Below are 57,382 nucleotides of genomic sequence, written 5' to 3'. Positions count from 1 at the left end.
CTGGCTGGCGTGGTGGGCGATGGCGAGGGACTTGGCCTGACGCGCAGGCGGGCGGAGGGGGAGTCGCCGCATCCGTGCCCAGGGTGCGGTCGCCGGGTCGCGGTGGTGCCAGAACCACACGGGGAAGTGCAGCAGGTGCGCGCCCGTGCGGTGGGCCACGCGCCGGCCGGCCCGGCCCAAGGCATCGTGGTCGGGATGCCCGTCGTCGTCGTAGGGCGTGACGAGCAGGGTGCGGCGTCCGTCGCCGACGATGTCGACCAGCCTCGTCGTGAGCGACTCCTCGTGTGTGGCGAGCTCACCGTCGGGCAGGTCCCAGATCACCATCGAGGCGGGTTCGCCCCCAAGGGCAGCCCAGGCCTGGCGGGCCTCCTCGTGGCGGATCCGGGCCAACGCTGCCGGCGTCGTCGAGGGTGACCGCGGGTGAGAGCGCTCCCCGGCTGTCGCGACGACGAGGAGGACGGGGATGGCGGGGACGACGGCCCGCAGCGTCGCCACCAGACCTCCGGCGCCGAGGCTCTCGTCGTCGGGGTGCGCTGCCGCCACCACGACCCGGTCCGGCGGAGCCCACTGCGGCAGGGCTTCGGGACCGTGCGGCTGGGTGAGCGGGTCCCACGTCGGGACGTCACCCCATTCGGGCCGCGCAGCCCACACGGTGGCGGGGGTGCCCGGGCTGTCGTGGGTGAAGCGCCTCACCACGGGTCGCTCGACCGGTCGTCGGTGACGGGCAGGAGGCGTGCCCCGAGGGTGGCGTCGTCGCGCTCGGCGTGGTGCTGACGACGGTAGATCTGCAGATCGGCGACCCGCCGGGCGTGCTCTTCCTCCTGCGTGAGGGGTCCCGGTCCGAGGGCGCGATCCACGTGCCGCAGCACGCGGTCGACGGCGTCGGCGACGACCCCCCGCACCCGCAGCGCGAGCAGCTCACCGGCTGGGCCACCGGCGTGACCACCGTCGACAGCGGCCGCTGCCTCCGCGAGGGCGCATCTTGCTCCCGTCAGCGCGACGTCGACGGCTCCGAGGTGCGCCAGATGGAGCTGGTCGGGCGGGCGGCGGACGGCGGGGGAGCGGAGCCTGCGCGCGAGCGCGACCGCTGCGCCGAACCAGACGGCGGCGACCCCGATTCCACCCCAGGCGAACCCGTCCCGTCCCAGGTACCACCCCGGTGAGCCCACGAGGTGAGCCGTTGCGCCGTCGAAGGTGACGGGCGCACTGACGATGTCGGTCAGGCCGCGTGAGACCCAGGCGACGGGCTCGGGGTGCACCTCGGCCGCGCGCAGCGACACGGCAAACAGGCCGCGGGTCTGCTCGCCGTCCAGCCACGCCGTGACCAGGGCGTCGGTGACGTGGCCGGCCAGCGAGCACCACGGCTTGGTGCCAGTGAGGAGCCAGGGGCCGGCGACAGCATCACGTCGGCTGGCCTCGAGACGGGGAGGTGGACCCTCGGCGGCGTAGACACCCCAGGTCCGCTCGGCGTCGTCCGGGCTCACCCCGGGCTGCCCCGGGCGCGGTCCGTCGGGGGTGGGCAGACCGGCTTCGGCGAGGATGGCGAGGGCGTCGGCGTGCGGCTCGAGCGTCCGCGCGATGCTGAGGTCGACCGCACCGACGCTGGCCAGCAGCTCCCAACGCAGCAGGGTCTGACCGTGGCCGGGCAGGGGCAGTCGCGGGCCCCACTGCTGGGCCAGCGACAGCCACTGCGCCGGTCCGGCACCGACGACCGTCGTCGCGTCCGCCACCAGAGCCTGCGACTCAGGGTGGGCGCTCGGGCCGAGACGCACCGGCGCGGACATCATCGGACGGACCCGTCGACGAGGCTGCTCCGGTTGGCCAGCTCGCGATCCAGGTCGCGCAGGTAGCCCGCGAAGCCGCGCCGGACGCGTCCCGTGCGACGCGCCGATGTCGTGATCCGGGTGCCGCCGACCACCGATGCCCCCGTCGCTCGCAGTGCCCGCACGAGCAGGAGGTCCTCCTGCTCGCTGAGGTCGGGGAAGCCGCCCGCCCTCAGGTAGGCGTCGAGCCGCACAGCCAGGTTTGCCCCGTGGAGGGAGCCCCGACCGCGCGGGTGGGCCAGCCACCACGCCTCGAGGGAGGCGGCGTCCATCTCGGCCGGGTCGGGCTCCACCTCACCCAGCACGACGTCGTGATCGGAGACCAAGGTGACCAGATCGGGCAGCCAGCTCGCCGGGACGGTCCCGTCGGCGTCCGTGTTGACGACCAGGACGCGGCCGGGGTCGATGTCAGCCGTGAGGGTCCGGGCCAGCTCCACTCCCGCTCGACGGGCCGCTCCCACCCGGCCGACATCGACGACCAGCAGGTGCGCACCTCGCGCGGCGCTCGAGGTGCGATCCGTGCACCGGTCGAGGACGACGACGAGCTCCACGCTCACCCGGGGCCGTTCGCGTCGCAGGGTCGCCACCGACTGCGCGACCGAGGCCAGGCAGGCCCCGATCCGCCGCTCCTCGTTGTGGGCCGGGATCACGACCACCACGCGACCGATCGTGGGGCGGAGGGAAACTGGTCCCATCGACGCGGGGAGGAGCGGTGCAGGACGGGTCTGCGGGCCAGATGGTGCGGGCACAGCGTTCCTCCGATCTCGTGGGCCCCACCGGGAGACGTCTGGCCGGGGGTGAACATCCCTCCTACCCAGAAGAACGGTGCCGCACCGGACGGGACCAACACGCGGTCGGGCACAGGTCGTCGCCTGTCCGCGCCGAAGAGCTGCGGTGCGCTGGGTGACCGGTGGTCAGGAACGGGACGGGCTGACCCCGGGTCCAAGGCTCGCGACAGCGACGAGAATGAGCGCTGCCCCGAACACTCCGGGGGCGCCCAGTCGTTCGCCGAGGACGACGGCCGCGACGAGGGCGGCGGCGACCGGCTCGAGCAGGGTGGCGACAACAGCCGTCGCGCTGGAGGTCGTGCGCAGCCCGGCATAGAGGAGCCAGTAGGCCAGAGCCATCGTGGCGGCACCGAGATAGAGCAGCGTGGCGACCGCGGTCGGGTCGGCCGTGGTCGCCGCGCCTGCTTCCAGCTGAACGCCGATCAGCGCGGCCGGCACCAGGGCGGCGGCGCCGACGGCGGTCGCGGCGGTGGTGAGGGCCAGCGGTGTGTACCCGCGGGCCAGCGGCTCGCCCAGTACCGTGGCCGCGGCGTAGGCGGCGCCAGAGCCCAAGGCCGCGAGCACCCCGAGGCCGGGGTGCGGGCCTGTGGCACCGGATCCTGATGTTGCGCTCACCAGGACCAACCCAGTCAGCGCCGCAGCCACCGGCAGCAGGGTCGCGCTGCGCGGCCAGGCGCGATCACGGGCGGCGCCCACCGTCGTGAGCAGCACTGGCGCCAGCCCCAGCGCGATCACCGTGGCGACGGTCACGCCCACCGCGACGACCGAGGAAAAGTAGAGCGCCTGATAGGTCGCGGTCGCCAGACCGACGACCGCGACCCGCCGAGGGTGGGCAGTCGCCAGTCGTCGGAGCTCTGCACCCTGGCGCAGCGCGAGCAGCGACCCAAGGAGAACGACCGTTGCGATAGCCGTGCGGTAGGCGCTGATGGTGAGCGGTGAGAGGGGAGCGTGCTCGCGCACGATCTGGACGGCGAGCCCACCAGTGCCCCACAGCACACCAGCAAGGCTGATCTTGACGAGACCCGAACGGGCGTGCGGGTACGACGAGGTCGACAACGTGGGGCTCCAGTAGACGAGGGTGTGCGGGTAGGTCTGGAGCACGCGGGCCGAGGCCTCGCCTCGCCAAGTCAGACGGGCCGTGGTGCACTCCGGTCAATGGATCGGACGCGGGGCGGCGAGCCGAGTCACGCGGTCAAGTTACACCCGGTGCGGGGAGAGGAGGTCCCACGCGAGCTCAAAGTGACATAATGCTGATTATCGGCGTATCGAATCATGTTGGGGGAGACAACGTCCGGTCAGGCCAGGAGTTCGTCACCTTCAGGCAGGTCGGGGTTGTCCCGGTTGTTCTCCACGGGGACGCTGTCGGGCGTGCTGGGAACGGCATCGGCTCCCCCTGCGGATGTCTCAGCCCCGGAGAAGGAGGAGCCGGCCTCGGAGACGGTCAAGCCGTCCTCGCGACCGTCGTCGTCATGGTCGGCAGCTGGCGTCGGAGTCGAAGTCGCGGAACTCATGCGTGCTGACTACCCGCGTCCTGGGCTGGGCAATCATTGGTCCAGCACAGCGGGAGCGGCCAGTCGCTCGTCCCCTAGCGTTGACGAGCCCGGCCGAGCCAGGAAAACCTCGAGTTCCCTCATGCGGGCCACCACGCTGCCGATCACGCCCAGTGGGCTCCCCTGCCAGCACCCGCCCACGTTGGAACACGAGGAGAGACATGTCCAGTTGTATCGGGTGCACCTGCATCCGGCCCGACGCACTCCGCACGGAGGGGTCGCTGCTCCTCGCGACGCGCGTCGGCCACACCCTGACGGCGCTGCACGCGATCGTGCGTGAGCACGGCGCACAGGCCAACGAGCGCACTCCGGGCCTGCTGGAGATCACCACCGAGGACGTCGCGGGGATCCTTCTCGCCGCGCAGCGCAGCCTGTCCGGCGTCGAGGCCGCCGAGGTGCGTGCGGTCCAGCTCGACGGCCAGGCCGGCGACGAGCTGCTGGCCCTGGCCATGGCGGCACCGACGCTGCAGCAGCTGGGGGCCCGAGCGCACTCGGCCGACCTCATCCCGTTGTTCGCCGACGAGCTCAACGCCTTCCGCGCCGTCTACCAGCCCATCGTGTCGTTGCACGACGTCGACCCAGCGGGCAGCGCCACGGTGATCGGTCATGAGGCGTTGCTGCGGGCGACCGGTCCTGAGGGACCGATCATGCCCCTCGAGCTCTTCGGCGCCGCGGAACGAGCCGGCTGGCTCCATGTCCTCGACCGTATCGGCCGCACCACCGCCCTGCGGGGTGCGAAGGGCTGGCTGGGCGACGACCTGCTCTTCGTCAACTTCCTGCCGACCACCATCTACCGCCCCGAGGTGTGCCTGCGCACCACCGAGGTCGCTGCCGAGCGCGCCGGGCTGCGCGTCGAGCAGCTCGTCTTCGAGGTCACCGAGAGCGAGCGGATCACCGACCTCGAGCACCTGGCCGACGTCTTCGCGCACTACAAGGACCGCGGCTGCCAGGTGGCACTGGATGACCTGGGGGCCGGGTACTCCTCGCTCAACATGCTGATCCGTCTGCAGCCGGACATCGTCAAGCTCGACAAGGACATCGTCCAGCGTCTGCCCGACGTCGTCAGCGTCGCCGTCGTCTCTGCCGTCGTCGACATCACCCATGCCTACGGGGGGAAGGTCCTGGCCGAGTGCGTCGAGACCCAGGCCCAGGCCGACTGCGCGCGCGAGCTCGGGGTCGATCTCGGCCAGGGCTGGTTCTTCGGGCGCCCGGTCGAGCGCGAAGACCCCGCGTCTCCCCCGGTGCCGCGGACTGCCGTCCTCCCTGCCGTCGTCACCGACGTAGGGGCCTTCGCCGGCAACGACCCAGCTGTCGCTCTGACCTTCTCCTAGGCCCCCTCCCCCGGCTCCCGGGACTGGACCGCACCGTGGCGACCAGCAGGTCGGGTGGCGGGACAGGGTGGTGCCCGCCACCCGCCGTGGCGAGAGGTCTAGCAGCCGCTGCCGGTCGCGGGCGACGACACCGCTGGGGGTAGGGCGCTCGAGCCGTTCCACGTGTCGCCGGACGAGGCCCAGTAGGCCCGCATCGCGCGGCCGATGGAGACCGTCCCGACCGCGTTCGAGGTGAAGGTGGAGCCGGCCATCGAGCCGGCCTCGATGCCGACCGGCGTGGCGGTCGCCGTGTTGCAGCTGACGACGTCGGAGTAGGTCGAGGTGTCCCGCGAGGGACCGACGAGCCCGATGTCCTCCATCCGGAAGCTGTAGCCGCTCTGTCGGGCACCGACGACGTGGTTGTGGTCCCAGGTGTTGCCCCATCCGCTCTGCTCGTCGCTGATGCCGATGGCGACGGCGCGGATGGTGTTGAAGCTGATGGTGTTGAACGAGGCGTCCACGTCGGTGGTGATCCCCCGGCCCTGGTCCGGGAGGTCGTGCACGGTGTTGTGGATGACGGTGTTGTAGTTGGACGCGGACGACATGCGGATGCCCTCCTGCATGTAGTGCGACGCATCCGAGTGGGCCACCGTCGACACGTCGTTGCCGGCGATCGTCCACGCCGAGCTCAAGTTGGCCAGCCAGATGCCCGGGCCGCTACCGCAGGTGACGTCCTTGACCACGGTGTTGCGGATCACCCCGTAGCGCGCCAGCCGGGCGAAGATGCCTTTGCCGGTCACGACGTCCGAGACGAGCTTGATGGCGTCGGAGGTGGTCAGTGAGCCCGACGTCAGAGCGTCCACGTAAGGCACCTGCAGGCCTACTTGGGACGGGTCGTTCACCGACGAGCCCGGCAGCTTCCGACGATCCTGCCAGTTGTGGCTGGCGACCAGCCCGGCGAGCCAGCCGTTCGAGACGTCGGGGTGCTCGCCGCTGACCAGCACCCCTCCGGCGATGGTGAGGCCGCGCACGGTCCAGTAGGACGCACCGTGGTGGAACTCCAGCGTCCGCTCCTCGTCCGGCCCGGCTGCGGCACAGGCGCGGGTGGGCAGGGACGCCCGCAGGGTGACGGCGGCGCCCGCAGCCGGCTCGACCACGATGGGGTGGGCCGAGGTGCCCGACGCCGTGATCGAGAACGGGCCGCTGTAGGTGCCGGCCGCCAGGACGATCCGGTCCCCGGCCAGCGCGCCCTGGAGTGCCTGGACCAGCCCCGGCGAGGTGGCGACCGGCACGGTGCGCAGCGGGACCGCACCAGACCAGGCGCTGGCGGACGAGGTGTCCGCAGTGGGGTGAGAGGTGCCCGACGCCGAGGCGACGGGAGCGGAGCAGAGGGCCAACAAGGCCGTGACGGCCAGCGCGCCGGCGCGCAGGGGAGAGAGCTGGGGACGCACAGCGTCCTCCTTCGGTGGTGGGGACACCGTGGTGGTGTGGGGAGGCGGGGGTGAACTCGAAGCGGGTCGATCGGTGGGCGTCGGGGGCGCTCGCCCCCACCAGCCGAGCGTCAGTAGCTCGTCGGGAGGCGGAAGTGACAGGTGTCCATCTGCTCGGACGCGCCGCCCACCATCGTCAGGGCCACACGCGTGTTGCGGCCGTCGACGTTCGGCCCGGCGTAGCGCAGCGTGGAGACGAGCTGGTAGCGGCCGGCAGGCAGCGGTGCCCCGTCCGGGGCGACGCAGTGCAGGGACTGCACGCCTGACGCCGAGGTGGGCACGGTGCAGCCGAGGCCGCGCAGGGCGGCGTTGGATCCCGCCATGGACCACGTGGCACCGCCTGGCAGGCTGACGTCGACGGCGGCCACCTGCTCCCCCGGGACGACGGTCATCGACACGGGCAGCGTGGCCAGGCCGCTGAGGGTCGAGTCGGGGTCGGCCTGCAGCGGCGCCGTGCGGATCTCTGCGGTCGAGAAGAAGTGCGAGCCGTCGACGACGGGGAAGGAGTCGAACCCGTAGCGGCCGACGTGCCCGTCGACGTCGAGGGCGTCGACCCAGGTGTGACCGGTCAGGACGGGGCCGGGCAGGGCTCCGGTGTGGGAGACCGGGAGGGTGACCTGGTAGCCGCCGGACGGCAGGTAGGCCGCGTCGCCGCGGGTGGCGGAGGTGTCACCGCACGTGTAGTGCAGGTCGCGGACACCGACGGAGCGGCAGTGGATGCCCAGCTCGCGGATGGCGATGTCGGCCGGTCCGCTCCAGGAGTCGTCGGTCGCCGGCACGTGGATCTCGAAGCCGACGACCTTCCCTCCGCCGACGCGCACCTGCACGGTGACCCACGCACGGCCCCCGTCGACGGTGACCCGGGTGACCAGAGCCGAGGTGCCCGCGTCGGGCGTGTCGGTGGCGGCCTGCGCCGGGACCACAGCGGTGAGGGCGAGACCGGCGGCCGCGGCCGCGCAGGCGAGCGTACGACGGGCGAGACGGGCACGGTGGGGTGACGTGAAGGACAGGGAGGGCATGGGGATCCTTGAGGGCGCGCAGGTGTGGGGAGAGCCCTACCATAACGGACAAATAGGCGGGTGTGTAAGGCCACTTCGGCCCTCTTTCGCGGATGCTCCTGCCGGGTCAGCGTGAGCGACGTCCCAGGCCCGCCGCGTAGTCGTCGAGCGCCTCGAGCACCGCCGGCGCCCGGTAGACCCGGTTGCGGTGGTGCCCCGTCGACTCGACGAGCACGCCATCGGCCACCAGCCGCCGCAGCGCGCCCTGGGCCGTCGGCGGCGACACGTGCAGCTCGCGGACCACGACGCTGGCCGTGACGACCGGCTGGCGCAGCAGCAGGTCAAGAGCCGCCCAGGGTGCCGAACCCGCCCGCGAGCGCACCTGCCCGGCCCACACTGCTCGCACGTCGCGAAGGGCGGCGACCAGTCGGGCCCCGTGCTCGGTGCCCGTGCGTGCGGCCTCGGCGACGCATCGCAGGATGGGCTCGGCATCTCCGGCGCGGTAGGACGTGAGGGCGCGGAAGTAGTCGTCCTTCCGCACCAGTAGTCCGGCCGAGATCGGCACCGTCACACGGCGCACGACGCCGGTGTGGAGCAGCACCGAGTGCAGCAGGGCGCGGCCCGTGCGACCGTTTCCGTCCGTGAACGGGTGGATGGTCTCGAACTGCGCGTGAGCCAGCGCGGCCAGGGCCAGTGGTGGGAGGTCGTCGCGATCCATGAAGGCGACGAGGTCGGCCATGAGGGCGGGCACCTGCGCGGCCAGAGGGGGTACGTGCTCGGCGCCAGCCGGATGCCGCGACGACCCGCCGACCCACACCTGCTGACGGCGCCACTCCCCCGGAGCATGAAGGCGCTGGTGCGCCATCAGCGCCCGGTGCATTCCCAGGATCGCGTCCTGGTCGAGGTGTCCCGCGAGTGCGAGCGCTGCCTGCATGGTGCGGACGTTCGCCAGGATCACCGCGGCGTTGGTGCGCTCGCCCTCGCCGATCTCCGCCTCGGCGAGGGCTCGGGCCGACGAGGTCAGGTTCTCGATCTGCGAGCTGGCAGTGCTCTCCGATCGCAGCAGGACGGCAGCAAACGGCGCGATCTCTCCCGCACCGCCGGAGTCGAAGACACTCAACTGGCGGGTCGCGTCGTCGAGGTCGGCGACGAGGTCTCCGTCGAGAAGGAGCGAGGCGTCGCTGATGGGAGGGACCTCGGCGACGACGATGCTGTGGGGCGTCGCGCGACGAGTCCGTCGGGAGACCTGGTCGGACCCTTCGTGCGGTTGCCACGGCAGCTCGACGCCCGTGGTCGCCGGCCACTCCAGACCTGTCATGCCACCTACCTTGATTAAGGTTGTGGCCTAAACCTTATCAAGGACCGGTCACGAGGTGGCGGCCCCGCGGGTGTTGACCGCCGGGATGACCCGCTCGCCGTAGGACGCGAGCGTGGCGTCCTTGGCGTCGTGCTGCAGGTAGAGCGCGAACTGGTCGACCCCCATGGCCTTCAGCTCCTCGAGCCGGGCGACCTGCTGGTCGACCGGCCCGATCAGGCAGAAGCGGTCGATGACCTCGTCGGGCACGAAGTCGGTGTGCGCACCGCCGGCCTTGCCGTGCTGGTTGTAGTCGTAGCCCTGACGGCCGGCGATGTAGTCGCTCAGGGCCTGCGGGACCGCCGCCCCGTCGGCGCCGTAGCGGGCGACGATGTCGGCGACGTGGTTGCCGACCATTCCCCCGAACCAGCGGCACTGGTCGCGCCCGTGGGCGAGCCCGCCCGGCGTGCCGTCGGTGACGTAGGCCGGCGCCGCGACGCAGATGGTGACGCTCGCCGGGTCACGCCCCACCCGTTCTGCCGCCTCACGCACCGCGGCGATCGACCACTTCACGATCGAGGGGTCCGCGAGCTGCAGGATGAAGCCGTCGGCGACCTCGCCGGTGAGGGCCAGCGCCTTGGGCCCGTAGGCCGCGACCCACACCGGCAGCCGCGACCCGTGGCTCCACGGGAACCGCAGGGTGCTGCCCTTGTGGTCGACGCTCTCGCCGTTGGCCAGGCCGCGGATCACCCCCACCGCCGCCCGCAGGTCGGCCAGCGTGACGGGGGCGCCGTTGATCACGCGGACCGCCGAGTCACCGCGACCGATCCCGCAGACCGTGCGGTTGCCGAACATGTCGTTGAGCGTGGCGAAGAGCGACGCCGTGACGGTCCAGTCGCGGGTCGCGGGGTTGGTGACCATCGGCCCCACCGTCACCCGGTGGGTGGACGAGAGGATCTGGCTGTAGACGACGTAGGGCTCCTGCCACAGCAGGTGCGAGTCGAAGGTCCACACGTGGGTGAAGCCGTAGGTCTCGGCCCGCTGGGCGAGGTCGACCACCCGCCACGCGGGAGGGTCGTTCTGCAGGACGACACCGAAGTCCACGACCTGACCTCAGATCAGGTTCTGCGAGAGGCTGCGGGGCACGAACCGGCCGTGCGTCTTCGACCCGACGTAGCCGGAGCCGTCGACGATCACCTCACCACGCGACATGACGAGGTCGACGTGGCCGTCGACCTCCCAGCCCTCCCACGCCGAGTAGTCCATGCTCATGTGGTGGCTGCGGCCGGGCCCGATACCGATCGAGGTGTGGCCGTGCGGGTCGTAGACCACGATGTCGGCGTCGGCACCCGCGGTGATGACCCCCTTGCGGCCGTAGAGGCCGAACATGCGCGCGGGGGTCGTGCAGCAGACGTCGACCCAGCGCTCGAGGCTGATCCGGCCGTCCTTGACTCCCTGGAAGAGCAGGTCCATCCGGTGCTCGACCGACCCGATCCCGTTGGGGATCCTCGAGAAGTCGCCCACGCCCAGCTCCTTCTGGTCCTTCATGCAGAAGGGGCAGTGGTCGGTCGACACCGACGTCACGTCGCCGGTGCGGATGTACTTCCACAGCTCGTCCTGGTGGCCCTCGGCCCGGGCGCGCAGAGGGGTCGAGCAGACCCACTTGGCGCCCTCGAAGTCACCCCACTGCTCACTGCGGGCCCCGAGCTGCTCCTCCAGCGAGAGGTAGAGGTACTGCGGGCAGGTCTCGCCGAAGACGTTCTGCCCGGCGCCTCGGGCCGCGGCGATCTGGGCCAGGGCCTGCTTGGCCGAGACGTGCACGACGTAGAGGGGGGCGCCGGTCACGTCGGCCAGCATGATCGCCCGATGGGTGGCCTCCTCCTCCATCTGCCAGGGCCTGCTGGTCCCGTGGAAGAACGGCGCGGTGTCGCCCCGCTGGAGGGCCTGCTGCACGAGCACGTCGATGGCCGAGCCGTTCTCGGCGTGCATCATAATCAGGCCGCCGTTCTCGGCGCCCTTCTGCATGGCCTGGAGGATCTGCCCGTCGCTGGACAGGAAGACCCCGGGATAGGCCATGAAGAGCTTGAAGCTGGTGATGCCCTCCCCGATCAGCTCGTCCATCGCCTTGAGCGACTCGTCGTCGACCTCGCCGATGATCTGGTGGAAGGCGTAGTCGACCGCGCAGCTGCCCGAGGCCTTCTCGTGCCAGGCCGCGACCTGGTCCTGCACCCGCTGCCCGTGCGCCTGGACCACGAAGTCGACGATCGTCGTCGTCCCGCCCCAGGCCGCTGCCCGGGTGCCGGTCTCGAAGGTGTCGCTGGCCGAGGTGCCACCGAAGGGCATCTCCATGTGGGTGTGGGCGTCGATCCCGCCGGGGATGACGTACCTGCCGGTGGCGTCGATGGTGCGGTCGGCGGTGACCGGGCCCAGCGCCTGCGACCCGGGGGCGATGACAGCGGCGATGGTCTCGCCGTCGACGAGCACGTCCTGCAGGGCGGAGCCGGTGGAGGAGACGACGGTGCCGCCGGTGATGAGCGTCTTCACGGGCGTGTCGTGCGCTGGTAGCTGTCGGGCCGACGGTCGCGGTAGAACTGCCAGTCGCGGCGCACCGTCGTCACCAGGTCGAGGTCGAGGTCGCGGATGACGATCTCCTCCTGGTCGGTCGAGGCGATGTCTCCGACGAAGTTGCCGCGCGGGTCGACGAAGTAGGACGAGCCGTAGAAGTGCGGGGCATCGGGGCCGAACTCGGCGACCTCCTGGCCGATGCGGTTGTTGGCCGCCACGAAGTACTGGTTGGCCGCGGCCGCAGCCGGCTGCTCCAGCTCCCACAGCCGGTTCGACAGACCGGGCTTGGTCGCCGACGGGTTGAAGACCAGCTGGGCGCCGCCGAGCCCGAGCTCGCGCCAGCCCTCGGGAAAGTGCCGGTCGTAGCAGATGTAGACCCCGACCTTGCCCACCGCCGTGTCGAAGACGGGGTAGCCGAGGTTGCCGGGGCGGAAGTAGAACTTCTCCCAGAACGCGGGCAGGTTGGGCAGGTGGTGCTTGCGGTAGCGGCCGAGCAGCGTGCCGTCGGCGTCGATGACCGCGGCGGTGTTGTAGTACTCCCCCTCGTTGGCGACCTCGTAGATCGGCAGCACGATGACGATGCCGAGCTCCTTGGCCAGGGCCATGAAGCGCTCCGTCGTCGGCCCCGGGATCGACTCGACGTAGTCGTAGTACTTCGGGTCCTGGACGGCGCCGAAGTACGGACCGTAGAACAGCTCCTGATAGCAGATGATCTGCGCCCCGTCAGCCGCCGCTCGGCGCGTCAGGTCCTCGTGCTTGGCGATCATCGAGTCCTTGTCACCGGTCCACTCGACCTGGGTGATGGCTGCTCTGACGACGGACATCGTGCCTCCGGTTGGGTGCGTCGGCGAAGGTGGGTCCCGACCGTGGTGCAGACGGGCGAGTGGTCAACGTAGCCCGTCCGTGTGTCGAACAGAAGACATCCACGGCAGGAAGCTCCGACCGATCCACCTCCGCTCGATCCGGCCCTGCCCGGTCCGGCCCGGTCCGGTCCGGCCCTGCACGGTCCGGCTCTGCCCCGGCGACACCTCCTCCTCCCCTGTCGATGTCCCGCCGGTCGGCCTGCTCGATCCCCGCGTGCTCGGGCAGGACCGGCACCCGGTGCCCCAGCGGGTCTCCGCCGAGCGCTGAGCCCCGGCGCCCGGCCCACTGGACGACGACCGGCCAGGTCCCGTCTCACCAGGGGCTGGGGGCGTAGTCCTTGAGGAAGCAGCCGTGGAGGTCCTCACCGGCTTCCCCCCGCACGATCGGGTCGTAGACCCGGGCCGCCCCGTCGACCAGGTCGAGTGGAGCGTGCCACCCCTCCTGAGCCAGACGCAGCTTCTCGTCGTGGGGGCGCTCGTCGGTGATCCAGCCGGTGTCGACCGCGGTCATGAGGATGCGGTCGGTGCTGAACAGCTCGCCCGCCGAGGTGCGGGTCAGCATGTTGAGGGCGGCCTTGCTCATGTTGGTGTGCGGGTGGCCCGCGCCCTTGTAGCGGCGGGAGAACTGCCCCTCCATCGCGCTGACGTTCACCACGTAGGCCCGTCGGGCGCCGGCCGCGACGGCCGCCCGCATCGACGACCTCAGCCGCGACACCAGCAGGAAGGGAGCAGTCTGGTTGCACAGCTGCACCTCGAGCAGCTCGAGCGGGTCGACCTCGTCGACGTGCTGGGTCCACGAGTTGTTGCGCTGCCGGTCGGGCAGCAGCCCTCCGGCGTCGACCGCCGTGCCCGCGAGGTGCCGCTCGAGCGACGCGTGGCCCGCCGTCAGCGCCAGCGAGGTCAGCTCGGCTGCGGTGCGCGACTCGACGGCGTCGGCGGTGCTCTCACCGTCGTGGTGGGCCACGACGTGATCGCGCAGCGCCCCAGCCAGCGCGGCCGGATGCGCCTCGCTGACCCGGTCGAAGGTCACCATCTCGGGCAGGGCGACGCCGACCGGCAGGGGTGCCGACTCCAGCTCGACCAGCTGCGAGTAGGAGCCGGGGCTGCGGCGCACGGTCTGGCAGGCGTTGTTGATGAGGATGTCGAGCGGCCCGGCGGCCGCGACCTCGTCGGCGAGGGACACCACCTGGGTGGGGTCGCGCAGGTCGATGCCGACGATCTTGAGCCGGTCGAGCCAGTCGGCGCTGTCCTCGAGCGCGGCAAACCGCCGGACGGCATCATGGGGGAAGCGGGTGGTGATCGTCGTGTGCGCGCCGTCGCGCAGCAGCCGCAGCGCGATGTACATCCCGATCTTGGCCCGCCCCCCGGTGAGGAGGGCCCGCTTGCCGGTGAGGTCGGTGCGCTGGTCGCGCCGGGCGTGCGACATGGCCGCGCAGTCGGGGCACAGCCAGTGGTAGAACGCGTCGACCAGGGTGTAGTCGTTCTTGCAGATGTAGCAGCCGCGCGGGTTGATGAGCTCACCGGCAAAAGACCCGGTGGTGTTGGACACCAACGGGATTCCCTTGGTCTCGTCGTCGATGCGCAGCGCGGAGCCGGTGGCGGTGCGCTCGGTGACCTCACGGTCGTGCGCCACCTCCGCGGCCCGCGCCCGGGACTTGCGGTCCTTCTTCACCGACTTGTACATCTGCGCCGTGGCCCGCTTGACCGACTGGATGTCAGGGTGGCCGGCCGGCAGCTCGTGCAGCTGACCGATCACGCGCAGCGCCACGGCGAGCTCGTGGGGGTCGACCCCCGGGGCGCGCGGTGGTGCGGCGGGCGAGAGCGGGTCGGTCACCGCGTGAGCCTACGCTGGGCGCGACATGCACTGTGACTACTACGACGCCGGCCGCTGCCGCTCCTGCACCCTCATGGGTGTCCCGTATGCCGCGCAGCTCGCCGACAAGCAGGCCGGGGTCGCAGCCGCCCTGGCCCAGGTGGCTCCCGGTCTGACCCGGCTCGACCCCTTCGCCAGCAGCGAGTCAGGCTTCCGCAACAAGGCCAAGCTCGTCGTCGGCGGACTCCCCGGCGCGGTGACCCTCGGCATCCTCGACGGTGAGCGTCGCGGGGTGGACCTGCGCCGCTGCGGCCTCTACGAGCCCGCCTTGCGCTCTGTCCTGCCGGCCCTCGCGTCCGTCGTCGACGGGCTGGCCATCGAGCCGTATGACGTGCCCTCCCGCCGCGGCGAGCTGAAGTACCTCCTGCTCACCGCCTCCCCCGACGGCGACCTGATGCTGCGACTCGTGCTGCGCAGCGACCGGCACGTCGAGCAGCTGCGGGCCGCCGTCCCCCACCTGACGAGCGCTGTCCACGGTGTGCGGGTCGTCTCGGTCAACCTCCACCCGGAGCACAAGGCCGTGCTCGAGGGCGACACCGAGCTCGTCCTGACGAGCGAGTCCGACCTCCCGATGCGGGTTGCCGGGCTCACGCTGCACCTGCGCCCCCGCAGCTTCTTCCAGACCAACACCGTCGTGGCGGCGGGGTTGTACGAGCAGTCCCGGGAATGGATCAGCGCAGCGTCACCCGCATCCGTCTGGGACCTCTACTGCGGCGTCGGCGGCTTCGCCCTCGCTGCCGCGACAGCCGCGACTCCCCCGGCACACGTCCTCGGCGTGGAGGTCACGCAGGAAGCGGTCGACAGCGCCCGCACCAGTGCCGCCGACCTCACCCTCGGCTCCGGTATGGAGTTCCTCGCCGCCGACGCCACCCTCCTCACCGACGGCAGGCGCCCCGCACCGGACCTCGTCGTCGTCAACCCTCCCCGCCGCGGTATCGGCCCGCTCGCAGACTGGCTGGAGCAGGCGTCCGTGAGCCACGTCGTCTACTCGAGCTGCAACGTCGACTCCCTCGCCCGCGACCTCGCCTCGATGCCGTCGCTGCGTCCGCGCGAGGCGCGGCTCTTCGACATGTTCCCCCAGACCGGCCACCACGAGGTGATGGTCCGACTGGAGCGCCGCTGACCCGCGGCGCGAAGCCGTGACCCCGACCACGCCGCACGGCCCGCCCGTCGCCTAGCGTGGTCGCATGACGACTGCGACCAACGACGAGCACACCCTCAACGACGGGACCACGTTGCCGGCGGTCGGGTTCGGCACCCACCCCCTCAAGGGTGAGGAGGGCATCGCGGCGATGGTGTCGGCTCTCGAGGTCGGCTACCGCTACCTCGACTCTGCCGTCAACTACGGCAACGAGGCCGAGGTCGGCGAGACCCTGCGCCGCTCCGGCCTGCCGCGTGACCAGGTGCAGGTCGCCACCAAGATCCCGGGACGGTTCCACGCCGAGCACCTGGCACGGACCTCGCTCGAGGACTCCGTCCGCGCCCTCGGGGTCGAGCAGATCGACGTGGCCCTCATCCACTGGCCCAACCCGAGCCAGGGCCTCTACACCGAGGCCTGGCGAGCCCTCGTGGCCGCGCAGCGCGAGGGGCTGGTGCGCACCATCGGCGTCAGCAACTTCACGCCCGAGCACCTCGCGGCGATCATCGACGACACCGGCGTCGTGCCCGCCCTCAACCAGGTCGAGCTGCACCCACGCTTCCCGCAGGCGTCGTTGCGCGAGGTCCATCGACGGCTCGGCATCCTCACCCAGGCGTGGAGCCCCCTCGGCAAGTCGACCGCGCCCTTCGACGAGCCGGCGGTGGCCGGGGCCGCGGTGGCCTACGGCGTCACCCCGGCCCAGGTCGTGCTGAGGTGGCACCGCCAGCTCGGCACGATGCCGGTGCCGAAGTCGGCGTCGCCGCAGCGGCAGCGGGACAACCTCCACCTGCCCGAGTTCACCCTCACCGACGACGAGATGGCCGCGATCAGCGCCCTGGCCAGCGACGACGGGCGCCGTTTTGGTGGCGATCCCGACACCCACGAGGAGATGTAGCCCGTGGACCTGCCCGTGATGCCGCCGGTGAAGCCGATGCTGGCCAAGCCGGCCGCCGAGATCCCCGACGGGCAGCTCTACGAGCCGAAGTGGGACGGCTTCCGCTCGGTCGTCTTCCGCGACGGTGACGAGGTCGAGATCGGCAGCCGCAACGAGCGGCCCCTGACCCGCTACTTCCCCGAGGTCGTCGAGGCCGTGCGCTCGACCCTGCCGCCGCGGTGCGTGGTCGACGGCGAGATCGTCATCGTCGACGACGGCGGCGTGCTCGACTTCGACGCCCTGCAGCTGCGACTTCACCCGGCGGCGAGCCGCGTGCGGCTGCTGGCTGACCAGACGCCGGCGGCCTTCGTGGCCTTCGACCTGCTGGCCCTGGGCGACGAGGACCTCACGGGGCTGCCCTTCGCCGAGCGTCGGGCGCGGCTCGAGAGGCTGCTGCCGGCCACCGCGGACGACGACCTGCCGGGCCGGGTGCACCTGACTCCGTTGACCACAGATCCCGAGATCGCCCGCGACTGGTTCGTGCGTCTCGAGGGGGCCGGGCTCGACGGGGTGGTCGCCAAGCGACCCGACCTCACGTATCAGCCGGACAAGCGGGTGATGACCAAGGTCAAGCACGTGCGCACGCTCGACTGCGTGGTCGCGGGCTACCGCCCCCACACCTCCGGAGCCGACGCCGTCGGCTCCCTCATGCTCGGTCTGTATGCCGAGTCGGGTCGTCTCGACTCGCTCGGCGTCATCGGAGCCCTGCCCATGGCGCGCCGTCGCTCGCTGGTGAGCGAGCTCGCCTCCTACGTGACGGACCTCGACGGTCACCCCTGGGACTGGGGCGGTCACGCCGAGGGGCTCACCGACGCGCAGCGGAAGGCCTTCGGCAGTCGCTGGAACGCCGGCAAGAGCCTGGCCTTCGTGCCGTTGCGGCCGGAGCTCGTGGTGGAGGCGAGGTACGACTACCTCGACGGAGGGCGCTTCCGGCACACCGCGCAGCTCTCCCGGTGGCGGCCGGACCGCGACGCCCGGTCGTGCACGTGGGAGCAGGTCGAGCGACCGGAGCCGGTCGACGTCCGTGGGCTGCTGGTCGGCCCGTCGTAGGCTGCGGCCCATGAGTGACTCCCCCACACCGATGTGGATACCCGACCCGGACGCCGTGGCGTCGGCCCAGATCACCGCCTTCGCTCGGCTGGCGAGCGAGCGCGCGGGACGCGACCTGACGGCCTACGCCGACCTGCAGGCCTGGTCGGCGACCGAGCTCGAGGGCTTCTGGCGCGCCGTGTGGGACTTCTTCGAGGTCCGCGCCGACATCGTCGGTGACGTCGTGCTGGTCGAGCCGCCCACGGGCCCGGCGATGCCGGGCACCCGCTGGTTCCCCGGCACGCGGCTCAACTACACCGCCAACGTCTTCCGCGACCGGCCCGCCGACGGCATCGCGATCCGCGGGCTGCAGGAGGACACGGCGACCGACGAGGTGACCTGGAGCCGGCTCGAGGCCGAGGTCGGGTCGATCGCTGCCACCCTGCGCGAGGCCGGGGTCGAGGTCGGTGACCGGGTCGTCGGCTATGTGCCGAACGCCCCGGAGGCTGTCGCCGCGTTCCTCGCGACGGTCAGCCTGGGGGCGATCTGGTCGGCGTGCGGGATGGACTACGCGGCTGACGCGGCCCTGGCCCGCTTCCGCCAGCTCGACCCCGTCGCGCTCGTCACCGCCAACGGCTTCCGCCTCAGCGGGAAGGTCGTGGAGCGTCACGACGCGGTCGCGGCGATCCGCGCCGGCCTGCCCACGCTGCGCACGACGATCGCCATCAACCGCGACCTGGCTGCCCCCGTGCCCGATGCGCTCGACTACGCGCAGGTCGTCGCCACCCCGAGCGAGCTGGTGCCGGTGCCCGTCGACTTCGAGCACCCGCTGTGGGTGCTCTTCTCCTCCGGCACGACCGGGCTGCCCAAGGGCATCGTCCACGGCCACGGTGGGGTGGTCCTCGAGCACCTCAAGGCGCTCTCGCTCAACAAGGACGTCTCCCCCGACGACGTCTTCTGGTGGTTCACCACCCCCAGCTGGATGATGTGGAACCTGCAGATCGGCGGCCTGCTGGTCGGCGCCACGATCGTCACCTACGACGGCAGCCCGGCCTACCCCTCGACCGACGCCGTCTGGATGCTCACCGCCCGCGAGGGGGTGACCGTGCTCGGCACCAGCCCGGGCTACGTCGCCGCCTGCGCCAAGGCGGGGTGCGCGCCGGGGGTCGACCACGACCTGCACCGCCTGCAGGCGGTCGGGGTGACCGGCTCGACGCTGCCCACGCCGTCGTACCACTGGCTGGCCGACAACCTGCCCACCGGTGTGCAGCTGATGCCCACCTCGGGTGGCACCGACGTCGCCGCCGGGTTCGTCGGTGGCGCGCCCTCGGTGCCCGTCTGGGCCGGCGAGATCAGCACCGCCGCGCTCGGGGTGGCGCTCGACGCCTTCGACGAGCAGGGGGCCAGCGTGCGGGGGCGGGTCGGCGAGCTGGTCGTGACCCGGCCGATGCCCACGATGCCGCTGCACTTCTGGAACGACCCCGACGGCAGCCGCTTGCGCGAGGCCTACTTCGACACCTACCCCGGCGTCTGGCGCCACGGTGACTGGATCACGATCACCGAGCGCGGGTCCGTGACCATCCACGGACGGTCCGACGCCACCCTGAACCGCAACGGCGTGAGGATGGGCAGCGCCGACATCTACGAGGTCGTCGAGCAGCTGCCCGAGGTCACCGAGGCCCTCGTGGTGGGGATCGAGGAGGACGGCGGTGGCTACTGGATGCCGATGTTCGTCCACCTCGCCGACGGCGTCGTGCTCGACGCCGACCTCGACCAGCGGCTGCGTCAGGCCATCCGCCAGCACGCCTCGGCGCGGCACGTGCCCGACGAGATCGTGGCCGTGCGCGGCATCCCGCACACCCGCACGGGCAAGAAGCTCGAGGTGCCGGTCAAGCGGATGCTGCAGGGGTCGGTGGTGGGGGCGGCCTTCGACCCGGGCGGTGTCGACGACCCCACACTGGTCGACGACTTCCTCGCCGTGGGGGCACGTCGGCGGGCTGCCGCGAGCGCATCGTGACGACCCGCACAGCGACTGGTCCGCGGCACCGAGTGCCGCTGGCCGCCGCGATCCGCTAGCGTCACCGTCATGACCCAGCTGACCCTCACCGCCAGCCCCCGCGTCCTCGCTGACGCCGTCCCCGGTGGCGTCGTGCGCGACGCCGTCCTCGTCCTCGGTGGAGCCGGTCTCGTCGGCGCCGCTGCCCAGGTGTCCGTCCCGCTGAGCTTCACCCCGGTGCCGCTGACCCTGCAAACCGTCGCCGTGCTGCTGGTGGGGGCCAGCCTCGGTACGAGGCGCGGCGTCGCGGCCCTGTCGCTCTACCTGCTGGCCGGCGTCGCGGGCCTGCCGTGGTTCGCCCACGCCGGGCACGGTTTCGGTGGCGCCTCCTTCGGCTACATCCTCGGCTTCTGGGTCTCGGCCCTCGTCGTCGGCCGTCTGGCCGAGACCGGCGCCACCCGCAGCGCCTGGAAGAGCGCGGTGACGCTGCTCGCCGGCAACGCCGTCGTCTACGTCGTCGGTGTCCCCTGGCTCATGGCGGTCGCGCACGTCGGCCTGGCCAAGGGCCTCGCTATCGGCGTGGTGCCGTTCCTCGTCGGCGACGCCGTCAAGCTGGCCGTCGCCTCGGGGCTGCTGCCCACCGCGTGGAAGCTCACCGGCCGCCGCTGAGACCCGCCGCGCGTTCGGCCGGAGGGCCCCACACCGTCGCCGGTGTGGGGCCCTGCTCATCGGCGACGGTTCCGGTCTCGCCACGTCTTGGGTCGTCTCGGTTCACCATGCCTCGCCACGAAGTCGCAGATCGTCGACGTAGGGCGACCCAGGCCCGATCGGCGGGAGCGCGGTCCCGGTCGTCCGCCGCAGCTGCCTTGCCCCTTGAGTCAACCTTGCGGAAACATCGCCCACCTAGGATTCCTGCGACCCGCACCGCGGCTCGTCGACACCCCGCCACCTCCCAAGGAGCCTGATGCACCTGACGCCCTCGGACACCGAGAAGCTGCTGCTCAGCGTGGCGGGGATGGTCGCGCGCGACCGGCTCGAGCGCGGGGTGCTGCTCAACTACCCCGAGACCGTCGCGCTGCTCAGCACCTGGGTGATCGAGCGGGCCCGTGAGGGCTCCGGGGTGGCCGAGCTGATGCAGAGCGGGCGCACGGTGCTCACCGCCGACCAGGTGATGCCGGGCATCGGCGAGATGCTGCACGACATCCAGGTCGAGGCGACCTTCCCCGACGGGCGCAAGCTCGTCACGCTGCACCACCCCATCGCGGGCGGGCCATCCACCCCCGAGACCCAGAGCTGGCCGGGCGAGATCCGCCCCGGCGACGGCACGGTCTCGCTCAACGAGCGGCCCGACGGCGAGCGCATCGACCTCGTCCTCGAGAACACCGGCGATCGCCCCATCCAGGTCGGCTCCCACGTGCACCTGCCCGACGCCAACGCGTCACTCGCCTTCGACCGCGCGGCGGCGCACGGCTTCCGGCTCGACATCCCGTCGGGCACCTCGCAGCGCTTCGAGCCCGGCGCCTCGCGCACCGTCTCGGCGGTCTCCCTCCAGGGGGCGCGCCGCGTCCCCGGCATCCAGGTCAAGACCGAAGCTGAGGCGCTGCTCGATGGCTGAGATCTCCCGCGCCGACTACGCGGCGCTCTACGGACCCACCACCGGCGACCAGGTGCGCCTCGGCGACACCGACCTGTGGGTGCAGATCGAGCACGACCACACCGTCGGCGGTGAGGAGGCCGTCTTCGGCGGCGGCAAGTCGATCCGCGAGTCGATGGCCCAGTCCGACCGCACCCGCGCCCAGGGCGTGCTCGACACCGTCATCACCAACGCCATCGTGCTCGACCACTGGGGCGTCGTGCGGGCCGACGTCGGCATCAGGGGCGGCCGCATCGTGGCCCTCGGGCGCTCAGGCAACCCCGACGTCGCCGACGGCGTCCACCCCGACCTGGTCATCGGTCCGTCCACCGACGTCATCAGCGGCGAGGGTCGCCTCCTGACCGCCGGCGGCATCGACAGCCACGTGCACCTGCTGTCGGCCTCACAGGTCGTCGAGGCCCTCGCGACCGGCATCACCACCATCGGTGGCGGCGGCACGGGGCCCTCCGAGGGCACCAAGGCGACCACCGTCACCCCTGGCGCCTGGCACCTCGAGAAGGTGCATCGTGGGCTCGACCCGCTCCCCGTCAACGTGCTCCTGCTCGGCAAGGGCAACACCACCAGCCTGGCCGCCCTGCGCGAGCAGGCCCTCGGCGGCGCCGGTGGCTACAAGGTGCACGAGGACTGGGGCTCGACCCCCGCGGCCATCGACGCCGCGCTGCGCTCCGCCGACGAGATGGGGCTGCAGGTGGCCCTGCACTCCGACAGCCTCAACGAGGCGGGCTTCCTCGAGTCGACGCTGCGGGCCATCGGTGGGCGCTCCATCCACGCCTTCCACGCCGAGGGCGCCGGTGGGGGGCACGCACCCGACATCATGAAGGTCGCCGGGCAGCCGCACATCATCCCCGGCTCGACCAACCCGACCCTGCCCCACACGGTCAACACCGTGGCCGAGCACCTCGACATGCTCATCGTCTGCCACCACCTCAACCCGGCCGTGCCCGAGGACCTCGCCTTCGCCGAGTCACGCATCCGCGAGACGACGATCGCCGCCGAGGACGTGCTGCACGACCTGGGTGCCATGTCGATCACCTCGTCCGATGCGCAGGCCATGGGCCGCATCGGCGAGGTCGTCGCCCGCACCTGGCAGGTCGCGCACGTGATGAAGGCCAGGCGCGGGTCCCTCGGGGAGAGCCTGCCCGCGGACAACGAGCGCGCCCGGCGCTACGTCGCGAAGTACACCATCAACCCCGCGATCGCCCACGGCATCGACCACGAGGTCGGGTCGGTCGAGCCGGGCAAGCTGGCTGACCTCGTGCTGTGGGACCCGCGCTTCTTCGGCCTCCGGCCCGACGTCGTCATCAAGGGCGGCGCCATCGTCTGGGGCGCCCTCGGCGACCCGAACGCCTCGATCCCCACTCCCCAGCCGGTGCTCATGCGCCCGACCCTGTATGACGGCAGCGGCGCCGACCTGTCCGTCAGCTTCGTCGCCCCGGCCGCCCTCGACGACGGACTCGCCGGGCGCCTCGGTCTGCGGCGACGGCTGGTGGGGGTGAGACCGACCCGCGACGTCGGTAAGGCGCAGATGGTCAACAACGACTACTGCCCGGTCATCGACATCGACCCCGAGACCTTCGCCATCACCGTCGACGGCGAGCTCGTGCTGCCGGCGCCGGCCGAGCGGCTGCCGCTGGCCCAGCTCTACACGATGCTCTGAGCGGTCGTCCTCCCGTGCCCGACCTGCTGTCGTCCTCCGCTCCCGCCGTCACGCCCGACCTGGTGCTCATGCTGCTCGCCGATGCCCGCCTTCCGACGTCGGGGCACACCCAGTCGGGCGGGCTCGAGCCCGCGCTGCTCGGCGGTCTCGACCCGTCACAGGTGCGCGACTACTGCCGCACCCGGCTCGAGACCGTGACCCGCACCGAGGCCGCCGTCGCCGTCGTCGCCCGCGCGCGGTCTGCCGCCGGTCACCCCACCGACGACGTCGACGCGGCGTGGGCCGCACGGACACCGAGCCCGGCGCTGCGGCAGGCCTCGCGCGACCTCGGCCGCGCCTACCGTCGCCTCGCGCTCCGGGTCTGGCCGTATGCGGCCGAGCTCATCGAGCTGGCCCAGGTCACCACCCCGAGCCGGCCGCGGGTCGTCGGCCTGCTCGGTGCGGCCCTGCACCTTGCCCCGGCGCAGGTCGCCCGGCTCGTGGCCTACGACGACGTGCAGTCCGTGCTCGCGGCGTCGCTCAAGCTCCTTCCCGGCGACCCGACCGCCTCGACCGCGGCCCTGCTCGAGCTGGCTCCCGACATCGAGGCTGTGGTGCTGGCCGTCGCGCACCTCACCCAGCCCGACGACATCCCGGCGGGGTCGGCCCCGCTGATCGAGGCGTGGGCCGAGGCCCATGCCGCTACGACGAGGAGGCTCTTCCGTGCCTGATGTCCTTGACCCGAATGATGTGTCCCGGTCAACGACCCCGGCCCGAGCCCTGCGGCTCGGGGTGTGTGGCCCGGTCGGCACCGGCAAGACCTCGCTCCTCGCTCTGATCTGCCGCGAGCTCGCGTCGACGCTCTCGATCGCGGTCGTCACCAACGACATCTACACCGACGAGGACGCTCGGATGCTCCGTGCTGCAGGCGTGCTCGCGCCCGAGCGCATCCGCGCGGTCGAGACGGGGGCATGCCCGCACACCGCCATCCGCGACGACGTGACCGCCAACCTGCTGGCCATCGAGGACCTCGAGGCCGACTTCGACCCGGTCGACCTCGTGCTCGTCGAGTCAGGCGGCGACAACCTCACGGCGACCTTCTCCCCCGCTCTCGTCGACACGCAGGTCTTCGTGCTCGACGTCGCGGGCGGCGGTGACGTGGCCCGCAAGGGCGGCCCCGGGATCGCCCGGGCCGACCTGCTCGTGGTCAACAAGACCGACCTCGCGCCCTACGTCGGTGTCGACGTCGGGGTGATGGTCAGCGACGCGTCGGCCACCCGCGACGGCAAGCCCGTGATCGCCCTGTCGCGGACCGACCCGGACTCGGTGGCGGCCCTCGTCGCGTGGGTGCAGGGACAGGTGGAGATCCACCGGGCGGGGACGCTGGTGCCCCAGGACCCGGGTCCCATGGCCCCGCACGCCCACCTGGGGGTCGTGCACACGCACGCGGGTGGGTCCCTCTCGCACGGGCACCCCGACGAGTCGGCAGCGGCCGGCGCGGCCGGTCGCGGGTGAGCACCACCCGTCTGGTCGTCACCGGCGGTGTCGGCGGGTCGCGACCCGACGTGCGCGTCGAGACCGACGGGCCACGTGGGCGCGGCCACCTGGCGGCGCGCCTGCTGCCCGCCAGGGACGGCGTCGCGCGGATAGCCCTGCTGGCCGAGGGTGCGCTGCTGCTGGGGGGCGACGAGATCGAGGTGCACGTGGTGCTCGGTGCCGGTGCCCGGGCGCAGGTCGTCGAGCCGACCGGCACCGTCGCCTACGACATGCGCGGCGACCGGGCCTCGTGGCGCGTGCGGGTCGACGCCGGCGAGGGCAGCCGTCTGACCTGGCACGGGGAGCCCTTCGTCGTCTGTGGCGGCGCCGGGGTCGAGCGCTCCACGCGCATCGACCTCGGGGAGGGCGCCGTCGTCGCGCTCCGCGAGCTGCTCGTGCTCGGCCGCACGGGAGAGGCCGGTGGGCGGCTTCATACGTCGACGAGGGTGTGGGGCGAGGGTCCGCTGCTCGTCGAGGACCTCGCGCTCGACGGATCGGCGCCACGGGTAGCGGTGCTCGGCGACCACCGGGTGCTCGAGACCGTCAGCGTGCTCGGCTGCCGCGCTCGCCCCACCGAGCTCATCGCGCCGGCGCACCGGCTCGATCTCGACGGCGTGGGCACGGTCCTGCGCTGGTGGGGTGCACGCGCTCATGACGCGACCCTCGGTGCCGCCTGGCGGGACGTCGCCCGTGACACGCTGGGCGGAGCCAGCGTCGACGTCGAGACCAAGGAGCCCGATGACCGGACCACTGCCCCTGTGGGCTCAGTCGCTGCAGCTGCGTCCGCATCCTGAGGGTGGGTGGTATGCCGAGACGTGGCGCCATGGCACGCTGCTCGCGCCCGGGCACCTCGTCGACCCGGTGATGGGCGGCTACCCCGGGCCCCGCTCACTGGGCACGGCGATCTACTTCCTGCTGATGCCCGGGGAGGAGTCGGCCTGGCACCGGGTCCGATCGGATGAGCTGTGGTTCGCCCACCGGGGCGCACTCGAGCTGGGTCTGGGCGGAGTGGGAGACGCCCCGGTGCCGGAGTCGGCGCTGCGGCTGGGCGTCGACGTCTCTGGCGGTGACCACCCGCAGGCGCTGGTGCCCGCCGCCACCTGGCAGCGGGCCCTCCCCCTGGGCGAGCAGCCGTGTCTCGTCAGCTGCGTCGTCACCCCGGGCTTCGACTTCGACGACTTCAGGCTCGCCTGAGCGGGGCAGACGTCTGGGCCGAGGTCGGACGGGTGGCCCACGTGACGCTGCGTCGAGTGGACCGGGGTTGGACCGGTCGGCCGGGTCACTCTCGGCGGAAGAGGGCGTCGACCTCGGGGATGCGGGCCCGGTAGCCAGCCAGCAGCTGGCCGGCGACGGCGACGGAGTCGACCAGCGGGTGCAGGGCGAAGGCCTGGAGGGCGAGGCTCCGCGAGCGTGTCGTCGCGGCGGCGATCACCAGCTGCTCGACGGCTTTCACCTGGGCGACGAGACCGAGCTGGTGACCGGTCAGCGGGGCGGTGGCCAGGGGGTGCGGGCCGTCGGCGTCGACCGTGCAGGGCACCTCGACGACAGCGTCGGGTGGGAGACCGGCGAGGGTCGAGCCGTTGCGCACGTTGAGGATCATGGCTGCCCGCTCCCCTCGGGCGATGGCGGCCATGATGTCCAGGGCCACCCCCTCGTATCCACCGCCGGCAACGTCGGCGGCGTCGCGCTCCTCGCCGTCGGCCCGGGCCTCTGCCATGTAGGTCGCGTCGCGCTCGTCGCGCGTGCGGCGCCAGACGGCGTACGCCTCGCGGGGTCGGGCGGCGACCTCGGCGTAGAACGCCTGCTGCTGGCTCAGCAGGAACTCGCCACGCGTCTGCGGCCCACCGGTGATCGACGCGAGGGCCTCCCGCGTCGAGTAGTAGTAGTGGAGGTACTCGTTCGGGATCGCGCCCAGGGTCTGCAGCCAGTCGGGCCCGAAGAGCCGGCCCTCCTCGGTCGTCAGCAGGCGTTCGGGCGAGGCCAGCAGCTGCGGGAGCACGTCGACGCCCTCGTGGGTGAGCGTGCGCAGCCAGCCCAGGTGGTTGAGCCCCGCATAGCCGAACGACGTGCGCGAGGGGTCGAGCCCGAGGGCGCCAGCAGCCCTGCGCCCCAACCCGATCGGCGAGTCGCAGATCCCCACGACCCGCTGGCCGAGCACGGTCTGCATCGCCTCGGTCACCAGGCCCGCGGGGTTGGTGAAGTTGATGACCCAGGCGTCCGGCGCCAGCGCCCGCACCCGCTGCGCGATGTCGAGGGCCACCGGCACCGTGCGCAGCCCGTAGGCCAGTCCCCCTGGGCCCGTGGTCTCCTGCCCGAGGACTCCGAGCTCGAGCGCGACCCGCTCGTCGGCGGTGCGCCCGGCGAGCCCGCCGACGCGGATGGCCGAGAAGACGAAGTCGGCGTCGCGGACCGCCTCGTCGAGGTCGGTCGTCGTCACCACGGCCGGTGGGGGCACCTCGCAAGGCGACGCCCCCGCCATCTGGGCGAGGACGTGCGCGATGGCCTCGAGCCTGCGCGGGTCGGTGTCGTGGAGGCTGACGTGGGTGACGCGGCGCTCGCTGTGGTCGCGCAGGAGGGCGCTGTAGACGAGGGGCACGCGGAAGCCGCCCCCACCCAGGATCGCGAGCCTCATCCGACTGTCTCCCGCCTGCGTCGCACAGGGCGAACGTAACAGCAGCCGACCCCGAGCAGGTGGTCAGGCCACTGGGCTGGAGCCTCGCCGTGGCGTGCCCCCGCTCAGACGACGACCTCGAGCGGGAGGTCGTGCTCGGCCGCCCATCGCGCCCACTGGGCCCCGGTGCGGGTCACGAAGGCGGCCGCCAGGGCCTCGGCCGAGTCCTCCACCGCCAGGGCCTCGAGGAGGCGCCGGTGGAAGTGCGACTCCAGCGCCGCGACGGCGACCCGCCCGTCCGCACTGGGGTAGACCGCGTATCCGGGGAACCCGCCGGCGAGCAGCCCGCCAGGGGTGGTCATGCCCCACCGGAAGGGGCGGGCCATGTCCTTGGCGGCCAGGCTGAGCGCGACCTCCACGAGACGCCCCTCCCCCGTCGCACTGCGGCCAACCAGCGCGGCGACCGCCTCGAGGGCCGCTCGCTCGGCACCGCCGAGGTCGGCGAGCAGCACCCGCGGCAGCGTCGTGCCGTCGATGAGCCCGTTGACCGCCTGGTACGTGAGGTCATGGCCGGGCACGTCGGCCCCGACTCCGGGCTGACCCACGATGGCGACGTGCACGAGGCGTGGGTGAGCTGCGTGCAGCGGCTCCCACCCCAGCCCCAGCCTGGCCAGGGCCGAGCGCCGGTGCGAGCTGAGCAGCACGTCCGCGCCCTCGAGGAGCTGGTGGAGCTGCGCCTGCCCCGACGGCGACTTGAGGTCGATCGTCACGACGTCCTGCCCGACCGACAGCTCGTCGTAGGCCTCACGGGTGTAGAGGGACAGGGGGTCGCCGGACGGTGGCTCGACCTTGACGACGTGGGCGCCGAGCGCCGCGAGCCGGGCGGCGGCGACCGGCCCCGGGAGGTTGACGGCAATGGTGACCACCTCGACCCCCGTCAGAGGTGCGGCGGCGTGGTCGGGGGTGCTGGGCGGCATGCTGTCTCGTCCTCGGGGTTGCAGCTGGGTCCGGTCAGGTCGGCTGGCGTCGGCTCAGGTCAGCTCACGGCGCAGCTGCGGCTTGACCACCTTGCCGCTGGCGTTGCGGGGCAGGTGCGGCACCTGCTCGACGTGCCGGGGGTGCTTGTAGGACGCCAGCCGGTCGTGCAGGAAGGCTCGCAGGTCAGTCGTGCCCAGGTCGTGCGCTCCCTCGCGGAGGACGACGACGGCGACCGGCACCTCACCCCAGCGCTCGTCGGGACGGCCGATGACGGCCACCTCGAGCACGTCGGGGTGAGCCGCGACGGCATTCTCGACCTCGGCACAGTAGATGTTCTCGCCACCCGAGATGAGCATGTCCTTCTTGCGGTCGACGACCCACACGAAGCCGTCAGTGTCCTGGCGCACGAGGTCACCCGAGTGGAACCACCCTCCCTCGAAGGCCTCGGCAGTCGACTCGGGCTGCTGCCAGTAGCCCTGCATCAGCGTGGGCCCGCGATAGACGATCTCGCCGACCTCTCCGCGCGCGACGTCGTGGCCGAGCGCGTCGACGACCCGGGCCTGAACCGTGGGGATGACCTGCCCGACGGAGCCGAGCCGCGTGAGCGCGTCGTCGCCGCGCAGCACGCAGGTGATCGGCGACATCTCGGTCTGCCCGAAGACGGCGACGTTCTGCGCGTGCGGGAAGACCTCGCCCATCCGGCGCAGCAGGGTGTCGGTCGCCGGGGCAGCGCCCCAGCTGATGCAGCGCAGCGCCAGGTCTCGCTCGGCGACGGACGGGTCGGCGCACACGGCCTGCCACTGGGTGGGCACGAGGAAGACCGAGGTCACCCGCTCGCGCTCCCACGCGTCGAGGGTGTCGCTGGCCGAGAACTCCCGCAGGGGGTGGATGACGGTGCGGATGCCGAGCAGCAGGTTGGGGGCGACGGCGCCGATCGCGGCCACGTGGAAGGCGGGCGCCGCCATGAAGCCGACGTCCTCGGGCCGGCTGTCGAAGGCGCGGAGGCAGGTGAGGGCTTGAGCAGCAAGGTTGACGTGGGTCAGCATCGCGCCCTTGGGCCGACCGGTGGTGCCGCTGGTGTAGAGGATCAAGGCGGTGGTGTCCTCGGACACGTCCGGCAGCTCGACCTGGGCGCTCGGCGAACCCTCGTCGACGACCTGCTCGTAGCCGACCTGGCTCCCCTCGGTCGCCGCGCCCATCACCACGGTGAGGGTCAGCGCCGGCACCTGCGCAACGACCGCGGCCGCGAGTGGCGCGAGCACGGGCTCGGTCACCACCGCCGTGGCCCCGCAGTCGAGCGCCAGGGCGACGACCTCGCCAGGGGTGAGTCGGAAGTTGAGGGGGACCGCGATTGCCCCGAGGGCGTTGACGGCGAGCACCGTCTCGAAGAACTCGACCCGGTTGAGGGTCAGGAGCAGCACCCGGTCGCCCTGTTTCACCCCGCGTCCGGAGAGACCCCTGGCCAATCCAGCGACCCTGTGCCGCAGCACTTCCCACGTCGTGTCCTGTCCCAGGAAGCGGAAGGCCACCTCGTCGGGCCGCATGAGGGCATGGGTCTCCACCCAGGTCATCCAGTGGTTGCGGCTCGAGCGCAGCGGCTCGGTGCGCGTCACCGACGGGGTGGTGACATGCGGGGCAGTGACGGACATCGTCGTCCTCTCTGGGTCGGTCGGGGGTCGGGGTCAGGCAGGGGCGGACGAGCGAGCCAGGAGGGCCCGGGCGCGCTCGGCGAAGTCGGCCGAGCGCAGCAGCTCACGCTGTCCCTCACCCTCGCGGGCCAGGGCGTCACCGATCTCAGGGACGGCCGCAGCGACCATCGCCGCCTTGGCGAGGGTGACCGCGCGCCGGGGGGCCGCGACCACCTTGGCCACCGCGCGCTCGACGAGCCCGTCGAGCTCGTCGGTCGTGCCGGCCGCCCCGGCCACCAGCCCGTGAGCAGCGGCCTCGGCGGCAGGGATCCGGCGGCCGAGCAGCACGGCCTCGTTGGCCCTGGCCCGCCCCATCGCCGCGGTCAGCAGCAGGGTGGAGCCGCCGTCGGGCATCAGGCCGATCCCCAGGAAGGACTGCAGCAGGTAGGCGTCGGGTCCGGCGTAGGCGAGGTCGGCCGCCAGGGCCAGGGACATGCCGATCCCCACCGCAGGCCCGTTGACGCGGGCCACGACCGGGACCGGCGTCTCGAGCACCGCGCGCACGAGCATCTCGGCGCCGGCCATGATGGCCGCGGGGTCGGCGTCGTCTCCCCCGATGTCAGTGAGGTCGGCCCCGGAACAGAAGGCGCGCCCGGCACCGGTGAGCACGACCACCCGCACCGACTCGTCGGTGCCTGCACGCTCGAGCCCGGCGACGATCGCTCGCATGCTGTCACCCGTGAGCGCGTTGAGCCGCGACTCGTGGTCGATCGTCAGCCGGACGACGCCGTCGGCCACGACCGTGCGCACGTGACCCGACGGGCCGGCCGAGGCTGCACTACTCACGCCACCTCCTCGTAGGTGCCGCTCTCGGCGGCCCGGCGCACGAGCGCCTCTGACGGCGTGAAGCGCTCGCCATAGAGCTGCGCGAGCTCGTGGGCCCGGGTGACGAAGCCCGCCAGCCCACCGTCGTACTGGTCCATGAAGCGGGCCACCCCGCCGGTCCAGGCGGGGAAGCCGATGCCCAGGATGGAGCCGACGTTGGCGTCCGTGCTCGAGTCGAGCACGCCCTCCTCAAGGCACTTGGCCGTCTCCAGTGCCTCGGCGAAGAGCATCCGCTCCTTCATGTCCTCGAAGGGGATCTGCCTCCAGCCACCCTCGGGGCGGAAGGCCTCCAGCCCCGGCCACAGGCCGGCTCGCTTGCCGTCCACGTAGTCGTAGAAGCCGCGCCCCGAGCTGCGCCCGGGGCGGTCGAAGTCGTCGATCATCGCGTCGACGACGGTATCGGCCGGGTGAGGCGTCCAGGTGCCGCCGGAGGCCTCGGTGGCGGTGCGGCTCTCCTGACGAATGCGGCGCGGCAGCGTGAGGGTCAGCTCGTCCATGAGCGCCAGCATCGCGGCGGGATAGCCGGCCTGGCGGGTGGCCTGCTCGATCGACGCCGGAGCGATCCCCTCGCCAAGCATGGCCAGCCCCTCCTGGGTGAAGGTGCCGATGACGCGACTGGTGAAGAACCCGCGCGAGTCGTTGACCACGATCGGGGTCTTGCCGATCTGCTTGGCGAAGGCCAGGGCCTGGCCCAGCGCTGCGTCGCTGGTCTGCTCGCCACGGATGATCTCGAGCAGCGGCATCTTGTCGACCGGCGAGAAGAAGTGCAGCCCGATGAAGTCGGCCGGTCGGGTGACGTGGGCGGCCAGAGTGGTGATCGGCAGGGTCGAGGTGTTCGACCCGAGCAGCGCACGCGGAGCCAGGTGTGGCTCGATCTCGGCATAGACGGCGGCCTTCACGGCCGGGTCCTCGAAGACCGCCTCCACCATCAGGTCGGCTCCGGCCGCAGCCGCCGGGTCGGCCGTCGCGGTGATGCGGGCCATCAGCGCGGCTCCGTCGTCGGCGCTCATCCGTCCAGCCGAGACGGCCTTGTCGACCAGTTGCTGCGAGTAGCTCTTGCCCCGCTCTGCCGCCGCAGCATCGACGTCCTTGAGGACCACCTCGATCCCTGCCTTGGCGCTGACGTACGCGATCGCCGCGCCCATCATCCCGGCGCCCAGCACCACGACCTTGCGGACCGGCGCCGTGTCGGAGGTCGCGAACTGCTTGGCGCGGCCGGTGGCGGTCTGCATGTCGAAGAACATGGCGCGGATGAGGTTCTTGGCGCTCTGGCTGCCGAGCAGTCCGGCGAAGTAGCGGGTCTCGACCAGGTGAGCGGTCTCGAGGTCGAGCCCCGCTCCCTCGACCGCAGCGGCGAGGATGGCTCGTGGCGCAGGGTAGGGGGCGCCACCGAGCTGCTTGCGCAGCGTCGCCGGCGCGGCGACGATCATCCCCGAGAGCTTGGCCGACCCGGGCAGCCCGCCGGGCAGCCGGTAGCCGGGGCGGTCCCACGGCTGGGCCGCGTCGGGGTTGGCGGCGATCCAGGCCTTCGCCGCGGGCAGGAGGTCGGCCACGCCGGGCACGACCTCGTCGACGAGCCCGAGCCCGAGCGCAGCCGCGGGAGTGAGGCGCTGGCCCTGCAGCAGGCAGCCGGTCAGGGCCTTGAGGACCCCGAGCATCCGCACGCTGCGTACCACGCCGCCCGCCCCGGGGAGCAGGCCGAGGGTCACCTCGGGGAAGCCGATCCGGGTCGACGGCAGGTCGGCGACGACCCGGTGGTGGCAGGCCAGGGCGATCTCGAGACCACCTCCGAGGGCCGCGCCGTTGATCGCCGCCACGACGGGGCGACCGAGTGTCTCGAGGTCGCGCATCGGGGACTTGATGCCAGCGGTGCGGGCCATCGACGCGGCGGCGGCCTCGGGACCGCTGGGCACCCTCAACAGGTCGGCGAGGTTGCCCCCGGCGAAGAAGGTCTTCTTGGCCGACGTGAGGACCACCCCGGTGATCGACTCCTTCTCGGCGTGCAGGCGCGCGACCGCCGCGGCGAAGCTCGCCAGGTGGGCGGCGTTCATCGTGTTGGCCGACGCTCCGGGGTCGTCCATCGTCAGGACGACCACGCCGTCGGCGCCCTGCTCCCAGTGGATGGTGCTCATGTCGCTCATGCCTCCAGCCGCTCGATGATCGTGGCGATGCCCATGCCGCCGCCCACGCACAAGGTGGCAAGGGCATACCGCTGCTCGGTGCGCTCGAGCTCATCGAGCGCCGTGCCGAGGATCATCGCCCCGGTGGCGCCGAGCGGGTGGCCCATCGCGATGGCCCCGCCGTTGACGTTGATCTTGTCGATGCTGATGCCGAGGTCCTTGCTGAGCTTGAGCGGCACCGCCGCGAACGCCTCGTTGACCTCGTAGACGTCGATGTCGTCAGGGGTCAGGCCAGCTCGGCGCAGCACCTTCTCGGTGGCCGGCGTCGGGCCGGTGAGCATGATCGTCGAGTCGGAGCCGGTGACCGCCGTCGCGACGATGCGGCCGCGAGCCCTCATCCCTGCCGCCTCTCCCGCCGCCGCGGTACCGATGAGCATCAGGGTGGCACCGTCGACGATGCCGGAGGAGTTGCCGGCGTGGTGCACGTGCTGGATGCGTTCGACCCAGTGGTACTTCTGCAGGGCGACGGCGTCGAAGCCCGCCTCGGCACCGAGTCTCGCGAAGGACGGCGTCAGCCCTGCGAGGGTCTGGGTCGTGGTGCCCGCTCGCACGTGCTCGTCGCGGTCGAGCACCAGGACGCCGTTGGTGTCGCGCACCGGCACGACCGACAGGTCGAAGAGCCCCTTGTCCCATGCCCGTGCCGCCAGCTCCTGCGAGCGGACGGCGAACTCGTCGACGTCGGCGCGGGTGAAGCCCTCGATCGTGGCGATGAGGTCGGCGCCGATGCCCTGGGGCACGAAGCCGGTGTCGTAGTTGGTCGCGGGGTCCTCGGCCCACGCCCCGCCGTCCGAGCCCATGGCCACCCGCGACATGGACTCGACCCCGCCGGCGAGGACCAGGTCCTCCATACCGCTCATCACCTTGTGGGCGGCGAGGTTGACCGCCTCTAGACCGCTGGCACAGAAGCGGTTGACCTGCAGCCCGGCCACGGTGTCGGGCAGACCGGCCGCGATCGCGGCGACCCGCGGCAGCACCGAGCCCTGCTCGCCGACCGGCGAGACGATGCCCATGACGATGTCGTCGATCAGGGCCGGGTCGAGGCCGGGGTGACGCTCCCGCACGGCGTGGATGAGCCCCACGACGAGGTCGATGGGCTTGGTCCCGTGCAGGGACCCCGACGCCTTGCCGCGCCCACGGGGGGTGCGGACAGCGTCGAAGATGAGGGCGTCTGTGGCGGGCACGCTGGCCTCCAGGGTGTGGGGTCGTCGGTGACTCAATGAGTGAACAGTGATTAACCTAGGAACCTCGTCCACCCGTGTCAAGGGGCCGCTCTTGACGACCTCGTGGTGAAGGTGCGTTAATCCGGGGGTGGCTCAGGCAACTCGCTCCCAGCCGCTGCGTCCGGTGCGCGACCCCGCGACGGCAGCCAGCGGTCGCCGTGCCCAGGTCCTGGAGGCAGCGGCCGTCGCCTTCGGACAGCGGGGGTACGCCGCGGTCGGTCTCGGTGACATCGCCTCTGCGGTCGGCATCTCGGCCCCGGCCCTCTACCGGCACTTCCCGGGCAAGTACGCCCTCTTTGCCGAGGTCGCCCAGGTCGAGATGACGACCCTCGTGGCCGCCGCCGACGCCGTGCCGGACCCCGACGACCTGTCGGCCGTGCTGCGCACGATCGCGGTGACCACACTGGCCCACCGGTCTCACGGCAGCCTCTACCGATGGGAGGCCCGCTTCCTCGGGCCTGACGACCGAGAGCAGCTGCGCGACACTACCCGCCGACTGCGCGCCTCCGTGTCCGCCCCCCTGCGCCGACGGCGACCCGAGCTGGAGGAGCGCGACGCGTCACTGCTGGCCGCTGCCGCCCTGGCGGTCGTCGCCAGCGTGACCGCCCACCGGGTGGTCACGCCTGATCTCACCGACGTCATCACGGGCTTGGCGCTGTCGGCCCTCGAGACCGCACTGCCTGCGGCCACCGAGTCCGCTCTCGAGGACGCACTGGCCCGTCAGCTGCCCTGGCAGGTCGGGCTCGAGGCCACCTCGAAGCGCGAGCGACTCGTCACCGAGGCCGTCAAGGCCTTCGAGCGCCACGGCTACCTCGGGGCCACCCTCGAGGAGATCGGGGGGGCTGTCGGTCTCTCCGCCTCCGCGGTCTACCGTTATGTGCCCACCAAGGCCGCACTGCTGGCGGCAGCCTTCGCCCGCACCCAGGTGCAGCTCTCCGCCGTCACCTCGGCGGCCCTCGCCGACGCGACAAGCGCCGAGGAGGCCGTCGACGCGCTGGCCTCGGCCTACGTCCTGCTGTGGTTCCAGCAGCCAGCCGTGATGAGCGTGTGGGGCTCCGAGGCGGGCCACCTCGGTGCCGACGAGCTCGACGAGCTGCGCGCGGCGCAACGCGACCACGTCGAGGTGTGGGTGCGCGTGGCCGAGGCTCTCGACCCCTCGCTCGACCCGGTCACCGCCCGGTTGCGGGTGCACGCCGCGCTCACCGTGGTCGCCGACACCGGACGTCTGCTGCGCTTCGACCCCAGGCCGCAGGTGCGCTCACGCGTCGTCGCGCTGGTGCGCTCGGTGCTGTGCTCCCCGCCTGACTGACTCATCTCCCTCGCCCTGCCCGCCGACCCCGCTGCCACCACCCACGAACGCTCAGGAGACCGACCGATGTTGCTCGAGCTCACCGAAGACCAGCGCGACTTCGCCGCCGCTGTCACCGACTACTGCCGCAAGGAGGCCGGCACCCGTGAGCAGCGCGACCGGCTCACCGACGGCGGGCGCCTGCACCACAACCCCGAGGTCTCGACCCGGATCGCCGGGCTGGGATGGGCCGGCATCCGCGTGCCGGAGGCGTATGGAGGCCAAGGCGGGAGCCACGTCGACATGTGCCTGCTGCTGGAGGGGACGGCCTACGGCATGCTGCCCATTGCCGGCCTCGGCGTGACGCTCATCGTCGGCAACGCGGTCGCCCGTTTCGGCAGCGAGGCCCAGAAGGACCTGCTACTCGGCAGCATCGCCGCCGGCGAGTCGCACTCGATCTCGATGTCGGAACCGGGGGCGGGCTCCGACGTCGGCGCCCTCACGTGCCGGGCCGAGCGCACCGAGACCGGGTGGCGGGTCAACGGGCAGAAGACCTGGTGCTCCAACGCGCACTACGCCAGCCACCTGCTGCTGGTGGCCCGCACGTCGCGCGAGGGCGGCAAGCACGAGGGCATCACGATGTTCCACGTGCCCCTGCCGTCTCCCGGTCTCGAGATCCGGGGCATCTCGACCCTCGGCGGCACCGAGGTCAACGACCTGTTCTTCACCGACTGCGACCTGCCCGCCGACGCGGTCATCGGCGAGGTCGGCCAGGGCTGGCGCCAGCTGATGTCAGGGCTCAACACCGAGCGGCTCATCCTCGGCGGGATCATGGTCGGCCTGGCCCAGCGCGCCTTCGACGACTGCCTCGAGTTCGTGTCCACGAGGGAGCAGTTCGGCCGCAAGGTCGGGTCGTTCCAGGTGCTGCGTCACCGGCTCGCCGACCTCGCGACCGAGATCGAGGCCACGCGACTGCTCGTCTACGCCGTGGCGCGGGCCGCCGACGCCGAGCCCGACCGGGTGCTCGCCCGTGAGGCGTCGATGGTCAAGCTCAAGGCCACCGAGGTGGCCAAGACGATGGCCATCGAGGGCATGCAGATGATGGGTGGCTACGGCTACGCGACCGAGTTCGACATGGAGAAGCACCTCCGCCAGGCGATCATCTCGACGGTCTACGGCGGCACCAACGAGATCCAGCGCGACATCATCGGCAAGACCTTCGGTCTCTGACCCCTGGAGGACGCCCGCCCGCGGGTTTGGGATGCTTCACCGGTGACCACACCGGATGTCTCGCCCAAGGACCGCTTCGTCACCGTCTACGGCCGCAACCCGGTCATCGAGGTGCTCGACGACTTCTCTGTGACCGTCGACAAGGTCGTCCTCGCCGAGGGGGCGCGGGGGCCGGGGGTCGGCGAGATCCTCGGGCTGGCGCGTGACCGAGGGGTGCCGGTACACCGGGCCAGTGCCGAGCGGGTCAAGAAGCTGGCGGGCAACGGCCGTCAGGACCAGGGCGTCTTCGCCGACGTCGTCGCGCCGCGGATGCGACCGCTGGCCGACGCGCTCGACGACCCGACGCTGCGTCGGGTGCTGCTGCTCGACGGCATCACCACCCCGGCCAACGTCGGCATGATCCTGCGCACGGCCACCGCAGCCGGGATCGACGGCATCGTCGTGCCCCGCAAGGGCGTCGCGTCCCTGGACCCCATGGTGGTGAAGGCGTCGGCCGGTGTCGCCTTCCGCGCCCCGATCCTCAAGTGCCACACCGCCGCCGAGGCGGCCGACCGGCTCTCCGCCGCCGGCTTCCACCTGGTCGGTCTCGACGGCGGCGCGCCCACCACCCTCTTCGACGCCGAGCTGCCCGAGCACGTCTGTCTCGTGCTGGGCAGCGAGACCTCCGGCATCGGCGAGGAGGTCGCCGAGCAGGTCCGCTCGTGGGTCTCCATCCCGATGGTCGAGTCCGTCGACTCGCTCAACGTCTCGGCGGCCGCGGCGGTCGTCTGCTTCGAGCTGGTACGACGCGCGGCCCGCACCTGACCAGAGGCCCCCACTTCTTGCGGCTGATGCACCCTTCCACCCCCTCTTGACCGCACGAACGGCGCATGGGGCGCAAGAAGTGGGGGTTGGGGTGGTGGGGTTGCGGGTCAGGGGGCCCACTTCTCGGCCAGGGTCCGGACGACCTTCACGTCTCGCAGGGTGCTCACTCGGCCGGTGACCTTCTCGACCCTGGCGTTGCTCAGCCGCGCCTCGTGGGAGGACTTCGTCAGCCAGATCACGGCGTGCGACCCGAGGACGAGCGCCCGCTCGCCCTCGACGTCCCACCCGCCCAGCTCGACCGTCGACGCCTCGGTGGGCTCGGCATCGAGGAAGCAGACGTAGGTGCGGGCCTCGGCCCCCAGCGGCGAGGCCAGGGCATCGACCTGCGCCGCCAGCCTGGACAGGTCTGCCGTGGTGCGAGCGAGACACGGGATGTCGAAGCCGAACTCGTCCGAGAGCAGCCGGCCCACCCGCGCCCCCACGGCATCCGCGCTCCGCCCACCCGTGGTGACCCGGACGTTGCCCGAGTTGATGTGGGTCACGACGTCAGCGAACCCGTTGCCGGACAACAGGTCTCGCACACGCTCCATCTTCACCCGCCGCTGCCCGACGTTGACGGCTCGCATGAACACGGCATACGTCGGCATGGGGACATCCTGCCCCAGCGCCGTCGCACGACCCCCACTCAGAGCTCAGTGGTGTGGCGCTCCGACCGTGCGAGGGTGAGGTCATGGGGAGCCTCGAGGTCCGGCCGGTCGCTGACGACGAGTGGGAGGTCGTCGCCTGGCTGTGGCAGTGCTTCCGGCACGACCTGGCCCTGGTGGTGTCTGGCCTGCCCTACGCCGACGGCCGCTACCAGGCCCGGGGGCTCCCGCGAGGCCCCTCGCCGGAGGTCGTGGGATATCTCGCCTGGCGTCCCCACCCGAAGACGGGTGAGGCCGCGCCAATCGGCTTCGCCCTCGTCGACGGGATCACGTCGGAGCGGCGCAGCCTCGCGGCGATGTGGGTGACACCTGTCGTCCGCCGCGAAGGTGTCGGGCGCCAGATGGCCCGGGCGGTGATCGCTCGTCACCCCGGACCCTGGACGGTCGCCTTCCAGCACGACAACCAGGCGGCCGGCCACTTCTGGCGGCACCTGGCCGACGAGGCGTTCGGCCCGGGCGCCTGGACGGAGACGGAACGACCCGTGCCCGGGGTCGAGGGCGCTCCGGACGACCGATCGAGACGACCTGAGCGGCTCGCGGGCGCCGCCTGCCCCAGCAGCCCCAGCAGAAGGGCCGGCTCACGTCGCCAGCCGGACTCATCGGCCCGGCTCAGGGCAGGGTGAAGGTGCCCCGGCCGAGGTCGAGCACCGAGCCGCCCACGGTGACGACACCCGCGGCCGACACCCCGAGGTGCAGCACCGACGGTCGCGAGACGGCCGCCCCCTGATGCACCAGCCGGGTCAGTCCCGCGGGCTCGTGGGCTCCCCGTTCGCGGAGCCAGCCGCCGAGGTTCGCGCAGGCCGAGCCCGTCGCCGGGTCCTCGAAGAAGCCCCCACCCTCGGCGACCAGGAAGCGCGCCTCGACCTCGTCGGGCCCGCTCGCCGCCCACACCAGGGCCTGCACCATGCCGGCCGCGGACCGGGCGTGCCGCTCGAGCAGGTGCGGCACCGGGCAGATCCGGTGCACGGCCTCGACACCGGCCAGCGGCACGACGAGCTGCTCCACCCCCGCGTCGACGAAGAGCGCGTCGTCGCCGAGGTCGGCCTCGGTCAGGCCCAGCATCGCCGCCAGGTCGGCGCGACCGGCCCCGGGCGCACGCACGGTCGGCGTCACCGCCGTCGTGAGGGTCCAGCGATCCGACCCGTCGGTCGCCGTGCGCACCACCGGCACGCGCCCGACCGGCAGGAGCAGCGTGACGTCGTCGACCCCGCGCGCTCCCCCGATCAGGTCGGCGACCACGCTCGCTGCGCCGAGGGTGGGGTGGCCTGCGAACGGCATCTCGTAGGCCGTGGTGAAGATTCGCACGGTGGCCTCCCCCGCAGATCGGTCGAGGTGGGTGAGGAACGTCGTCTCGGAGAGGTTCAGCTGTCGAGCGATCGCGAGCATCGTGTGGTCATCGAGGTGCCCGGCGTCCTCGACGACCGCGAGCGGGTTGCCGGTGAAGGGGTCCGAGCCCGAGGTGAAGACGTTGACGACGCGGTAGCAGAGATCCTCGGTCCCCAGCCTAGGGTTGCCTCATGGCCGAGACGACCCCTGACCCGAGCACTCCCCCGGCGACCGGTGGGACGCTGGTCCTGCTGCGGCACGGCGAGACGGCGTGGTCCCTCACCGGACAGCACACCGGCCTGACCGACGTGCCCCTCACGTCGGCGGGTGAGGCTGCCGCGCGTCGATGCGCAGCCCTGCTGGTGGGCCGCCCGATCGTGCGGGTCGTGGTGTCGCCCTGGAAGCGCGCCCGGCGCACCGCCGAGCTCGCGGGCCTCACCGACCTCGGGGTGCCCGTGACCGATGACGAGCGCCTCCACGAGTGGGACTACGGAGGCTACGAGGGCCTGACCGGTGCGCAGATCCGCGAGCGGGCCGGGGAAGACTGGACCATCTTCGACGACGGCGTCGTCCCCGGAGAGACGCCCGGCGAGACGGTCGAGCAGGTGGCGGCGCGGGCCTCCGCCGTGCTGGCCGACGTGCGGGCAGACCTGGCGCGCGGGGACGTGGTCCTCGTGGCCCACGGGCACCTGCTGCGGGTGCTGGCCACAGTCTACCTCGAGGAAGAACCCCGCGTGGCGGCCAAGCTGCTGCTCGACCCGGCCTCGACCTGCCTGCTCGGCAGCTCGCACGGGGTGCCGGCGATCGTGCGGTGGAACCTGACCGCTCCCTCCTGATCGTTCAGCGCCCGATCGTTCAGCGCCCGCGGGTGCGGGGCGGCTTGACCACCGTGAGGTCCTCACGCCGCGGCGGCCGCAGGGGCACGGGCGCGCCGGGCACGTCGACCGCCGGCACCGGGACGGGGTCGACGACGCCCGATCCGGCCCCCGCCTCACCGAAGACGGCGAGCGAGGTCACCGCCCCGGTGGAGAAGCGCGGCCCGTAGCGGACTCCTTGGTGCCCGGCGGCGGCGAGGGCGAGCGCCCAGGCCTGCGGGACGGCATACGGCACCATCGTCTCGAGCTCGCGGGTGGCGCCGAAGCGGCTGGCCCGCCGGGCCGTGAGGTCGGCCACGTGGTGCGCCCGGGGCAGGTGCAGCCGCGAGATCACGGTCGCCTCGAGCAGGCTCGCCGGCACCTGGTCGGCCCCGCCGAGCACGACGCCGATGCGCTCGCGCAGGGCGACGAGGGGGTCGTCGGCGAGGTAGCAGGTGCCGCGCGGAGCCGGCAGGTCGAAACGCCCCCCGCTGCTGCTGAACCACCACGGGCCGAGGTCGCGGTGGTGCGCCCGGTGCAGGGTGGCCCGCACCGTCGCCGTGTGGACGGGGAAGTCGTCGAGCGGCACGGCCGGCGGGTGCTGGGCCACGCGCTCGCGGTCGACGACCTCGGGCCGGTCGGGGTCACGCTCGTCCGGCCCGTATGGAGAGCTCACCTGGCCCACGATGCGACGTCGGCCGCCGCCGCCGCCACGACCCGCGCCACGCACGCCCGCGAGGCGTGGTGGACCACGAGGTGGTCGACCGCGCTGTCGCCGTCGAAGACCGGCGAGGGGGTCGTGAGCCAGGTGCCCGTCACCCAGCCGTCGACACCGGCTCGGGTCATGGTGCCGACCACGTCGACGATGCCGACCCGCACCTCGCCCGAGCGCGCGAACTGGAAGAGGGGGTAGAGCAGGTGACCGTCCTGGGTGCGGCAGGCGAGCAGCGTGCCGCGGCGCACGCGGTCGGCGAGGGCCTGCCGGCTCACCCCGAGCCACTGGCTGAGGCCGCCGGTGTCGTAGAACGGCCCGATCGCGGTGTCGTAGGGATGCACCGACGGCAGCACGGCGACCATCCGCGCGGCGAGCTCACCGAGGTCACCGAGCGAGCGCAGGCTCCGACCCTGCCGGGCCAGCTCGTCGGCCCGCTCCGCCAGCAGCCGCTCGACCGTGGAGAGCAGCTCGCCCGTGGCGACCGCGTTGCGCTCGGTGATCGGGGTGGCGGCGTCGGTCACCGGAGGTCTCCAACTGGTCAGGATGCACGCACTCGGCGTCAAGGGGGTCAAGGGGTCGGCCCAGCCTAACCCACCCGTCCGACACCCGCGCACTGGAACCGCGCACGGCCGACCACGAAGCCGTCAGGGCAGCTCCCAGGTGTGCACGGGGAGGTTCTCGTGCATCTGGGCGGCATACGACCGCAGCATCTCTCGCAGCGCGGCGGGCCGGTCGAGCCCGCGCGCCTCGAGACGCCGCACCGCCTCGATCTGCCACGACGAGCCGTTCTGGCCGGTCAGGCACCGGCCCTCGATCACCGACAGGTAGCGGTCGCGCACCTCGGGAGCGACCCCCCAGCGCCGCAGCCCCTCGTGGGCCAGCGGGAGCAGGTGGCGCAGGACGAGCTCGGTGGCCGGCACCTCACCCCGGTCGGGCCAGAACATCCGCGACTCGATGCCGTCGCGGGCACCCGCGAAGAAGTTCTCCTCGGCTGCCGTGAAGCTCATCCGGGTCCACGCCGGGCGGTCGTCGGCGGCGAGCATGCGCAGCGCGCCGTAGTAGAAGGCCGAGTTGGCCATGACGTCGATGATGCTCGGGCCGGCGGGGAGGACCCGGTTCTCCACCCGCAGGTGCGGCCGCCCGCCCACGATGTCGTAGATCGGCCGGTTCCACCGGTAGACGGTGCCGTTGTGCAGCTTGAGCTCCTCGAGGTGCGGCACCCCACCGCCGTCCAGCACGGCCACCGGGTCCTCGTCGGTCAGCTCGGGCAGCAGCGCCGGGAAGTAGCGCACGTTCTCCTCGAAGAGGTCGAAGATCGAGGTGATCCACCGCTCCCCGAAGAAGACGCGGGGGCGCACGCCCTGGTTCTTCAGCTCGACCGACCGGGTGTCGGCAGCCTGGGTGAAGAGCTCGATCCGCGTCTCGTGCCACAGCTGCTGGCCGAAGAAGAAGGGGCTGTTGGCCCCGACCGCGAGCTGCGGGCCGGCGAGCACCTGCGCCGCGTTCCAGTGCGCGGCGAAGTGGTGCGGCTCGACCTGCAGGTGCAGCTGCACCGAGGTGCAGGCGCTCTCGGGGGCCAGCGAGTCGGCGTACGTGTCGATGCGCTCGCCGGTGCCTCCCGCGATATCGAGCTTGATGTCCTCACCACGGGCGGCGAGGACGGCGTCGTTGAGCGCCTGGTAGCGGGTGTTGGCGCTCATCCAGTCGGCCTCGAAGTGCGCGGGCATGACCGTGGGCAGGATGCCGATCATGAGGATGTGCGCGCCCACCTCGCGGCTGCGCCGCTCCGCCGCGTTGAGCGAGTCGCGCAGGTGCGCCTCGAGGTCGAGGGCGGCGGTGCCGGGCAACGGCTGCGGCGGGAGGTTGAACTCGATGTTGTAGCGCGCCAGCTCGGTCTGGTACTCCGGGTCCTCGATGGCCGCGAGGACGTCCTCGTTGGCCATCCGGGGGCCGTAGCCGTCGTCGACGAGGTTGAGCTCGATCTCCATGCCCGTGAGCTGCCGGTCGAACTCGAAGCTGCTCTGACTCAGCATCCGCCCGAAGACGTCGAGGTCGGCCCGCACCTTCTCGCGGTACTGCTGACGCTGCTCACGCGTGTAGGTCGCCGAGGCGACGTCCTTTCCCATAGGCAAACCGTAGGGGGTGCGAGGCCCCCAACGCACCGGGAGACCATCGTGGATCGGCACACGCCGACCGACCTCCCGGCCGCTGTCGGTGCCCCGCCCTACCCTTCGAGCGTGCGGTTCCTCCACACCTCCGACTGGCACCTGGGACGGTCCTTCCACCAGGTGGGCCTTCTGCCTGCCCAGGCCCGGGTCCTCGACCACCTCGTCGAGGTCGTGCGGGCCGAGCGGGTCGACGCGGTGCTGGTCGCGGGAGACGTCTACGACCGCGCCCTGCCCTCGCCCGACGCCGTGCACCTGCTGTCGGAGACGGTCGTGCGCGTGGTCGATGCCGGCGCGCAGGTCGTGCTGTCGAGCGGCAACCACGACTCGGCGACCCGTCTCGGCTTCGCGTCCGACCTGCTCGAGCGATCCGGGCTGCACATCCGCTCCACCGTCGCCGACATCGGACGGCCGGTGCTGGTCAAGGGCGTGGCGGTGCACGCGCTGCCCTACCTCGAGCCGTCTGCGGTGGCTGAGACGCTCGGCGCGCAGGAGCGCACGCACGCCGGCGTGCTGCGGGCGGCGATGAGCAGGGTCGCGGCCGACCTCACGGCTCGCCCGGGCCCGTCGGTCGTGATGGCCCACGCCTTCGTCACCGGGGGCGCGACGAGCGACAGCGAGCGCGACATCGCGGTCGGCGGGGTGAGCGCCGTGCACCCCGACGTCTTCGCGGCCGCGTCGTACGCTGCCCTCGGGCACCTGCACGGGCGGCAGGAGATCACCGAGCGGGTCCGCTACAGCGGCTCGCCGGTGGCCATGTCCTTCAGCGAGTGGCGGCACACCAAGGGGTCGTGGCTGGTGGACCTGGCCGACGACGGAGCCGTCTCAGCGCAGTTCGCCGAGGCCCCGGTCGACCGCCCGCTGCGGCTGCTGCGCGGCGACCTCGACGACCTGCTCGTCGACCCGAGCCTGCGCGAGGCCGAGTCGTCCTACGTGCAGGCCACGCTCACCGACCCCACCCGGCCCCGGGCCGCCATGGACCGGCTGCGGGCCCGCTTCCCGCACACCCTCGTGCTCCAGTGGGAGCCGCAGGGGGTGGCCGTCGACCTCAGCTCGTATGCCGCCCGCGTGGGCACCCGCCGCGACGACCTCGACCTGTGCTGCGACTTCCTGACCCACGTGCGGGCCGGGCACCCCGCCAGCCGCGGCGAGCGTGGCCTGCTGCGCGAGGCCCTCGAGGCGTCGCGCGTCGAGCAGGCCCGGCACGCCGACGAGATGGGGGCGATGCTCCCCGGGCTCGAGGACCTCGAGGTGCCCGAGCAGCACGGACGTCGGTCGGGGGCCGCATGAGGCTGCACTCCCTGCGGGTCACGGCGTTCGGACCCTTCGCCGACACCGTCGAGGTCGACTTCGACGAGGTCACGGCAGCCGGCCTCTTCCTCATACAGGGCCCGACCGGTGCGGGCAAGACGAGCCTGCTCGACGCCATCTGCTACGCCCTGTATGCCGGCCTGCCCGGGGCGCGCCGTGGGAGCCGCCGGCTGCGCAGCGACCACGCCCCCGACGCGGCCGTCCCCCGGGTCGTGCTCGACTTCACCACCGGTCGCCGCCGTTTCCTGGTGACCCGCTCACCGGAGTTCGAGCGGCCGAAGAAGCGGGGCACGGGCACGACGAAGGCCCCGGCCTCGGTCCTGCTCCAGGAGCACGTGGGTGGGGCCTGGGTGGTGAGGTCGACCCGCAACGACGAGGTGGCCGAGATCGTCACCGAGGTGCTCGGGATGGGTCTCGAGCAGTTCAGCAAGGTGGTGCTGCTCCCGCAGGGCGAGTTCTCCGCGTTCCTGCGGGCCGACGCCGAGGAGCGACGGGGTCTGCTCGAGCGGCTCTTCGACATCTCGACGTGGACCGGGGTGGAGGAGTGGCTGGTCGAGCAGCGGCGCGGGCTCGCCGAGCAGGTCGAGCAGTCCAGAGCCCACGTCGTCACCGACCTGGCTCGGCTGCGCGACGCCGTCGTGACGCTGCCGGCCGAGGTCGGCGGCGACGACCTCTGGACGCTCGACGAGCTCGGGCAGCTCCCGGACGCCCTGGCCCAGCTGGGTGACCGCTGCGAGGAGCACGTGGGGTCGACCCTCGCCGCCCTCGATGCGGCCGAGGGTCTGGTCAGCCGGGCCGAGAGCGCCCGGGTCGAGGTCGAGGCGCTGGCCGAGCGCCAGCGCCGGGCCGGGGTGGCCGCGACCGAGCTGGCCGAGCTGGCCCGGGCCGGGCCGGCCGTCGCGCTGGCGGCCCGCCGCATCGAGCTCAGCCGGGCGGCCGAGGTGGTCGCGACCGACCTCTCGGCCCACGAGCGGGCGGGCGCCCGGCTGCATACGAGTGCCGCTCAGGTGCAGCGGCTGCGAGGTCGGCTGGGGCTCGGTCCGGAGGTCGACGACCGGCAGGTCGCGCGGTGGTGCAGAGCGCTCGAGCAGCGCACGTCGGGACTCGAGGAGGCTCACCGGGCCGACCTGGGCCGGCTCGAGCAGCATTCGCGGCTCGGGCGGCTCCGGGCGCGGGAGCTCGCCGCCACCACCGAGCTCGAGCAGCTCAGGCAGACCGCGACCCGGCTCGTCGCGGCCCAGGTGTCCGCCCGAGAGGCAGTGGAGACCCATCGCAACCGGGCCCGGCAGCACGCGCTCCTGAGGGCCCGTCACGAGACCCTCGGTGAGCTGGTGTGGATCGCGGCCGCGCTCGGCAAGGCGCGTGATGCCGTCGTGCGGCTCGGTGACGAGCACCGCGAGATGCGTGACGCCGAGCTCAGTGCGCACGAGGCCTACCTCACCGCGCGGCAGTCCCGTCTCGACGGCATGGCCGCCGAGCTGGCCGGGCAGCTCGACGACCACGACGCGTGCCCGGTCTGCGGGGCTCTCGAGCACCCCGCACCGGCCTCGGCATCGGGCGACGCCGTCTCTCCGGAGCAGGTCTCCCGGGCTGAGCAGGCATGGCACGACCGTCGCGGGCGGCGTGACCGGGTGGGCGCCCAGCTGGCGGCCGCCGAGGCCCTCGTGCGCACACGCACCACCGACCTGGCCCGGCAGCTGCGCGTCGGAGCCGGCGACGACTCGCCGGAGACGGCCGGCGCCGACCTCGCACGACCCGAGACCGACGAAACCGAGGAGACCGAGGAGACCGAGGAGACCGAGGTTGCCTCGGCCACCCCGATGGCGTGGCGCGCCGAGCAGGCCCGGGTGCACGACGAGCTGCTCGAGCTCGCCGACCCGGCGGGCACCGCTGCCGCCCTCGACGCGCGGGTCGTCGCCGCCGACGAGGACGTGGCCGCCCACGATCGGCGAGTGGCGGCGATCGTCACGTCGCTGGCCGCCGATCGGGCGCTGGTCGGCGAGGTCGAGGCGTCCGTCGCCGCGCTCACGTCCCGCCGCGACACCGTCCTCGACGACCATGCCGGCTGCCCGTGCACCGGCGTGCCCGACTCGACTCGAGACGCCGAGGCTGACGATCCCGGTGCGGCTTCAGCGAGCCGGGCGCTCACCCGCCACCGACGCTACGACGAGGGCCTGCGCGAGCTCGGAGACCGACTGGGCTCGGAGCGCGAGGCAGCGGCCCAGCGGCTCGAGAGCGAGGCCGGACTGGTCGAGAGCCTGAGGGCTCGCGGCTTCTCCACCGCCGACGAGGCTCGGGCGGCCCTGTGCCCCACCGACGAGGTGTTGCGCCTGGAGGTGGTGGTCCGCGACGCCCACGCCCGTCGGGTCGCGGCCGAGCAGGTGCTCGCCGACGAGCAGGTCCGCCGGGCGCAGGACCGCCCACCCGCCGACGAGGGCCATGCCGCTGCGGTCGTCCAGGACGCACGGGCGGCGCAGCGGGCCGCTCAGCAACGCGACGTCATCGCCCGTCAGGCTCACCAGCAGCTCAGCGGGCTCGTCGGCTCCCTCACCGACTCGTGTGCCCGGCTCGCACCGCTGGTTGCCCGCTCTGAGCAGGTCAGCGACCTCGCCAGCCTCGTCACCGGGACCGGTGCCGACAACACGCTTCGCATGCGACTGTCCTCCTTCGTCCTGGCCGCCCGGCTCGAGAAGGTCGCGGCCCTCGCCAACGAGCGGCTGGCGGTGATGGGCGACGGGCGATACCAGCTCCAGCACAGCGACAGCCTCGACTCGGGTCGCCGCCGCAGCGGGCTCGGGCTGGTCGTGCGCGACCTCTGGACGGGGGCCGTCCGTGAGACCAGCTCGCTCTCGGGTGGTGAGTCCTTCATGGCGTCACTGGCGCTCGCCCTCGGCCTCGCCGATGCAGTGCGCGAGGAGGCCGGGGGGTTCGACCTGCAGACGCTGTTCGTCGACGAGGGCTTCGGCACTCTCGACGACGACAGCCTCGACGAGGTGCTGACGGTCCTCGACGGGCTGCGCGAGGGCGGGCGCGCCGTCGGGGTGGTCAGCCACGTGAGCGACCTGCTCACCCGCATCCCCACGCAGATCTGTGTCGCCAAGACCCAGGCCGGCTCCTCCGTGTCGATCCGCACGGTCTCCGGCCAGACGTCTGCCGCCTGAGCCGGAGCGGCACCGGGGTGGCAGAGTCGACGTCGTGGATGACGAGACCCGGGCCCGACGAGACCGCTGCGACACCTTCCTGCTCGGCGACGGACGGGTGCTCCCGTCGCAGCTGCTGGCCTCCATCGGTGGGTCCGTCGTGCCCGACACCTACGGAGACGGGGGTGTCGTGGCCGAGCTCGAGGCGTTCGTGGCCGACCTGCTCGGCTTCCCGGCGGCGGTCTTCCTCCCCACCGGGACGATGGGGCAGGCCGCAACCCTGCGGGTGCACGCCGACCAGCGTGGTCGGCGCACCGTGCTGTGGCACCCGACCTGCCACCTGCAGACCCACGAGGGAGACGCCTACGCGCGGGTGCACTCCCTGGTCGGTCGGACGGTCGGTGACCGTCACCGGCTGCTCACGCGTCAGGACCTCGACGCGGTGGCCGAGCCCGTGGCGGCCCTGCTGCTGGAGCTGCCCCAGCGCGACCTCGGGGGCCAGCTGCCGGCGTGGGACGACCTGCTCGACCAGGTCGCGTGGGCTCGCGACCACGGTGCGGCCACCCATCTCGACGGGGCCAGGCTGTGGGAGGCCAGTGCGGGATACGGCCGGCCCCCAGCCGAGATCGCCTCGCTGTTCGACACGGCCTACGTCTCCTTCTACAAGGGCATCGGTGCGCTGGCCGGATGCTGTGTGGTCGGACCCGCCGAGGTCGTCGCGTCGGTGGGTGAGTGGCGCCGACGCCTGGGCGGCACCCTGCACGGGATGTGGCCCGCGGCGGCGTCGGCGCTGCACCTGCTGCCCGAGCGGCTGCCGGAGATGCCGGCGCGGCTGACGCACGCCCGGGCCATCGCGGCAGCACTCGGCGGCGTCGACGGCATCCGGGTGATTCCGGACCCTCCGCAGACCCCGATGATGCACCTGCTGCTCGAGGTCTCGCCAGCACGCTTCGTCGACAACGCGCGACGGTTGGCGCAGGAGCAGGGCCTCTGGGTCTGGCCGGAGCCGATGACCACGGACGACCCGGGTGTGGTGCGCTGCGAGCTGAGCGTCGGGCGCGCCACCTGCGGCCTCGACCCGCAGCAGGTCGTCACCGCGCTCCAGGCCCTCCGAGCCTGAACGGCCGCACGCTGGCGTGATCGGCCGGGGGCGCACGCGGTGGCGAGGTCGGTGATCGTCACCGATACCCGGGCGGGGCGAGTGCCGGCACGGCTCATCCCGGCCAGGAGACGTCGATGACGACCGTTGCCAGCACGCACCCGTCGACCCCGAGCGCGGGGTGGCAACAATCGGAAGTCGTGGATACCGCGGAACGACGCCGCTACCTGCCGAAGATCGTCGACGTATGGCGCCCCGAACCCCGGAACCGCCACCACTTCCCGAAGATCTGCGTGAAGTGGTGACGCTGCCGAGGTCGTCAGCCGCTCAGTCCTCGAACGCCTCGGGCGGCGGGCAGGAGCAGACGAGGTTGCGGTCGCCGTAGGCGCCGTCGATGCGCCGCACCGGCGGCCAGTACTTGTCGGCCCCGACGACGCCCACGGGGAAGGCGGCAGCCGCCCGCTCGTAGGGGTGGTCCCACTCCCCCGCGATCGACATCGACGTGTGCGGGGCGTGCCGCAGCATCGAGTCGGCGACGGCCACCTGCCCCTGCTCGACCTGGTCGATCTCCCCCCGGATGGCGATCATCGCGTCGCAGAAGCGGTCGATCTCGCCCTTGTCCTCGCTCTCGGTCGGCTCCACCATGAGGGTGCCGGCCACGGGGAAGCTCATGGTCGGGGCGTGGAAGCCGTAGTCGACCAGGCGCTTGGCCACGTCGTCGACCGTCACGCCGGTGCGCTTGGTCAGGTCGCGCAGGTCGAGGATGCACTCGTGCGCGACGACACCCTCGTGGTTGGAGTAGAGCACGGGGAAGCGGTCGCGCAGGCGCGCAGCGATGTAGTTGGCTCCGAGCACGGCGACCTCGGTGGCGTGGGTCAGGCCCGCCCCACCCATCAGCCGCACGTAGGCCCACGAGATCGGCAGGATGCTCGCCGAGCCGTAGGGGGCGCCCGCCACGGGCCCGACCCCGGTCGACGGACCGGCCTCGGGAGCCAGCGGGTGGTTGGGCAGGAACGGCGCCAGGTGCGACCGGACGGCGACCGGACCGACCCCGGGGCCGCCGCCACCGTGCGGGATGCAGAAGGTCTTGTGCAGGTTGAGGTGCGAGACGTCGGCCCCGAACTTGCCCGGCTGCGCCAGGCCCACGAGCGCGTTGAGGTTCGCCCCGTCGACGTAGACCTGACCGCCGGCGTCGTGCACGAGGGCACACAGCTCGCCGATGGTGTCCTCGTAGACGCCGTGGGTGGAGGGGTAGGTGACCATGATCGCGGCCAGGTCGTCGCGGTGCTGCTCGATCTTGGCCCGCAGGTCGTCGAGGTCGACGTCGCCCCCCTCGGCCGTCCTGACCACGACGACCTTCAGCCCCGCCATGACGGCCGACGCGGCGTTCGTGCCGTGCGCGCTCGCGGGGATCAGGCACACGCGGCGGTGACCCTGCCCGGTGGCCTGGTGGTAGGCGTGGATCGCCAGCAGACCGGCGAACTCACCCTGCGACCCGGCGTTCGGCTGCAGCGACACCGCGTCGTAGCCGGTGATCTCGCACAGCCACGCCGAGAGGTCGGCGACGAGCTCACGGATACCCTCGGTCTGCGCGGTGGGCGCGAAGGGGTGCAGCTCGGCGAACTCCGGCCACGTCACCGCGAGCATCTCGGTGGTGGCGTTGAGCTTCATGGTGCACGAGCCCAGCGGGATCATCCCGCGGTCGAGGGCGAAGTCGCGGTCGGCCAGGCGACGCAGGTAGCGCAGCATCTGCGTCTCGCTGCGGTGGGTGTGGAAGACGGGGTGCGTCAGGTAGTCGCTGGTGCGCGTGACCACCCCGGCCCAGACCGGCCCGGCCGTCGAGGGCTCCGGCTCGACTCCGGGCACGCCGAAGGCGCTCCATACGGCATGGAGGTCGTGGCCCGTCGTCGTCTCGTCGACGCTCATGCTGAGGGTGTCGGCATCGACCAGGTGCAGGTTGACCCCTCGCGCCGCCGCCTCGGCCAGCACCTGCTGCGCGCGGCCGGGCACGCGCACGGTGAGGGTGTCGAAGTACGACGTCGTGAGGACCTCGGCGGAGACGCCGTGCAGGCCCTCGGCGAGGGTGCGGGCGTAGCCGTGCACGCGACGCGCGATCGCGGCGAGCCCGTCGGGTCCGTGCCAGACGGCATACATGCCGGCCATCACGGCGAGCAGGACCTGGGCGGTGCAGATGTTGGAGGTCGCCTTCTCGCGACGGATGTGCTGCTCGCGCGTCTGCAGGGCCAGCCGGTAGGCGGGGTGCCCGTCGCTGTCGACCGACACGCCGACCAGCCGGCCGGGCATCGAGCGCTCGAGGCCCTGGCGCACCGCCATGAAGCCGGCGTGCGGGCCACCGAAGCCCATCGGCACTCCGAAACGCTGGCTCGAGCCCACCGCGATGTCGGCGCCCCACTCGCCCGGGGGCGTGATCAGGGTGAGCGCGAGCAGGTCGGCCGCAGCCGTCACCAGTGCGCCGTGCTCGTGGGCCGCGGCGGCCACCGCGGCACCGTCGCGGATCTGCCCGTCGGCGCCGGGGTACTGCAGGATGACGCCGTAGACGTCACGGTCACCGGCCACGTCGCGCAGGGCCTGCGCCGAGTCGAGCCCGGTGAGGTCGGCGACCACGACCGGGATCTCGAGCGGCTGGGCCCGGGTGCGGATGACCGCGATGGTCTGCGGCAGCACGTAGGCGTCGACGACCAGCACGGCATCGGACGGCGACTTGCTCATCCGCCGCATCAGCGTCATGGCCTCCGCCGCGGCGGTCGACTCGTCGAGCAGCGAGGCCCCGCTGATCGGCAGGCCCGTGAGGTCGCTCACCACCGTCTGGAAGTTGATCAGGGCCTCGAGCCGGCCCTGCGAGATCTCGGGCTGGTACGGCGTGTAGGCGGTGTACCAGGCGGGGTTCTCGAGGACGTTGCGCTGCACGACCGGAGGGGTGATGGTGCCGTGGTATCCGAGGCCGATCATCGGCCGCAGCACCGTGTTGCGGGCCGCCAGGGCGCGCAGCTCGGCGACGACGGCCTGCTCGGACGGGGCGGCCTCGATGCGCAGCTCACGGTCCGCACGAATGCTGCCCGGGATGGCCGCGTCGACGAGGGCCTCGAGCGACGGCTGGCCCACCACCTCGAGCATCGCGGCGACGGCGTCCGCGTCGGGGCCGACGTGCCGAGCCACGAACGGGCTGAGAGCCGCAGCGGCGGCTGGCTCCTGCTCCGGTGAGGAGGGCGGGGCAAGGGTCGTCGTACCGGCGGTCATGGGACTCCTCGGAGGCTGCGGGGGGACGCGGGGCTGGGCGGTGCTTCCCCCTCTGTCGTCGCGCCCCACCGGTCAGTGGTCGGGCTGCTCCAGAGTTGCCTGGCTCACGTGGTCCTTTGCGCCTGAGAGGTTCCGGGGTGTTGCCCCTTCGGCGCCCCGGCTGACGCCCGAGGTGCTCGGTCGTCCCGGGGGCTCTCCCACGTGAGGTAGTGCGGCGACCTCAGTCTACCGCCCGACGAGCCCGGAGGTCTCCCGGAGGAGAAGGGTCAGGAGGTCTTGCGCAGACGACGGGCCGAGAGCTCGTCACCCTCGTGGGTGACCACGCTCTCGTCGCCAGCGCGCTCGCTCGGCAGCGCCGAGAGAGTGCCCTCGATCTCGCGCCACACGCGTCCGACCGCGATGCCGAAGACGCCCTGCCCTCCCTGCACGAGGTCGATGACCTCGTCGGCCGACGTGCACTCGTAGACCGATGCACCGTCGCTCATCAGCGTGATCTGGGCGAGGTCCTCGACCCCCCGCTCGCGCAGGTGGGCGATGGCGACCCGGATCTGCTGGAGGGAGACCCCGGTGTCGAGCAGACGCTTGACCACCTTGAGCACGAGGATGTCGCGGAAGCCGTAGAGACGCTGCGTGCCCGAACCACCGGCCGTCCGCACGGAGGGCTCGACGATGCCGGTGCGGGCCCAGTAGTCGAGCTGGCGATAGGTGATGCCAGCCGCCTTGCACGCGGTCGGCCCGCGGTAGCCGATGTCGTCGCTGAGATCAGGGAGGTCGTCGTCGAAGAGCAGACCCTGGGCGGACATCGGCAGCGCCGGCTTTGGCTCCTGGTGTGCGTCACCTGTGGTGTTCACGCAGGACCTCCTCGTTCGGTAGCGCCCGACGGGTGCCAGGTCTGGTCCGGAAGCCTGCGGTCATCCTGCCCGGCCGCCTGGGGGGCGGCTGGAACTACACGGTCGTGCTTCGGGAGTCCTGACGGTACGGCTCCCCCGACGGGGCCGTCAATCACCGCGGCCTCAGCCGCTCGGCGTGTCGCTGGCTGCTTCCGCGACCTGACCCTCGACTGGAGGGTGAGACTCATGCTCACGCGGGACGGTCGCCGGGGGTCTCGTCAGGGCCGTCGCCGTCAGTCACCTCAGTGCCCTCAGTGGCCCCGGTGACTCCGAAGTCCTCGGCGGAGACCTGGTCGAGGAACTCGCGGAAGCGCTCCACCTCGTCGTCCTCCTCGGGCGCCAGCGCCACCCCTGCCTCGTCGAGCACGGCCTCGGCCACCACGATGGGGGTGCCGGTGCGCAGGGCCAGGGCGATCGCGTCCGACGGGCGGGCGCTGATCTCGTGGGTGCCGTCGATCAGGAGCATCGCGTAGAACACCTTGTCGCGCAGCTCCACGATCCTGATCTCGGTCACCGCGTGACCGAGACCGTCGAGGACGTCCTTGAACAGGTCGTGGGTCAGAGGGCGCGGTGGCACGACCCCCTGCTGGGCGTAGGCGATCGCCGTAGCCTCCGCGGCGCCGATCCAGATGGTGAGGTATCGGTCACCATCTCGCTCGCGCAGCAGCACGATCGGCTGGTTGGTGGGCATCTCCACCCGCACCCCGAGGACGTCGACCGGTTTCACGTTCACCACGTTACCCCGCCGGGGTCAGGTTGCGAGGCCGGCCTTGACCAGCGCCACGTGCAGCGCCAGGCACTGGCGCAGGACGCGGGCGGTCTCGTCGTCGTCACCGGGGCGCACGGCCTGCCGCACGAGCCCGATCTCGCGGTCGGCCGCGGTGCGGAACGGACGCAGGTGCCGGGCCTCGATCCCGACATCGGCCAGGGCACCGGCCGAGCGGGCGATCTCGAGAGCAGCCTCGTCGAAGTGGCCGTGCGGGTCGGCACGCAGCAGACCGTAGGTCACCAGGGAGGCGAACGTCGGCTCGTCGAGCCCGCTGGCCGCCCGGAGCTCCCCCGTGGTCAGGCGCAGCCGGCGGGCGGGGCGCAGGTCGGCCTCGGACGGCAGCTCGTGGTCGTCGCCGACGAGTGGCACGGACGGCAGGTCGGGCTCCCCGACCGGCGTGGGAGCCTCCAGCCCGCGATCGAGGGCGTCCAGCGCCTCCCTGATCACCTTCAACGGCCAGAAGCGGTCTCGCTGCGCGGTGAGGACGTAGCGCAGTCGGGCGACGTCGTCCGGACGGTAGCGACGGTAACCCGAGGTGGCGCGCTGCGGGGTGAGCAGACCCTCCGCCTCGAGGAAGCGGATCTTGCTGATGCTCAGGTCGGGAAACTCCGGCAGGAGCTCGTCCACCACCGCCCCGATGGACCGCCCTCCCTCGGTCACCACCGGGTCCTTCGGGTGGCTGCCGTCACTCGCCGCGCGCGGCGTAGTAGACGAGGCGGAACTTGCCGATCTGCACCTCGTCGCCGATGCGCAGCACGGCGTTCTCCACCAGCTCCTTGTCCACGTAGGTGCCGTTGAGCGACCCGACGTCGTGGACCGAGTAGCCGGAGTCGACCCGACGGAACTCGGCGTGCTTGCGAGAGACCGTCACGTCGTCGAGGAAGATGTCGCTGTCAGGGTGACGACCGGTGGTGACCACCGGGTCGTCGAGCAGGAACCGCGCCCCGCTGTTGGGGCCGCGCAGCACGACCAGCAAGGCCGTGCCTGGGCGCAGGGCGTCGATGGTGGCCTGGTCCTCGGCCGACAGCCAGCGGGTGTCGGTCTCGACCTTCTCCGGCTCGCCGACACCCTGGAACCGCATGGTCGTGGGCTCGGGCGCTCGGCCGTGCTCGTCCGTCATGATCCGGTCCTCCTCAGGCGATGGCCCTGTCAGGTCAAACCCTATGGCACCCAGCCGACGCGGGTGACGGCGACGTCGTCAGGCCAGGCTGGCGCGGTAGGTTGCCGCGTCCATCAGCCCGTCGGGCAGACCGGCAGCGGGCCGCACCTCATACATCCAGCCGTCGCCGTAGGGAGCCGAGTTGACCAGCTCGGGGCTGTGGTCGAGCGCGTCGTTGGTGGCGACGACCTCACCGCTGACCGGGGCGAAGACGTCGCTCACCGACTTCGTCGACTCCACCTCACCACACGTGTCCCCCGCCGTGACCGCGTCACCCACGGCCGGCAGCTGCACGTAGACCACGTCGCCGAGGGCGTCCTGGGCGTAGGAGGTGATCCCGATGCGCAGGGCCCCACCATCGACCTCCTGGACCCACTCGTGGTCGGAGGTGTACTTCAGCGTGTCGGGGTAGTCGAGGTCGCTCATGGTGCTCCTTGTCGGGGTGGGTGGCGCGCGGTGTCCGACGCACGGCGGCTGGCGACGGTGCGCCCGGAAAGGGGAGGCTACCCGGGGGTGGTGGGGGGCGCGGACTCCGGGACGGGCTGAGCGTATCGAGGTGTGGTGGGTGCAGCCAGCGCGTCGACCTGCACGGAGTCGAGCTGGTCGACCCGAGCGGTCGCTCCGAGCCCACGGAGCGTCTCGACGATGCCCCCCGGGATGGTCATCGCCGAGGCCATCGTCTGCGGGTCACCGATCGCCAGGACGACGACCGGCCGCACGAGGACGACGCCGTCAGCCACGAGCGACCCGTCGCGGTCGGTGAACCACGAGCTCGCGACGATGCGCACCGAGCCGACCTGCACGACCTCGGCCCCGGCGTCGCGCAGCTCCTGCAGCACGTCGAGCAGCTGCGCAGCGAGCACGGCTCCGGCCGGGTCGGTGATGGTGATCCGGATGCCCGGGCCCGCCGCCGCCGCCGTGCCCCCGAGCAGGCGCAGCGCGTCGAGCCGTTTCTGCGCCGAGTCGAGCGCCACCTGGCTGCTGCCCGAGCCGGCTGCGAGGCGGTCACGCTGCGCCTGCAGGTCGCGCACCTGCAGGTCGAGACGGGCTGAGCGCTGGCTCACGTCGTCGAGCACCCGCACCAGGTCGTCCTGACGCATCTGGTCGAGACCACCCTCCTGCGTCTGCTGGACCTGCGTGGCGATCGCGAAGCCCAGGGCCAGGGTCAGGACCGCACCCAGCACCTGCGCGCGCGTGCCCCGCGGGGCTCCGGCGCGGGCTAGCCGACGCCAGGCCGCCCTCATCGGCGCGCGGCCCTCGTTCGTCACGAGCCGAAGAGGTGTCGGCGGATGGAGGCGACGTTGGAGAAGATCCGCACACCGAGGACCACCACCACCCCCGTGGAGAGCTGGGTGCCCACCCCGAGCTGGTCACCGAGGAAGACGATGAAGGCAGCCACGACCACGTTGGACAGGAAGGACACGACGAACACGCGGTCGTCGAAGATGCCGTCGAGCACCGCCCTCACCCCGCCGAAGACGGCATCCAGGGCCGCGATCACGGCGATCGGCAGATAGGGCTGCAGGCCCAGAGGGACGGCCGGGTGCAGCAGCAGACCGGCGACGATCCCGACCAGCAGGCCGAGGGCGGGGATCATGGGGTCACTTCCGGGTCGGGGATACGAGCAGCGGTCGAGGGCGTGCCGGGCGCCGAGGGCGGGGTGGGCGGCCCGGCCCGGTCGACCCCGAGGGTGGGGCTGCGAGGCACGACGAGATGAGCGTCGGAGCTGGTGCTCGACGGGATCGCGTAGTTGTCCCGCAGCGCCGTGAGGTAGCTGCCGCCGACCGTTTGGGCGAACTGCACGGGGAGACCCTGCTGGTCGCCGATGGCCGTGATTACGTAGGGCGGGGACAGTGGTCGGTAGTCGACGAGGATCGCCTGCCCGGCGAAGCGGATGGCCGAGCGGGCCGTCAGGCGCTGCCCGTTGACCGCCATCGCCTCGGCCCCCGCCTGCCAGAGCCCGTTGACGACGATCTGCAGGTCGGTGGAGGTGACGCGACCCTCCTGCGCGGTGTCGGCGCCCCGCGGCTGACCCGTCCCAGCCACCGCGTCAGGGGCGTCCTGCAGCGTCACCGTCAGGCCCGGGCCCTGCACCGCCACGTCGCCGGTCGTGACCGAGAGCTCACGCAGGCTCTGGGTGAGGCCGACGGCCGAGGCCCCGATGGCCGCGTCGCGGGAGGCGGTGATCTGGGCCCGCAGCCGCTCGATCGCCGCCACCTGCTCGTCACCGTGCTCCTGACGGACGTGGACCTGGTCGATCAGCTGTTGCTTGTCACGGCTGGCGGTCGTACCCCTGGGGCGCAGGGTGAGTGCCGACGCCGCCAGGAGGAAGCCGATGAGCAGGGCGGTGGTGGCGACGAGCACGGTGCGCGTGCCCCGGCTCGCCGGCCCGCCGGTCGTGGCTCGCCGCTGCGCCGCGGTCGCGTAGCCCGGGTCGAGGGGTCGCTCGAGGATCTCTGACAGCAGGGTCATCGAGGCGTCTGCTCGACGGGGAGGACCCGTCTCGGGTGTCGGAGGAGCGGTGACCATGGTCACACCGCCTGAGCGGCGTGGGCACGTGGACCGCGCAGGAGGCCCGCCGCCTGCACCGCATACAGGGCAGCCGCCAGCCAGTAGAGGCCGAGCCCCCACCAGGTGAAGGCCCAGCCGATCGGGCGGGCCACGTCGCCGAGGGTGCCGGGTGACACCGAC

Annotated in this window: 54 protein-coding genes and 1 riboswitch (2 of these 55 cut by a window edge); of the genes, 21 read left to right on the top strand and 33 right to left on the bottom strand. The window is 72.3% G+C overall.

Annotated elements, in window-relative coordinates; genetic code table 11:
• The 5 genes from V3N99_00580 to V3N99_00560 form a co-directional block, all read right to left on the bottom strand.
• Positions 1-696, bottom strand: the 5' portion of a protein-coding gene (locus V3N99_00580) for a bifunctional PIG-L family deacetylase/class I SAM-dependent methyltransferase (protein ID MEO3935230.1). It extends 687 nt beyond the left edge of the window; 696 of the gene's 1,383 nt are visible here — the first part of the coding sequence; the start codon lies at positions 694-696; its stop codon lies off the left edge, out of view.
• On the bottom strand, positions 690-1,787 hold the full coding sequence (locus V3N99_00575; protein MEO3935229.1) for an acyl-CoA dehydrogenase: 1,098 nt from the start codon (positions 1,785-1,787) through the stop codon (positions 690-692). The genes V3N99_00580 and V3N99_00575 overlap by 7 nt, the downstream gene beginning before the upstream one ends.
• Positions 1,784-2,482, bottom strand: coding sequence for a glycosyltransferase (locus V3N99_00570; GenBank protein ID MEO3935228.1), 699 nt, complete (start codon positions 2,480-2,482; stop codon positions 1,784-1,786). Before V3N99_00570 ends, V3N99_00575 begins: the two co-directional genes overlap by 4 nt.
• A 255-nt stretch (positions 2,483-2,737) precedes the next feature.
• Positions 2,738-3,712 (bottom strand): DMT family transporter, encoded by a 975-nt coding sequence (locus tag V3N99_00565; protein MEO3935227.1) that lies wholly within the window; start codon positions 3,710-3,712, stop codon positions 2,738-2,740.
• A gap of 194 nt (positions 3,713-3,906) precedes the next feature.
• The gene (locus V3N99_00560; protein MEO3935226.1) at positions 3,907-4,122 is read right to left on the bottom strand and encodes a hypothetical protein; all 216 of its coding nucleotides are present in this window, start codon (positions 4,120-4,122) and stop codon (positions 3,907-3,909) included.
• A gap of 200 nt (positions 4,123-4,322) precedes the next feature.
• Between V3N99_00560 and V3N99_00555 the strand changes: the two genes are divergently transcribed.
• Positions 4,323-5,492: an EAL domain-containing protein gene (locus V3N99_00555; protein ID MEO3935225.1), complete on the top strand. Its 1,170-nt coding sequence runs from the start codon at positions 4,323-4,325 to the stop codon at positions 5,490-5,492.
• Positions 5,493-5,590: 98 nt separating this feature from the next.
• Here the strand turns inward: V3N99_00555 and V3N99_00550 are convergent, their stop codons facing one another.
• The 7 genes from V3N99_00550 to V3N99_00520 form a co-directional block, all read right to left on the bottom strand.
• Positions 5,591-6,922 carry a NosD domain-containing protein gene (locus V3N99_00550; protein ID MEO3935224.1) on the bottom strand — a complete coding sequence of 444 codons (1,332 nt, stop codon included), beginning with the start codon at positions 6,920-6,922 and terminating at the stop codon, positions 5,591-5,593.
• A gap of 110 nt (positions 6,923-7,032) precedes the next feature.
• Positions 7,033-7,980 (bottom strand): hypothetical protein, encoded by a 948-nt coding sequence (locus V3N99_00545; GenBank protein ID MEO3935223.1) that lies wholly within the window; start codon positions 7,978-7,980, stop codon positions 7,033-7,035.
• A gap of 106 nt (positions 7,981-8,086) precedes the next feature.
• Complete coding sequence (locus V3N99_00540) at positions 8,087-9,277, bottom strand: Fic family protein (protein MEO3935222.1); 1,191 nt, start codon at positions 9,275-9,277, stop codon at positions 8,087-8,089.
• Between the two features lie 48 nt (positions 9,278-9,325).
• Positions 9,326-10,357, bottom strand: a complete 1,032-nt coding sequence (locus V3N99_00535; protein MEO3935221.1) for a TIGR03842 family LLM class F420-dependent oxidoreductase — start codon at positions 10,355-10,357, stop codon at positions 9,326-9,328.
• A gap of 9 nt (positions 10,358-10,366) precedes the next feature.
• The gene (gene hydA / locus V3N99_00530; protein MEO3935220.1) at positions 10,367-11,797 is read right to left on the bottom strand and encodes a dihydropyrimidinase; all 1,431 of its coding nucleotides are present in this window, start codon (positions 11,795-11,797) and stop codon (positions 10,367-10,369) included.
• Positions 11,794-12,642, bottom strand: a complete 849-nt coding sequence (locus V3N99_00525; GenBank protein ID MEO3935219.1) for a nitrilase-related carbon-nitrogen hydrolase — start codon at positions 12,640-12,642, stop codon at positions 11,794-11,796. Before V3N99_00525 ends, hydA begins: the two co-directional genes overlap by 4 nt.
• Positions 12,643-12,994: 352 nt before the next feature.
• Positions 12,995-14,515, bottom strand: a complete 1,521-nt coding sequence (locus V3N99_00520; protein MEO3935218.1) for an SDR family NAD(P)-dependent oxidoreductase — start codon at positions 14,513-14,515, stop codon at positions 12,995-12,997.
• A gap of 25 nt (positions 14,516-14,540) precedes the next feature.
• Between V3N99_00520 and V3N99_00515 the strand changes: the two genes are divergently transcribed.
• The 11 genes from V3N99_00515 (at position 14,541) to V3N99_00465 (ending at position 25,671) form a co-directional block, all read left to right on the top strand.
• The gene (locus tag V3N99_00515) at positions 14,541-15,677 is read left to right on the top strand and encodes a methyltransferase domain-containing protein (GenBank protein MEO3935217.1); all 1,137 of its coding nucleotides are present in this window, start codon (positions 14,541-14,543) and stop codon (positions 15,675-15,677) included.
• A gap of 64 nt (positions 15,678-15,741) precedes the next feature.
• Entirely contained in the window at positions 15,742-16,587 is an 846-nt protein-coding gene (locus V3N99_00510; protein ID MEO3935216.1) for an aldo/keto reductase, read from the top strand.
• Positions 16,588-16,590: 3 nt separating this feature from the next.
• A complete protein-coding gene (locus V3N99_00505) occupies positions 16,591-17,676 on the top strand; it encodes an ATP-dependent DNA ligase (GenBank protein MEO3935215.1) in 1,086 nt (361 codons plus the stop codon).
• 10 nt (positions 17,677-17,686) lie between these two features.
• Positions 17,687-19,672 carry an acetoacetate--CoA ligase gene (locus V3N99_00500; GenBank protein MEO3935214.1) on the top strand — a complete coding sequence of 662 codons (1,986 nt, stop codon included), beginning with the start codon at positions 17,687-17,689 and terminating at the stop codon, positions 19,670-19,672.
• 69 nt (positions 19,673-19,741) lie between these two features.
• Positions 19,742-20,320: a biotin transporter BioY gene (locus V3N99_00495; GenBank protein ID MEO3935213.1), complete on the top strand. Its 579-nt coding sequence runs from the start codon at positions 19,742-19,744 to the stop codon at positions 20,318-20,320.
• Between the two features lie 295 nt (positions 20,321-20,615).
• Complete coding sequence (locus V3N99_00490) at positions 20,616-21,266, top strand: urease subunit gamma (protein ID MEO3935212.1); 651 nt, start codon at positions 20,616-20,618, stop codon at positions 21,264-21,266.
• Positions 21,259-22,962, top strand: coding sequence for an urease subunit alpha (locus V3N99_00485; GenBank protein MEO3935211.1), 1,704 nt, complete (start codon positions 21,259-21,261; stop codon positions 22,960-22,962). Before V3N99_00490 ends, V3N99_00485 begins: the two co-directional genes overlap by 8 nt.
• Before the next feature lie 14 nt (positions 22,963-22,976).
• Complete coding sequence (locus V3N99_00480; GenBank protein ID MEO3935210.1) at positions 22,977-23,672, top strand: urease accessory UreF family protein; 696 nt, start codon at positions 22,977-22,979, stop codon at positions 23,670-23,672.
• 19 nt (positions 23,673-23,691) lie between these two features.
• On the top strand, positions 23,692-24,456 hold the full coding sequence (gene ureG / locus V3N99_00475; GenBank protein MEO3935209.1) for an urease accessory protein UreG: 765 nt from the start codon (positions 23,692-23,694) through the stop codon (positions 24,454-24,456).
• Positions 24,453-25,271, top strand: a complete 819-nt coding sequence (locus tag V3N99_00470) for an urease accessory protein UreD (protein MEO3935208.1) — start codon at positions 24,453-24,455, stop codon at positions 25,269-25,271. The genes ureG and V3N99_00470 overlap by 4 nt, the downstream gene beginning before the upstream one ends.
• The gene (locus V3N99_00465) at positions 25,216-25,671 is read left to right on the top strand and encodes a cupin domain-containing protein (GenBank protein ID MEO3935207.1); all 456 of its coding nucleotides are present in this window, start codon (positions 25,216-25,218) and stop codon (positions 25,669-25,671) included. The genes V3N99_00470 and V3N99_00465 overlap by 56 nt, the downstream gene beginning before the upstream one ends.
• Positions 25,672-25,756: 85 nt before the next feature.
• On the opposite strand, the gene V3N99_00460 is transcribed toward V3N99_00465, so the two are convergent.
• The 6 genes from V3N99_00460 to V3N99_00435 all read right to left on the bottom strand — a co-directional run bounded on the left by V3N99_00460 (position 25,757) and on the right by V3N99_00435 (position 33,940).
• Positions 25,757-27,109: a 6-phospho-beta-glucosidase gene (locus V3N99_00460; GenBank protein ID MEO3935206.1), complete on the bottom strand. Its 1,353-nt coding sequence runs from the start codon at positions 27,107-27,109 to the stop codon at positions 25,757-25,759.
• Between the two features lie 104 nt (positions 27,110-27,213).
• The gene (locus V3N99_00455) at positions 27,214-28,065 is read right to left on the bottom strand and encodes a CoA transferase (protein MEO3935205.1); all 852 of its coding nucleotides are present in this window, start codon (positions 28,063-28,065) and stop codon (positions 27,214-27,216) included.
• Between the two features lie 54 nt (positions 28,066-28,119).
• Positions 28,120-29,715, bottom strand: a complete 1,596-nt coding sequence (fadD5, locus tag V3N99_00450) for a fatty-acid--CoA ligase FadD5 (protein MEO3935204.1) — start codon at positions 29,713-29,715, stop codon at positions 28,120-28,122.
• Positions 29,716-29,748: 33 nt separating this feature from the next.
• Positions 29,749-30,540 carry an enoyl-CoA hydratase-related protein gene (locus tag V3N99_00445; protein ID MEO3935203.1) on the bottom strand — a complete coding sequence of 264 codons (792 nt, stop codon included), beginning with the start codon at positions 30,538-30,540 and terminating at the stop codon, positions 29,749-29,751.
• Entirely contained in the window at positions 30,537-32,720 is a 2,184-nt protein-coding gene (locus tag V3N99_00440) for a 3-hydroxyacyl-CoA dehydrogenase NAD-binding domain-containing protein (GenBank protein MEO3935202.1), read from the bottom strand. The genes V3N99_00445 and V3N99_00440 overlap by 4 nt, the downstream gene beginning before the upstream one ends.
• Positions 32,717-33,940, bottom strand: coding sequence for an acetyl-CoA C-acetyltransferase (locus V3N99_00435; protein MEO3935201.1), 1,224 nt, complete (start codon positions 33,938-33,940; stop codon positions 32,717-32,719). The genes V3N99_00440 and V3N99_00435 overlap by 4 nt, the downstream gene beginning before the upstream one ends.
• A gap of 127 nt (positions 33,941-34,067) precedes the next feature.
• Between V3N99_00435 and V3N99_00430 the strand changes: the two genes are divergently transcribed.
• The 3 genes from V3N99_00430 to V3N99_00420 all read left to right on the top strand — a co-directional run bounded on the left by V3N99_00430 (position 34,068) and on the right by V3N99_00420 (position 37,301).
• Entirely contained in the window at positions 34,068-35,288 is a 1,221-nt protein-coding gene (locus V3N99_00430; protein MEO3935200.1) for a TetR/AcrR family transcriptional regulator, read from the top strand.
• A 66-nt stretch (positions 35,289-35,354) separates the two neighbouring features.
• Entirely contained in the window at positions 35,355-36,497 is a 1,143-nt protein-coding gene (locus V3N99_00425) for an acyl-CoA dehydrogenase family protein (GenBank protein MEO3935199.1), read from the top strand.
• A gap of 42 nt (positions 36,498-36,539) precedes the next feature.
• Positions 36,540-37,301, top strand: a complete 762-nt coding sequence (locus V3N99_00420) for an RNA methyltransferase (GenBank protein ID MEO3935198.1) — start codon at positions 36,540-36,542, stop codon at positions 37,299-37,301.
• Positions 37,302-37,408: 107 nt separating this feature from the next.
• Here V3N99_00420 and V3N99_00415 read toward each other — a convergent pair whose 3' ends face one another.
• Positions 37,409-37,948 (bottom strand): DUF1697 domain-containing protein, encoded by a 540-nt coding sequence (locus tag V3N99_00415; GenBank protein ID MEO3935197.1) that lies wholly within the window; start codon positions 37,946-37,948, stop codon positions 37,409-37,411.
• A gap of 83 nt (positions 37,949-38,031) precedes the next feature.
• Here V3N99_00415 and V3N99_00410 point away from each other — a divergent pair, with 83 nt between their 5' ends.
• Positions 38,032-38,628, top strand: a complete 597-nt coding sequence (locus tag V3N99_00410; protein ID MEO3935196.1) for a GNAT family N-acetyltransferase — start codon at positions 38,032-38,034, stop codon at positions 38,626-38,628.
• Here V3N99_00410 and V3N99_00405 read toward each other — a convergent pair.
• Positions 38,615-39,508: a PhzF family phenazine biosynthesis protein gene (locus tag V3N99_00405; GenBank protein MEO3935195.1), complete on the bottom strand. Its 894-nt coding sequence runs from the start codon at positions 39,506-39,508 to the stop codon at positions 38,615-38,617. The two genes, V3N99_00410 and V3N99_00405, sit on opposite strands and share 14 nt — an antisense overlap.
• 14 nt (positions 39,509-39,522) lie before the next feature.
• Between V3N99_00405 and V3N99_00400 the strand changes: the two genes are divergently transcribed.
• On the top strand, positions 39,523-40,167 hold the full coding sequence (locus V3N99_00400; protein MEO3935194.1) for a histidine phosphatase family protein: 645 nt from the start codon (positions 39,523-39,525) through the stop codon (positions 40,165-40,167).
• A gap of 19 nt (positions 40,168-40,186) precedes the next feature.
• On the opposite strand, the gene V3N99_00395 is transcribed toward V3N99_00400, so the two are convergent.
• The 3 genes from V3N99_00395 to V3N99_00385 all read right to left on the bottom strand — a co-directional run bounded on the left by V3N99_00395 (position 40,187) and on the right by V3N99_00385 (position 43,026).
• Positions 40,187-40,861: an RES domain-containing protein gene (locus tag V3N99_00395; protein ID MEO3935193.1), complete on the bottom strand. Its 675-nt coding sequence runs from the start codon at positions 40,859-40,861 to the stop codon at positions 40,187-40,189.
• Complete coding sequence (locus tag V3N99_00390; GenBank protein MEO3935192.1) at positions 40,858-41,421, bottom strand: hypothetical protein; 564 nt, start codon at positions 41,419-41,421, stop codon at positions 40,858-40,860. Before V3N99_00390 ends, V3N99_00395 begins: the two co-directional genes overlap by 4 nt.
• A 123-nt stretch (positions 41,422-41,544) precedes the next feature.
• Positions 41,545-43,026, bottom strand: a complete 1,482-nt coding sequence (locus tag V3N99_00385) for a glutamate--cysteine ligase (GenBank protein MEO3935191.1) — start codon at positions 43,024-43,026, stop codon at positions 41,545-41,547.
• Positions 43,027-43,137: 111 nt separating this feature from the next.
• Between V3N99_00385 and V3N99_00380 the strand changes: the two genes are divergently transcribed.
• The 4 genes from V3N99_00380 to V3N99_00365 all read left to right on the top strand — a co-directional run bounded on the left by V3N99_00380 (position 43,138) and on the right by V3N99_00365 (position 48,920).
• A complete protein-coding gene (locus V3N99_00380; protein MEO3935190.1) occupies positions 43,138-44,355 on the top strand; it encodes an exonuclease SbcCD subunit D C-terminal domain-containing protein in 1,218 nt (405 codons plus the stop codon).
• Entirely contained in the window at positions 44,352-47,537 is a 3,186-nt protein-coding gene (locus V3N99_00375) for an AAA family ATPase (protein MEO3935189.1), read from the top strand. The genes V3N99_00380 and V3N99_00375 overlap by 4 nt, the downstream gene beginning before the upstream one ends.
• Before the next feature lie 34 nt (positions 47,538-47,571).
• Positions 47,572-48,636: a beta-eliminating lyase-related protein gene (locus V3N99_00370; protein MEO3935188.1), complete on the top strand. Its 1,065-nt coding sequence runs from the start codon at positions 47,572-47,574 to the stop codon at positions 48,634-48,636.
• Positions 48,637-48,752: 116 nt separating this feature from the next.
• A complete protein-coding gene (locus V3N99_00365) occupies positions 48,753-48,920 on the top strand; it encodes a hypothetical protein (GenBank protein ID MEO3935187.1) in 168 nt (55 codons plus the stop codon).
• Positions 48,921-48,942: 22 nt separating this feature from the next.
• Here the strand turns inward: V3N99_00365 and gcvP are convergent, their stop codons facing one another.
• The 10 genes from gcvP to V3N99_00315 form a co-directional block, all read right to left on the bottom strand.
• Positions 48,943-51,873, bottom strand: coding sequence for an aminomethyl-transferring glycine dehydrogenase (gene gcvP / locus V3N99_00360; GenBank protein MEO3935186.1), 2,931 nt, complete (start codon positions 51,871-51,873; stop codon positions 48,943-48,945).
• Between the two features lie 99 nt (positions 51,874-51,972).
• Positions 51,973-52,083, bottom strand: a riboswitch (glycine riboswitch).
• Positions 52,084-52,139: 56 nt separating this feature from the next.
• Complete coding sequence (locus V3N99_00355; protein ID MEO3935185.1) at positions 52,140-52,676, bottom strand: MerR family transcriptional regulator; 537 nt, start codon at positions 52,674-52,676, stop codon at positions 52,140-52,142.
• 277 nt (positions 52,677-52,953) lie between these two features.
• Entirely contained in the window at positions 52,954-53,490 is a 537-nt protein-coding gene (locus V3N99_00350) for a bifunctional nuclease family protein (GenBank protein ID MEO3935184.1), read from the bottom strand.
• A 24-nt stretch (positions 53,491-53,514) separates the two neighbouring features.
• Positions 53,515-54,192 (bottom strand): MerR family transcriptional regulator, encoded by a 678-nt coding sequence (locus V3N99_00345; protein MEO3935183.1) that lies wholly within the window; start codon positions 54,190-54,192, stop codon positions 53,515-53,517.
• Between the two features lie 25 nt (positions 54,193-54,217).
• A complete protein-coding gene (locus tag V3N99_00340; GenBank protein ID MEO3935182.1) occupies positions 54,218-54,652 on the bottom strand; it encodes an FHA domain-containing protein in 435 nt (144 codons plus the stop codon).
• Between the two features lie 78 nt (positions 54,653-54,730).
• Complete coding sequence (gene gcvH, locus V3N99_00335) at positions 54,731-55,117, bottom strand: glycine cleavage system protein GcvH (GenBank protein MEO3935181.1); 387 nt, start codon at positions 55,115-55,117, stop codon at positions 54,731-54,733.
• 77 nt (positions 55,118-55,194) lie between these two features.
• The gene (locus tag V3N99_00330) at positions 55,195-55,959 is read right to left on the bottom strand and encodes a DUF881 domain-containing protein (protein ID MEO3935180.1); all 765 of its coding nucleotides are present in this window, start codon (positions 55,957-55,959) and stop codon (positions 55,195-55,197) included.
• Entirely contained in the window at positions 55,956-56,288 is a 333-nt protein-coding gene (locus V3N99_00325) for a small basic family protein (protein MEO3935179.1), read from the bottom strand. Before V3N99_00325 ends, V3N99_00330 begins: the two co-directional genes overlap by 4 nt.
• Positions 56,285-57,163, bottom strand: coding sequence for a DUF881 domain-containing protein (locus V3N99_00320; GenBank protein MEO3935178.1), 879 nt, complete (start codon positions 57,161-57,163; stop codon positions 56,285-56,287). Before V3N99_00320 ends, V3N99_00325 begins: the two co-directional genes overlap by 4 nt.
• Before the next feature lie 59 nt (positions 57,164-57,222).
• Positions 57,223-57,382: the final stretch of a CDP-alcohol phosphatidyltransferase family protein gene (locus tag V3N99_00315; GenBank protein ID MEO3935177.1), read on the bottom strand. The gene runs 488 nt beyond the window's last position; 160 of the gene's 648 nt are visible here — the last part of the coding sequence; its start codon lies beyond the right edge, outside the window — the gene reads right to left on this strand; it ends in the stop codon at positions 57,223-57,225.

This window comes from Dermatophilaceae bacterium Soc4.6, from assembly GCA_039889245.1.
Classification (GTDB): Bacteria; Actinomycetota; Actinomycetes; order Actinomycetales; family Dermatophilaceae; genus Lapillicoccus.
This window is presented reverse-complemented; position numbering and strand designations above follow the sequence as displayed.

Excerpts from the sequence above, each read along its gene's own strand:
- V3N99_00575 (MEO3935229.1), bottom strand. The coding sequence starts at position 1,787 with ATGATGTCCGCGCCGGTGCGTCTCGGCCCGAGCGCCCACCCTGAGTCG.
- V3N99_00560 (MEO3935226.1), bottom strand. The coding sequence starts at position 4,122 with ATGAGTTCCGCGACTTCGACTCCGACGCCAGCTGCCGACCATGACGAC.
- V3N99_00555 (MEO3935225.1), top strand. The coding sequence starts at position 4,323 with ATGTCCAGTTGTATCGGGTGCACCTGCATCCGGCCCGACGCACTCCGC.
- V3N99_00545 (MEO3935223.1), bottom strand. The coding sequence starts at position 7,980 with ATGCCCTCCCTGTCCTTCACGTCACCCCACCGTGCCCGTCTCGCCCGT.
- V3N99_00540 (MEO3935222.1), bottom strand. The coding sequence starts at position 9,277 with ATGACAGGTCTGGAGTGGCCGGCGACCACGGGCGTCGAGCTGCCGTGG.
- V3N99_00525 (MEO3935219.1), bottom strand. The coding sequence starts at position 12,642 with ATGTCCGTCGTCAGAGCAGCCATCACCCAGGTCGAGTGGACCGGTGAC.
- V3N99_00515 (MEO3935217.1), top strand. The coding sequence starts at position 14,541 with ATGCACTGTGACTACTACGACGCCGGCCGCTGCCGCTCCTGCACCCTC.
- V3N99_00510 (MEO3935216.1), top strand. The coding sequence starts at position 15,742 with ATGACGACTGCGACCAACGACGAGCACACCCTCAACGACGGGACCACG.
- V3N99_00500 (MEO3935214.1), top strand. The coding sequence starts at position 17,687 with ATGAGTGACTCCCCCACACCGATGTGGATACCCGACCCGGACGCCGTG.
- V3N99_00495 (MEO3935213.1), top strand. The coding sequence starts at position 19,742 with ATGACCCAGCTGACCCTCACCGCCAGCCCCCGCGTCCTCGCTGACGCC.
- V3N99_00490 (MEO3935212.1), top strand. The coding sequence starts at position 20,616 with ATGCACCTGACGCCCTCGGACACCGAGAAGCTGCTGCTCAGCGTGGCG.
- V3N99_00485 (MEO3935211.1), top strand. The coding sequence starts at position 21,259 with ATGGCTGAGATCTCCCGCGCCGACTACGCGGCGCTCTACGGACCCACC.
- V3N99_00465 (MEO3935207.1), top strand. The coding sequence starts at position 25,216 with ATGACCGGACCACTGCCCCTGTGGGCTCAGTCGCTGCAGCTGCGTCCG.
- V3N99_00460 (MEO3935206.1), bottom strand. The coding sequence starts at position 27,109 with ATGAGGCTCGCGATCCTGGGTGGGGGCGGCTTCCGCGTGCCCCTCGTC.
- V3N99_00455 (MEO3935205.1), bottom strand. The coding sequence starts at position 28,065 with ATGCCGCCCAGCACCCCCGACCACGCCGCCGCACCTCTGACGGGGGTC.
- fadD5 (MEO3935204.1), bottom strand. The coding sequence starts at position 29,715 with ATGTCCGTCACTGCCCCGCATGTCACCACCCCGTCGGTGACGCGCACC.
- V3N99_00440 (MEO3935202.1), bottom strand. The coding sequence starts at position 32,720 with ATGAGCGACATGAGCACCATCCACTGGGAGCAGGGCGCCGACGGCGTG.
- V3N99_00425 (MEO3935199.1), top strand. The coding sequence starts at position 35,355 with ATGTTGCTCGAGCTCACCGAAGACCAGCGCGACTTCGCCGCCGCTGTC.
- V3N99_00415 (MEO3935197.1), bottom strand. The coding sequence starts at position 37,948 with ATGCCGACGTATGCCGTGTTCATGCGAGCCGTCAACGTCGGGCAGCGG.
- V3N99_00410 (MEO3935196.1), top strand. The coding sequence starts at position 38,032 with ATGGGGAGCCTCGAGGTCCGGCCGGTCGCTGACGACGAGTGGGAGGTC.
- V3N99_00400 (MEO3935194.1), top strand. The coding sequence starts at position 39,523 with ATGGCCGAGACGACCCCTGACCCGAGCACTCCCCCGGCGACCGGTGGG.
- V3N99_00385 (MEO3935191.1), bottom strand. The coding sequence starts at position 43,026 with ATGGGAAAGGACGTCGCCTCGGCGACCTACACGCGTGAGCAGCGTCAG.
- V3N99_00375 (MEO3935189.1), top strand. The coding sequence starts at position 44,352 with ATGAGGCTGCACTCCCTGCGGGTCACGGCGTTCGGACCCTTCGCCGAC.
- V3N99_00365 (MEO3935187.1), top strand. The coding sequence starts at position 48,753 with ATGACGACCGTTGCCAGCACGCACCCGTCGACCCCGAGCGCGGGGTGG.
- gcvP (MEO3935186.1), bottom strand. The coding sequence starts at position 51,873 with ATGACCGCCGGTACGACGACCCTTGCCCCGCCCTCCTCACCGGAGCAG.
- V3N99_00355 (MEO3935185.1), bottom strand. The coding sequence starts at position 52,676 with ATGTCCGCCCAGGGTCTGCTCTTCGACGACGACCTCCCTGATCTCAGC.
- V3N99_00340 (MEO3935182.1), bottom strand. The coding sequence starts at position 54,652 with ATGACGGACGAGCACGGCCGAGCGCCCGAGCCCACGACCATGCGGTTC.
- gcvH (MEO3935181.1), bottom strand. The coding sequence starts at position 55,117 with ATGAGCGACCTCGACTACCCCGACACGCTGAAGTACACCTCCGACCAC.
- V3N99_00325 (MEO3935179.1), bottom strand. The coding sequence starts at position 56,288 with ATGATCCCCGCCCTCGGCCTGCTGGTCGGGATCGTCGCCGGTCTGCTG.
- V3N99_00320 (MEO3935178.1), bottom strand. The coding sequence starts at position 57,163 with ATGACCCTGCTGTCAGAGATCCTCGAGCGACCCCTCGACCCGGGCTAC.